Source organism: Chryseobacterium sp. MA9, assembly GCF_024399315.1.
In the GTDB taxonomy this organism is placed as follows: Bacteria; Bacteroidota; Bacteroidia; order Flavobacteriales; family Weeksellaceae; genus Chryseobacterium.
The window spans coordinates 2,537,549-2,595,219 of record NZ_CP075170.1 but is presented as its reverse complement, the minus strand read 5'-3'; the positions used below and the strand labels follow the sequence as shown (position 1 = coordinate 2,595,219).

Here is a 57,671-nt window from a genome sequence, read left to right as displayed (position 1 = left end):
AACTATTTCTGATTAAATCTTTTGCAGTATTAGCAGTCATACACCTGGCTTATTTTATTTACGGATATGTAAAGTTTGAAGGTGTTCAAAAAATTGATATTTATACAGAATTTTATAGATTCAAATTTTATGATGATGTTTCCATTTCTCACTTTTTCATATCTGGTCTTTTTCTGTTTTTCTTTGTTATTATACTTCTTAGAAATCATTCCAAAAAAAGAGATGAACTTTCAAAGATTTTGAAAATCGGAATTATACTTTTGTTGGTATCTTTTTTCTCCCTGACCTTTTTCATCAGTTATAGTTTTGGATTAAATGCAAAGCTACGAACTGAATTGCCTGAAAAGGACCTTAATAAAGACAAGACGTTACTGAATGTGTTACAGCCTTTTTTATACAACTATACTTCCTACAGTTCAGAGAAACTATTTAATCCCGAAAATATTTTATATCCCAAACCTTATCCTGTGATTGAAGTGAGAGATACGATCTACTACGATCCGGACAATAAGGATTATTATTCAACAGAATCCAGCTATTACAGTATTGATACGCTAAGAATGCTGAGTATCAATCATGAAAAATTAAACAATAAAACGAAAATGGTGCTTGATTTTGTTGGGCTTGACGCTAAGGAGCTGGAAAAAAGAATTATTTCTAAAAAGGAGATAGGGGATAGTACCGAAATTATATTTAAAGGAGTAGAGGTACATCCTCAATACGACGAGAAGATGTGTATTTTTCTTGAAAACAAAAATTTGTTTTCTCCATTGCATAAAATCCCTGAACATCAACAGCAATATCAAAATGCAGTCAAAAGGTACAATTTGCTTTACAAATATAACCAGGATTCACTCCTTTATTCGTTTCAGAGGCTGAATGTTCTTTTAAAAAAATATAATATAGAAACGCATATCGTTCCGAAAGAGTTGACTAAAGATGTTTTTTATTACCGGGATCGTCAGCGGGAGCCTTTGAATGAGATACAAAATACTTACGAAAGAAATAACTTAAAAGAGAAATTTGCAACCCTTGACCGATTGTTTTATAAGCCGAATTATCTTCATCCTTCCATCATGGAAATTTTCATCAGTGTTGTCATTGGCGTTTGGTTTATCTTATTTTTATTGTATCTGATCTGGAATTTGAGGAAAAGGAAACTTTCTTCGGGTGACTTTAAGGGAAGTGAAGAAATGTAACATTGTATCTTTTTTAGTCAGATTGACATCACCTGCAGCTTCTAGTTTCCTTCAAAAACTGAGTTTTTAATGAAAATTAGAATTTTTGGTGATGTTCAAATAGTCTTCCAATACTTTCATTTGATCCTTATTTCCTCTTTTTATTCTTGTCTCCCGGCTTACCAGGCTGTCATAAATTTTGTTGAAAAGTATTTTCGATTTTGGAAACAGGTTTTTGTAGGAAACTTCCGGGATCTCTAATCTTTTGCAGACTTCATCATCCAGCAAAAACCAGGTACAGCAGATGTGCAGGTATCTTAAGTTTTTTCGTTGAAACTCAAATTTTAAAATAGGATTTTCCAGGGATTCATTCAGTAAAGAATGAGCAAGAAGAACAGAATCTTTATCGGAAGGAGGCTGAACAGAAGTCCATAAATAAAAGTATTCAGTAGCCTGTTTTTTGTTGTCAGGAAGAAGCTGTTCCGGAATACCTAAAAGATAACCTACGTATTTCCACAGGTGAAAAATTCCTTGTTCTTCCTCAATGGAAAAACTATTTCCCAATTTTTGAAGGCTGTGAAGAAAGACAAGACTAAAACCGATGTATGTTGCCATCATATCCCATGAATTGATAGGCTCACCCCAGTTTTCGGTATCCCAGTCTTTATAATGTTTTTTAATTGAGAGTCTTGCGTAAGAATGGATCAGGCGGGTTTTTATAGCAAACTCATACCCTTTTGCGTGAATTTCCAGCGCATTGTACCGGGTAGCATTTACCCAGAAATACAATGTTTCCGAAAGACGTTTTACGGCACCCTTTTTTAATGCCTCTGTAACAATAAGTGGTTTGTTGAGGTAGGCGTAGTCGTAACCACCGATCAGACAGTAATCCCTCAATGAGATCAAGGAATCGAGATTGCTTCTCATGCAGAGTTCGGCACCGCTTTTGAGTAAATTGTAATCAAGCCATTCCGGAACTTTTTGAGTTTGGGAGAAAAGCTTTTTTACGCTTTCAGGAACAGAATCTGTTTCCGAAACTCCATTTCTGATGTATTGTTCAATTTCCCTGGATGCCTCATGAAATTTTTTAGTAAAATAAACATCTCTTACCACCTCATCACCCGTCTCATCCACATGATGAAAAAAAGGAGCGAATTTTTCAAATTTTTCAAAACTCACGTCTGCTCCGGAAAATTCAATAAGCAGTTTTCCGTTTCCACTTTCCCAGAAATCTCTGAAATGAGGGGCGTCTTTAAATCGTGGTTGTATCATGTCCATTCCTTTACCTATAAAAGTACAAGTTTTATGCTGAAGTTTTTTGGTGAGATTTGTCAGTTTGTCCCTCAGAGATTTCCATTCCTGAAAATCCTTTGGCAATAAAAGATAAATTTCTTTTCCTCTTTTTGGGTAAAGCTCTCTGAGGATAGATTGAAAGATGGATTATCAGATATTTACTGATGAAAATCCGTTCTGGGCCTGATCCGGGAACTCAAAAAGTACCTGTTTGTTTTTTAACTGGAATGCTAATAATACTATATAAATCCAGGAAATCTGGAAGTTCATAAAAAGCTTTTGATTTCATCTCTGTGTTTTATCAATATCTGTCAGGTCCATGATAGCCAAATAATTCATATAGGTAAAAACCTAAAATCAAAGCATAAATTACAGATAATATAGTAATGATAAATACCGCAATATTATTTCTGCTTTGTTTAGTGAAAAATTTTATAAAGCCGTAAGAAATTATTCCCAAACCTATAGCAAAAATGTAAAAGATGTGACCGGAATACATGATCTGTAGTCCCCATAATACTCCTCCAATAGTTCCCCGATAATTCCTCCTAAAATACCTCCGATGATTGTACTGGGTTTAATTTCTAAGTCTCTTTTAGTTGCTTCTATTTCTGTAGAAGTTGCTTCTATGATTTGTTGTATTTCATCTAAGGCTAATATTTCGGAAGTCAAAGCGTGCCTGATATCATTTTTTGTTATTCCGTTTAAACACAATTTCGCAGCATCATTCTTTATCTTTGACTGTTCCAATTCCTTTCCTACAATTTTATCATATCGAATGGTCAAAGCTTGTATTCCACCTTTCTTTCCTATGACAATATCTAATGCCTGTTTTGCATCATCTGTATATCTGTCTTTACTTGAATATACTTCCATTAATTCTACATCAGAATATTGAGAATATCTTTCAATAAGTTCATTGAGCATGGTGTAAATTTTGGAATTTAATTTAAACAAAAAAACCTTCCCATCGGGAAGGTTTTATATTATTTATCGCTTATTACTTATTATAAAGAAGCAGCGTGTACAAGCATATCTACTAACTTGTTAGAGTAACCCATTTCGTTGTCATACCAAGAAACAAGTTTCACAAAGTTTGGAGAAAGCATGATACCAGCATCTTTATCGAAGATAGAAGTTCTCTTATCTCCTACGAAGTCCTGAGATACTACTGCATCTTCAGTATATCCAAGGATACCTTTCAATTCACCTTCAGAAGCAGCTTTGATTACTGAACAGATTTCTTCATAAGAAGCAGCTTTGTCAATTCTTACTGTTAAATCTACTACAGAAACGTCAACAGTTGGTACTCTGAAAGACATACCTGTTAGTTTTCCGTTCAAAGAAGGGATTACTTTTCCTACTGCTTTAGCAGCACCTGTAGAAGAAGGGATGATGTTGTTTAGAGCAGCTCTACCACCTCTCCAATCTTTTACTGAAGGACCGTCAACAGTCTTTTGAGTAGCCGTTGTAGCGTGTACAGTTGTCATTAATCCTTCTACGATTCCGAAGTTATCGTGGATAACTTTAGCTAAAGGCGCTAAACAGTTTGTAGTACAAGAAGCGTTTGATAAAATTTTGATATCATCAGTAAGTTCCTTGTGGTTTACCCCCATTACGAACATTGGAGTATCATCTTTAGAAGGAGCGGAAAGGATTACTTTCTTTGCACCAGCGTTGATGTGAGCCTGAGCAGTATCTTTAGATAAGAAAAGACCTGTAGATTCTACGATATAGTCAGCACCAATTTCATTCCACTTTAGGTTGTTAGGGTCTCTTTCAGCAGTTACTCTGATTCTTTTCCCGTTTACTACAAGATCATTTCCTTCTACAGAAACTTCACCTGGGAAAATACCGTGTACAGAGTCATATTTTAACATGTAAGCCATGTATTCTGCATTGATTAGGTCATTGATTCCTACAACTTCAATGTTGTCTCTTTCAGTCATTGCTCTGAAAACAAGACGTCCAATTCTACCAAAACCGTTGATACCTACTTTAATTGTTGACATAATAGTTTGTTTTTATTAGATTATAAAAATAATTAGATTGCTAAAATTTCTGAAATCAGCAAAAGATCGCTATTGATTTCGTTATGTTTTTTAATGGCTTCTTCTATTGGTGTATACGTCAGATCGTTAGAACGCATTCCCGCCATTACGTTGCTTTGTCCGTCCATTAACCCTACTACTGCACCATATCCAAGTCTGCTTGCCAGTACTCTGTCTGCACAGCTTGGAGAACCTCCTCTTTGCATATGTCCCAAAATTGCTACACGAATGTCATAATCAGGGAATGTCTGCTTTGTTTTTTCTGCAAGTTCATAAACGTTGGCTAATTTCTCACCTTCCGCTACTACTACAATACTGGATGCTTTTCCTGTTTTTTCAGCATTTCTGAATTTTGCAAAAAGCTCATCAATGCTATCTTTTTTCTCAGGAATTAAGATATCAAGAGCACCCGTTGCCAATCCACTGTTTAGTGCAATAAAACCAGCATCACGGCCCATTACCTCTACAAAGAAAACTCTGTTGTGGGAGGTGGCTGTGTCACGGATTTTGTCAATTGCCTCCATGGCAGTATTCAGGGCTGTGTCGTATCCGATGGTGTTATCAGTTCCGAAAATATCATTGTCAATGGTTCCCGGGATACCGATTACCCTGATCCCGAATTCTTCATTGAAGATTTTAGCACCGGTAAATGTTCCGTCACCTCCAATACATACTAACCCGTCTATTCCCAGCTTTACACAGTTGTTGTAAGCTTTTTGACGGCCTTCTTTCGTTCTGAACTCAGCGGATCTGGCAGATTTTAGAATCGTTCCACCCTGGTTGATTATATTTTTTACGGAACGCGCTCCCATTTTCAGGAAATCATCATTGATAAGGCCGTTGTAGCCTTCTCTCACCCCATAACATTCGATATTATAGTAATTGGCGGTTCTTACTACCGCTCTTAATGCCGCATTCATACCCGGAGAGTCACCCCCTGAAGTAAGAACTGCAATCTTTTTTACAGCACTCTCTTTCATCAAGTAAAAAATTTCGAACACAAATTTACAAAAACAAGTTCAGATTATCGTAGTAACTTTCCAATAGTTTTGAATATAAATTATTAAAAGCTTCTGAAGTTTGTTGGTTTAAAAAAATATCTTGCAGTTTTAGTTTCCTGAGCATCGATATCCAGGTCATACCATGGTGTAAAATAGAGGTTAAAAGGGTTAGAGAGTACATGAATAGACTGTGCCGGTGTAAATCCTTCGCTCAATAAAAACAATCTTTTCCCTTCCTTATTGTGGCAGACACCGGAAACAAAAACAATATGTCCCGGACTTCCCGGTGTGATCAGAATATCTCCTGTTTTCAGATTAGAATTCCTCATTACTGGCTTAGTTTCCTTGTTTAATGAAATTGTTCCTGCATAATTAAAAATCAGATCCAGGTAATTTCTGAAACTGTTATAAGAATCATCAAAGGCTGCAATTTTTCTGAAACTAACTGAATTTCCATTCACAAAAGCTCTCGTTCCGTTTTTATAATCGTTCCAGCTGAGAAGATCACCGCTCGTAAAATGAAATTTAATTTCGTCAAATTTTTTCGACTTATAAAGATATTCAGCCCTTATACGGATGGCGGCATCAGCACATTGCTGAAGGTCCTTATTTCCGATATCAATGTCAAAAACAGCTTCATGAAGATGCTGGGTAGAAATAGGCGTTCCGTCATATTTTAAAATCTGACTTCCATAAGGTTTCAGCTTAAAGTTTTCAATAAAATGCCCGAAAGAACCGGGCTTTTCTTCAATCCATTCATACCCTTCCGGAGGAGAAAATCTTTCCCGGATGGTATTTTTATTTTTATTGATTTTTAAAGCATTTTCTGAAATTACATGCTCGTTCTTATCAGGTTCAGGTAGCAAGCGGTCTGATAGTTTTTCTTTTGTACAGCCAGCGAAAATAAAAATAGCTGTGATTCCTGTGATAACTTTTTTCATGCATTTTTAGTGAACACAAATATCATTTTTTTTTCACAGATCTGCCACTATATAATCTGAAAATCTGCTAGTTTAATGATTCTTCGTTCTCCAGAATCAATAATTTTCCCCAATCATTCAATTGCCAGAGGATTTCCACAAGCTTTTCACCAAGTTCTGTCAAAGTATATTCAACCCTTGGAGGAAGCTCATTAAAGGATTGTTTGGTTAAGATGCCATCTTCCACCATTTCAGCCAGTTGCTGATTGAGAACTCTCCGGTCCACTTTAGCGATACCGCGCAGAAATTCACTGGGACGCTTTTTCCCTTCATTGATCTGCCAGACGATAGGAATTTTCCACTTTCCACTGATGGTATTGACGGCGACTTCCAATGGACAAATTTTATTTTCTTCTGCTCTTCCCTTTGTTTCCATAAAATTGACTTTTTTATCCCTATGAGGGAAAAATATGCGGTATTGTTTTTGTCCGCACACTTTCAGACTTTTGTAAAGATAATCATTAAAATAGTATGGCAGAAAAACGAAAAGGAGCCCGCTCCATTAAAGATATTCCACCAGATATTCTGGAACAGCTGAACAAAGGAGAAATTGAAACTGCTAATCTTACAGAATGGCTGGCGGTAGATCAAAGGTTGCTGCTGGAAAATTTGCTTCTCCAGAATAATCGTAAAGAATATCTGAACCCTGTTTTAGAAAATGTGGACCAGCTGAAAAAGCAAACGGTTAATACCATTAATGAAACCATTGGAATGGGTTTACTTCATCTGACTGCTAAAAATAAAGATGATGAATTTCTTCTGAAACTAGCAACTCATCCTGCAGATCTTGTACGTTGCTGGGCAGCTTATACCATTGGAAGAAATAATGATTTACAACTTAAGGAAAAATTAGACAGAATTCAATCATTTGCATCTGATACCCATTTTGGAGTAAGGGAAATCTGCTGGATGACAGTGCGTCCGGATATCTCCAAAAATCTTGAGGAAAGCTTATCTCTTTTATCAGAATGGACAATGCATGACGATGAAAATGTAAGACGTTTTGCCAGCGAATCTACAAGACCGAGAGGCGTTTGGTGCGAACATATAGATGCTTTAAAACAAAATCCTGGACTTGGACTGAAAATCCTGGAACGGTTACGCTCCGATGCTTCCAGATACGTGCAGGACAGTATTGGCAACTGGCTGAATGATGCCAGCAAATCACAACCCGAATTTGTAGTGGAAATCTGTGATGAATGGCTTCGGGAAAGTCCGACAAAAGAAACGCAGTATATCGTAAAGAAAGCGTTACGGACCGTCAGAAAGTGAGAGTTATCCACAAACTGGAAATGTTAATTTAGTTTTTGAACCTATAGATTGCAGATTTACATGGGTTTATAATATATTTTTATATTCCTTTACTTCCCGGAATTGGCTTTATTTGCTCCATTTTTACAAGAAGATTGATGTTGAAATATCTTCAATGTTAACGGTATGTTAACTGTAAAAAGTTATCCACAATATGAGTTTTCCATTAATGTGGATTTTATCTATCATGAAATGAGTATATTAAATAATGTATCTCATAAACGAGCTTGAAACGATCTGTTTTTTAGCCGAAATAAAAAGTTATCCACAATATGGAATTATTGGTTCGGATTTTAGCATTATTTGATAGAGAAACATGGTAAAACTGATGTATTAAAAATCTGCGTTATCTGCTCAATCAGCGAGAAACAATATTTTTTTTTGAGAGTGCAGCTACCATTTTTCAGTCAGATATTTCCAGTATCTTTTCGGAACATGCTGAATATGGAGTTTCATATTTTTTCTTTCCACAATATTGGTTTTCGTGAAATAACGCTGCCAGAGTACCTGATAACTTTTTTCCTCATCATGGAATTTCTGCTGATAATTATTGATATCAATCTTTTCATCAGGATAGAAGAAATCACAGGTGGCCAGATCATAGAGAAGCCCATAGTTTCTTCGCAGATCGTAGATCATCCATTTCTGATCCTGATAACGGTTATAAAAATGTTTTCTGATCAAAGGAAGCACATTGAAGTCGGGATCTATTTTGGAGAAAAAAACACCATCCTGCATTTTTTCAAAGCGGACAAAAGCCGTCATTCTGTGTCTTTCCCTGTCTACTGATTTGCAGATTTTTGAAATTTTTAAAACATCAGAATCGGCAAAATTTTCAAGAATATTTTTTTCCGGATGCTTTACAGACTGTTTTACTGCAGATAAGATGAGGTTTTCCAAATCCGGATCTTCTGATAGAAAAACTTTTAAAAGTTTGTTAACTCCCTCTTTGCCAATATTCTGTTCCAGTTTATTCAGAACCCTTTCAGATTTGTCTGGTTGGGTAATAACTTCATGGATTACTGCAAAAATATTTTCCTGATGAAACCTTTCTCTGCTTGCAATCTCCACATCTTTATAACGGTATTCGAAAACTTCAAATACCGCAGTGAAAAGACCATCAAAACTTCCATCGTAGAGCAGGGTTGTCATGTGTTTAATTTAAAATTTATTTGTGCTTGTCATTCTAATGAAGAAAATATCCAGTTCGTTTAGGAGATTCTTCCTTCGTCAGAATGACAGTAGAGTGTATTATAAATTAGTGATCATTCGTGAAAATATTGGTGTTATTTGTGTTTGATATCGAGATCAAAATAAACTCAGCTGCTGCGAAAACTGATTGTGAAATTTGGATGAACTTCCACCTATCAGTAGTTTTCTGAAGTTTTTATCCGTTAAATATTTCAGATAAGCATTTCCTGCATTAAAATCAATAAAATATTTTGCACGGTTCACGGCTGCTCCCAATTTTTTCAAATGATCCATCGTTAAAATCTGAAAACGTCTGGCACTGACAATTTTCTGAGCTGTTTTTACTCCAATTCCCGGAATTCTTAAAATCAGCTGATATTCTGCGGTCTGAAGATTAATAGGAAACTGGTGAAGGTTTCGCAATGCCCAGCTTAATTTCGGATCGACTTCGAGATCAAGGAAAGGGACATTGGGATCTAAAATCTCTTCCGCTTTAAAACCATAAAATCTCATCAGCCAATCCGACTGATACAGACGGTTTTCCCTAAGCATAGGAACTTCCGTTGTTAAAGAAGGCAGTCTCTGATCTTCTAAAACCGGAACATATCCGGAATAATAAACCCTTTTCAGATTAAAGTTTTTATAAAAATGATCGGCAACTTTGATGATCTGCAGGTCGTTTTCATTGGTTGCACCCACAATCATCTGTGTAGACTGTCCTGCCGGAGCAAACTTGGGAACTTTCTTTAGAATTTTCTTTTCATCCTGATACTGAACAATCCCTTTTTGAATATAGCGCATAGGGCTGATCATATCCTTTCTGTTTTTTTCTGGTGCCAGTAATTTTAATCCGCTTTCTGTAGGAATTTCAATATTTACTGACAGCCGGTCTGCATACAAAGCCGCTTCCTGCATCAGATCGTCACTTGCCCCCGGAATAGATTTAAGATGAATATATCCATTAAAGTTCTCTTCCAAGCGCAGCTTTTTAGCAATTCTTACGAGACGCTCCATCGTTGTATCTGCATTTTTGAATATTCCCGAACTCAGAAATAAGCCTTCAATATAATTTCTGCGGTAAAAATTGATCGTAAGATCTACTACTTCTTCCACCGTAAAGGCAGCCCTTTTAATATCATTAGAACTTCTGGAAACACAGTAAGCACAATCGTAGATACAATGATTGGTCAGCAGAATTTTAAGCAGAGAAACACATCTTCCATCTTCGGTATAAGTATGACAAATCCCACTTGCGGAACTGTCTCCTAAAGCTCCTTTTTTATTTTTTCTGGTGCTTCCGCTCGATGAGCAGGAAACATCATATTTCGCTGCATCAGCAAGGATTTCGAGCTTTTCTTTAAGACGGTCAAAATTCATATTTTTAAGAGTTTGATATATCTTGTATCATAAATGTGTTTTAATTTTGTTCAAATTTAGTTCCAAAATTGATAAATGTCAACATTTTTTCATAGAAGTTATCAACAAAAAAGAGTCTCAAAATCATTATATTTACGGCTCATTAAAGTTTATATCATGAATCATAAACCAATTGAAGGTTTTTCCAAACTTCCAAAGCAAGGGAAAATCGAATGGCTCGTAAACGAATATCTTGAAGGAAACCAAGAGTATCAAAATATATTAAAACAATACTGGAACGATGATGCAGATCTTCAGAAGCTTCACGAAGAATTTTCTGAAAACACCATCTCCAATTTTTATATGCCTTACGGAATTGCTCCGAACTTTTTAATTGATGGGAAGCTTGTGGCACTTCCAATGGCCGTTGAAGAAAGTTCAGTAGTTGCTGCTGCTTCAAAAGCTGCTAAATTCTGGATAGACAAAGGTGGTTTCAAAACAACCATTATCAATACCGAGAAACTGGGGCATACCCACTTCATTTTTAATGTTGAACCTCACAAATTATTACATTTCTTTAATTTCAATTTAAAGAAGAAATTATTTGAAGCAACAGAAGATATTACATCCAACATGAGAAAACGTGGCGGAGGTATTCTTAATATCAGTCTGGTAGATAAAACAGCAGAGATGCCAAACTACTATCAACTGAAAGCAAGCTTTGATACAGTAGATTCAATGGGAGCGAACTTTATCAATTCATGTCTTGAGCAGTTTGGAAAAACACTGAGACAGGAAGTGGCTACCAGCGAAGATTTTACTCAGGAAGAAAAGAATTCATTGCAGATTGTAATGAATATCCTTTCCAACTTTACCCCTGACTGTATCGTAAGAGCTGAGGTTTCCTGTAAAATGGAAGATTTAAAAGATGACAGCGGAATTTCTCCTGAAGAATTTGCTTATAAATTCAAACAGGCAGTTACCATTGCAGAAATTGAGCCTTATCGTGCAACTACTCATAATAAAGGAGTAATGAACGGGGTAGACGCAGTTGTAATTGCTACCGGAAATGATTTCAGAGCTACAGAAGCCTGTGCACATGCGTATGCTGCTAGAGACGGACAATACAGATCTTTGACACATTGTACAACAGATAACGGTGTTTTCAGATTCTGGATTGATCTACCTATTTCTGTTGGAGTAGTAGGGGGGCTTACAAACCTTCACCCTTTGGTAAAATTCTCTTTGGCTCTTCTTGGAAAACCTTCTGCACAGGAACTGATGAGTATTCTGGCAGTTTCAGGGCTTGCACAAAACTTTGGAGCTTTACGTTCTCTGGTAACCACGGGAATTCAGAAAGGACATATGAAAATGCACTTATTGAATATTCTGAACCAATTGGGAGCTACCGAAGCAGAAAAGCAGCACTTTGTAACTTATTTTAAAGATAAGACAGTGAGCCACCATGAGGTGATCAATGAATTTAACAGAATGAGAGGACACTAATGTTACAGATCATTTTACCCATTGTATTCCTTCTTTTTGGATTTTTTCTGAAGAAAACAAACAATGAAGGTTTCAGAAGCTCCAAAAGATTCGCCAATATGTTTATCATACTGGGGATTTCTACATTGGTTGCCAAGTTCATTTTAATGTACTTAAAATCAAAATAATGAAAAAGAGTATTGTATTTTTCTTATTGATTTCCGGGTTAAGTTTTTCGCAGCAGAAAGAATTGAAAATACAAGATTTACAACCAAAATCTGAAAATTTTGTATTTCCAGTTGTTTCCTATGCAGGAAATCCGGCTGTAGCCAATAAGATTAATACATTTCTCCAGGTAAACGAACTGGAATATATCCCGAATTCTGGTGGGAACCCTTTTAAACTCGCCTCTACGGCAACCAACTCTTATTCCAATTATGTTTATTTTTATGATTGGGAGAAGTTGGAAACTCCTGAGAATATTCTGACAATAGGAATGCATGGGGAAGCTTCGGGAGCATATCCGGAAGAATTTGCCGACTGGAAAAATTTTGATCTGAGAACGGGAAATTTCATCAATGCAGAAGATTTATTTCAACCCAATTCAGTGAAAATTGTTGAAAGTATCATTCAGAAAAGAATAAAGAAGAGAATTTCTGATTTTCTTGCCAAGTTGAAAGCTGAGAAAAATCCTGCAGAGGAGACTCAAGATCAGATTGCTATTTATGAAGACTGCTTTACAGAACATACTTTAGAAGATATCAGATATTTCTTCGGAAAAAATAAGCTGACTTTTGTTGCCGGAAGATGCTCCAATCATGCGATGAGGGCTTTGGATGAACTTGGCAGTCATGAAATAGAATTTTCTTACAAGGAGCTGGAAAAATACTGGAGTCCTTACGCTAGAAATTTAATTTCCGGTTCTGGAAAAACAGATAAAACCAGTTTCAGGAATAAGCTTTACAAAGGAAAAATAGATGGGAAATATCCTATTACCGTCTTCGTTACCCGTTTCTACAAATATGCAGATGCTAATGATACAAGTTCTTTCAATGCATTCTACTGGTATGATAAAAATAAAAAGCTGATACCATGGGATGGAAAAATGAAAGGTAATCATATCTCTATCACAGAAAATGATCATTATGATGAAGCTGCAAGCCAATGGATCCCCAGAGCTTTTGTAGAAGCAGATATGAATGGAAGTAGAATTTCGGGAACATGGCAGGACGATAAAACAAAAAAATATTTAACCCTAGAATTAGAAGAGTTATAAAATGAAAACAATTACTTTAGTTTTTGGAGCAGTTTACGGAATGGTTTCTGTAATCCTGGGTGCATTCGGAGCACACGCTTTAAAGAAAATATTAGCAGTGGAAAGACTGGAAAGTTTTGAAACAGGCGTAAGATATCAGATGTATGCAGCTTTTTTTCTGCTGATCATAGGATATATCTTAAAATTTGAAACTTCAGCTGAAAAATGGACTTCCATTTTGATGATTGCAGGAACACTTTTATTCTCAGTAAGCATCTATTTCTTAAGCATGCAGGATTATCTGGGAATGAATCTTAAATTCTTAGGGCCTATTACCCCGCTTGGAGGTCTGATGATGATCTTAAGTTGGGGAATGCTTATTTTTTATTTTGCAAAGAATAGAATTTAATCTTGAAATTCAGGTGAACAAAGAAGATTTGCAATATTTTATGTAGATTGTTTACCGAAAAATCAAACTATGAACCATCGGTTTTTATCATTTTTTATTACCCTTATGATCTCTTTTATAAGTGTTCAAAAAATACATGCACAAGGGAAGAAATTGTTAAATGAAAACATTTTAACAGAGGTAAAAAATATACGAAAGCGTTTTTCCGATAGTATTAAGCGCTATGATTACAAAAAAGATGGAGTTTTATATGGACAAAAGTACAGACGTTTTTATGGTGAGAAATTAAAAGATCTGAAAGATTTGTATCAAAGCGTCTATGACAAAGAGGTAGTAATCGGAAAAATAGATCCAGGTATTTCATTTAAAGCAACAAACGGAATACAAACCGAAAACAATGTACCTCAAGCAGGAACTACCCCTCCGGAAGAAGTAAAAAATAAATTTATAGATATAGCCGAGGTTGAAAATTATCAACAGCTTGCTGAGTTGAAAAAACAATTGACGGTTAACTTTCCTGTTTATTTAATAGAAGATTTTGACGGAGGAATCTATCGTTGTAAATTGAATTTTACAATTGATGTGGATGGGAAGTTCAAAAAAGTAAAATATAGTGGATCTGATACGGAATTCAATATCATCAGTGCATTGTTCCTGTATGCTATTGGCGGTTTGGAAAAGCCTTTGATTTATAATAAAAAACCAATTCTACAAGCCTTTGCACAGCCAATTGTATTAAGATTTGAATAAATAACACACATATTGTAAAAGCTGTAATAGTCAGTAAAGATAAATGATAAGGTTCTTTTACTGTTTAAAATAAATTAAAATGAAGATTAACAGAAGAAGACGGTTAATACGAACATTCAATCTTTTAGATCAGCCTATCAGATTCAATCCGTTTGTGTTCAGCCGAACTTTCTTTATGTGGGCTGTTACAGGTCTCGTGGGCGGTATCATTGCCGGAGGGTATTGGATCGTACTGGAACATTTTACAGAATTTTTAGCTGAATTTCAGGGCTGGCAGGTGATTCCAACAATGGCAATCTGCGGTTTGCTGGCCGGACTGGTGATCCATTTTATTGGAGATCCGGGAGAAATTCATCTGATTGTTAATAACATCAGATTCAATAAGGGAAAACTGGAGCCAAAGAATAATCCTTCGATGATCCTTTCTTCTCTTTTTTGTGTAGCATCTGGGGGAAGTTTAGGTCCAGAAGCGCCTTTGGTACAGGTAACTGGTTCTACCGGAACCTGGCTAGGGAAAATTTTCAGGTTGAAAGGTGAAGAGCTAAGGTCTTTGAGTATTGCCGGGATGGCTTCCGGTTTTACCGCATTATTTGGTGCACCGCTTGGCGGAAGTCTTTTTTCTCTGGAAATATTACATCATAAACATGCTGTGGAATATTATAAAGCCATTATTCCCGCACTGGTAGCAAGTTGTTTCAGTTATCTGATGTTTGCATTGATTATCCACTTGGGAATTGGGGCAACCTGGGATCTGAAAGCTTATCATTATACTGGAGTGTATGATTTTGCTTATGCTACTGCCTTTGGAATTGTAGGCACTTTATTTGGGTGGATTTTCATTTTTGTAGTCAAATTTTTCAAGAAAGTTTTTGAATACAGAAAATTTCCGATTTACATTAAAACGTTGGCGGGAGGAATCATTTTAGGAATTATCGCGTATAATTTTCCCATTACAAGATACTTTGGACATAACGAGATCAATCAGTTGATCGGAGGTAATTTCGGATTGAATTTTTTAATCCTGATTCTTGTTTTTAAAATACTGGCCATTGCTGTTACAGTGACTTCCGGATGGAGAGGAGGATTTATTATTCCTCTGTTTTTTGTAGGAACAACATTGGGATTGATTATCCACAATTTATTTCCGGCAGTAGATACTACGTTAGCAATTGTAAGCTGCATGGCGGCTATTAATGCCTGTGTGACAAGAACTCCGATGAGTACTACAATTATCCTTGGTACACTTACCGGATTTACCTATTTTGTGCCGATATTATTTGCGAGTCTCACAGGGTATTTCCTGGCTCCTAAAATTCCGTTTATCGGATCTCAGTCTGAGAAATTAGCGGAAGAATAAAGGAAAATTGAATGATATGTTAAAAATCAAGTCCATCAGACTTTAATTTTTAAGTCAATAAACTTGAACTTCCATGTCTTTTTAGTAAATTTGTCAACCTTTAAATATTAAAATAAAATAATAAAAATAATATGAATCTTCACGAGTATCAATCAAAAGAGATTTTATCAAAGTATGGAGTAGCTATCCAACGTGGTTTCGTTGCAAACAACGTAGATGAAGCTGTAGCAGCTGCTGAAAAATTGACTGCTGAAACCGGAGCACAGGCTTGGGTTGTAAAAGCACAGATTCACGCAGGTGGTCGTGGTAAAGGTGGGGGTGTTAAGTTTTCTCCAAACATGGATAAACTTAAAGAAAACGCTCAGAATATCATCGGTATGCAGTTGGTAACTCCTCAAACTTCTGCTGAAGGTAAAAAAGTACACTCTGTTTTGGTTGCAGAAGATGTTTATTATCCAGGAGAATCTGAAACTAAAGAATTTTATGTTTCTATTCTTTTAGATAGAGCTGAAGGGAAAAATACAATCGTATATTCTACTGAAGGTGGTATGGATATTGAGCACGTTGCTGAAGTAACTCCTCATTTGATCCACAACGAACTTATTGATCCGGCTATTGGTCTTCAAGGGTTCCAGGCTAGAAAAATTGCTTTCAATCTAGGTCTTGAAGGAAACGCATTCAAAGAATTTGTGAAATTTATTTCATCTCTTTACAATGCTTATACAGGAATTGATGCTTCTCTTTTCGAAATCAACCCGGTATTAAAAACTTCTGATAATAAGATTATCGCTGTAGATGCTAAAGTAACTTTAGATGACAACTCATTGTTCCGTCACAAAGACTTAGCTGAACTTAGAGATACAAGAGAAGAAGATCCAATGGATGTAGAAGCTGGTGAAGCTGGTCTTAACTTCGTAAAACTAGATGGTAACGTTGCTTGTATGGTAAACGGAGCTGGTCTTGCAATGGCAACTATGGATATCATCAAATTATCAGGTGGTAACCCTGCTAACTTCCTTGATGTAGGAGGTACTGCTGATGCTCAGAGAGTACAGACTGCTTTTGGAATCATCCTAAGAGATCCAAACGTAAAAGCTATTTTGATTAACATCTTTGGAGGTATTGTAAGATGTGACAGAGTTGCTCAGGGAGTTGTAGACGCTTATAAAGCAATGGGTAGCCTTCCGGTTCCATTGATCGTAAGATTACAAGGAACTAACGCTGTAGAAGCTAAAAAATTAATTGACGAGTCTGGTCTTCCGGTACACTCTGCAATTACTTTAGAAGAAGCTGCAAACAAAGTAAAAGAAGTTTTAGCCTAGTCTAAAATTTTCAGATAAATAAAAAACCGTTCCATTTTGGAGCGGTTTTTTTTGTTATTATTTTGTAAGGTTAGCCTTTGAAATAATATAATTTTATTTATTGAATTCTTCCAGTCTGAAAAGATCCAGGACATTGGGTGCAATTTTTAAATCCGGCCTGAAAATCAATATCCCTTTTACAAAATTTTTAAGTAATAAATTACCATTTTTAATAACCATATCAATATCTAAATTGACAGACTTACTGATAATTTTTTTTAATGCCGGCTCAAAGAAATAAATACATAAACTAGGAGCAGATTCATGATATTCAGTCAGGAATACATCATATTTGCCATTTTCAGAGTTTGAATGAAGGTCAGCATACGATATGGAATGTAAAATGTCCCGGTTGCAATAATGATGAAGTCCCTTTTCATCAACAATAATGTGGGTGGTTGTATTTTTTTTGGTTTTCTGAGTGATCAGCCAGGCAAATAAACTCACAACTGCTGTAAAAAGGCCAATTAAAATAATCTTTATTTCTACAGAGATTTCTTTTGCATCCAATACCAGTATAGCCATTATTATAACGGATAAAGGGGTAATGATTAAAAACGATCTGCCAACCATCTTTATCAATAAAGTAAGCCCTTTTGAAGTTTTTGATTCAATAGGGAGAAATGAATTGGATTGTGATGACATATTTTGTGGTTAAGATCTTTTCATAAATGTAAGAAATTATGTAATAACTATTTGAATCCAAAAATGGATATAGTAGAAAACCTAATTAAACCTGTAAATCATATAAAAGCTTTGTGATACTCAACCTTTATATTTATAGTATAAAATAAAGACCACTTCAAAACTGAGGTGGTCTTTATCTTCATATGTTATTTTTTACTTATCCTGATGATTTTCCGGCAAATTAGTTTCACCACTCGTAATACTGATACTCGTAGGCGTTACGAGTTGTACTTTATCCACATCGAAACGCTCTTTAATACCTAAATAAGCTTTACTTCTTACCTGGGCCAGGTTAGCACCTACTTTTATCCAGAACTTCACCTGGAGATTAAATGCACCTTGTTTCAGATCTGTAAAGATTACCTCTATGGTGTCTAATTTATCCACATTGTCAAGATTTTTAATCACATCCAAAATTCCTTTCTGTGCTTTACTGATATCTTCATCAGCAGGAATTTCAAAATTTAAAATAATCCTGCGCTGTGGGGAAGCGGTAATATTGTAGAATGGAGCATTGAAAACAACCTGGTTAGGTATATAAGCCTTCTTCCCATCATCAGTAAGAATTTTGGTCGTTAAGAACCCGATTTCCTGTACCGTTCCGGAATGTGTTCCAATCGTAATATAATCTCCAACTTTATAGGCTTTGTCAATGCCAATCAGCATTCCGGAGAAAATACTTGATACAAGATCTTTCAAGGCAACCCCGGCAATAACCCCTGCAACTCCCAGACTTCCGATAAATTTCCAAAGAAAACCGCTGAATCCCATTATTTCAAGGGCAATAAAGGTCCCCATCAGCATGATCAGGAATCTGAAGATACTGATTAAAGTAACTAATGAACCCTCTTTTTGGCTCTTCGGGAAGAATTTGTGGAACAGTTTTACGGCTGCCTGGCTTAAATATTTACTGGTGATCAGGAAAAATGTAAACACTAAAATTCCGACAATAAGTTTAGGCGTGAGCTCAGCAAATGTCACATACCAGTTTTCCAATACTTTATAAACAAGATCTACATACCTGAGTCCAGTCTTCTCCATGAATAAAATTTTAATTAAAGATATAAATTTTCATCAAAAAATTTGCCAGTTCCAAAAAAGTCTACTAAATTTGTAGACTATAAAAGCAACGCATTATGTCAATTAAACTAGGAGATACAGCACCCAACTTTCAGGCAGAGTCATCTGTAGGTGATATCAATTTTTATAACTATCTGGGAGATTCCTGGGGAATTCTGTTTTCGCATCCTGCAGATTATACACCGGTATGCACTACAGAACTGGGATATACAGCAAAATTGCAGTCTGAATTTGATGCCAGAGGAACCAAAGTAATTGCTTTGAGTGTAGATGGAGTAGAGGATCATCAAAACTGGGTGAAAGATATTAATGAAACTCAGAATACCAATGTACTCTTTCCTATTATAGCTGATAAAGACAGAAAAGTTTCGGAGCTGTATGATTTTATTCATCCGAATGCTTCTGTTACAGCTACTGTACGTTCTCTTCTGATTATTGATCCTTCTAAAAAAGTAAGACTGGTCATCACTTATCCTGCCTCTACAGGCAGAAATTTCAATGAAATTCTTAGAGTGCTTGATTCTTTACAATTGGTAGATAATTATCGCGTAGCTACTCCTGTTAACTGGGAAAATGGAGAAGATGTCATTGTTCCGCCAGCGGTTTCTACAGAAGAAGCACGGAAGATATTCCCAAAAGGAGTGACGGAAATAAAACCCTATTTACGATATACGCCACAACCCAATACATGATTTTATTTGATTTTTTATAGTTTAGTTTTAATTTGTACGAAAAGCGCCCCGGAAATTTATTTCCGGGGCGCTTTATTTTTTTATAAGTATTTCAGTGATTACTTAACGTCGTTGATGATTTGTTTACCTTTAGAAGTTGGTAAATAGATACTAAACCCTACATTGAAAGTTAAAGTAGAAGTTAATCCCTCACTACCAAATCCTGCAACACCATTATATTTTACTAGACCTTCAACACCAATATTTGGCGTAATGAAGTATGAATAACCAGGACCGGCTCCAAAATCTAAACCTGTTGTAGAATTAGATCCTTCAGTAGAAGTACCTCCAACACCTACATTTCCTTCAAAGAACCATCTTCCATGGTGTAATAGGTTATCTACTCCTTTTTCTCCCGGAGAAACATAATATCTACCTAAAGCACCAACTTTATAAACAAAATTAGTAGGTGATCCATTTGTTACTTTATTAAATCCTAAATCTACATATCCTCCAACAGCTACATTGTCTTGAATAAAGTAAGCTGCTTTTGGCTGTAATGAAATATTATATCCACCACCTGTATTTAAACCAAAGTTACTGGCTACGATGCTACTTCCTACCATCCAATTACCTTTCTGAATCTGAGCGTTTGCGGTTGCTGTTAAACCTGCTACGGCTAATATCCCTGTTAAAATAAGTTTTTTCATAATTTATTATTTTAATAATTAAATGTTTATTATTCACGAGTTATAGAAAAAACAATAAATGTGCCATACTCTTAATTTTAGGTAATTTTTCTAAATAAACGTTAATATTACCAGTGAGATATAATCCGGTTTTTTAACATATTTATTGAGAATTTCATAATGATAAAGGAAATAAGAGGAGGTTTTAAAAGAGAAATCATAAAAAAGGGAAATGACCCTAAATACTTTTTTTTCTTTTGTTCACCTTCCTGATAATTAAATAAATAAAAGAATTATAGATATGATAAGTCCTGCAATAGTAAACTTGATTCCGCGTTTGAAAGCCTTGGTCTTAGGATTAAACATCCAGAAACTGGAGATTACAAAGAAGAAAAGAGAAACTCCGAAGAAAACGCTTAGAGGAGATATAGCATCTTTAGACTGTGATTTGTGAAGAGAAACCATTTTGTCTAATACGAAAGGTAATTCTTTCTTGGTGTACTTTGCTTTTCCGGTTGCGCTGTCGTAAGTTCCCTGTTTAAAATAAAGAACACTTCCTTCTGTTTTTTCCACTTCAAGACCTTTCATTTTCAGTTCTTTTTTCAGTTCTTTTTCTGAAAGATTGGCCGCGATGTTCTTTTCATATTTTTTTTCGCTTTTCAGAAAATCGGTGTCTCTGTACACCAGAAGGATTCCACTTAACGAATATACGGCCATAATCCCGGCAAGGAAATATCCCAGATAACGGTGTGTAATTCTCATGAAACTTCTTGTGTCTTTAATCTTATCCATATCTTATTGTTTTGTTTTTGTTTAAAATTTCAAAAGTGGAAACTGCAAAAATGCAATCTCCACTTTTAATGAAAGAATTATTATATAAAAGAATTCTACAGTCTATATGTAAGTGTGAAATAGTAGTTTCTCGGAGTGATAGGGTTCACTGAATAATTCTCATGAACATTGTAGTTTACGACATCAAACAGGTTGCCCACTTTCCCCTGAATAGAGAATTTTTTCCACTCATAGCCTACGGATACAGAAACAGTTGTATAGTCTTTTAGATCAAACATTCTACTCACATTGTTTCTACTTGCGTTTGTAGATTTTGAATCATTCCATCCAGCGATTCTGTCTCCAATGTAATAAATTCCAGCTCCAATTTTTAAACCTTTTACATAGTTTGTAAATTTATAGAAAACGGAAGCATTTGCTGTTGTAGCTGGTGTTCTTACCAGTCTTTGGTTTTCAACATATCCCTTTTCAGGAGTGTCAATGTAAACGGAATTGTTATAAGAAAAACCTCCGATTATAGATAAGTTTTCTGTTGGATTTCCTGTAATGTCTAATTCTACACCACGGCTTCTCATATTTCCTGCAAATTCTTTAAGATTGGTATCTGTAGAATTTACCGGTGCTCCGTTTGGAGCAGAAGCGAACCAATATGTTTGATAATAATTATTGTACATAATCTGGTAAGCCGTTACGTTAACAGCTAAAGCATTGTTCCAGAAATTCTTTTTAACACCAATTTCGTATTGATCAACTGTTGAAGGTTTTATGCTTTGTCTTGATAAAGTAGTTAACTGATTTTGAACATCAGTAACAGGCTGATTGGTATTTACTGTACCAAATTGATCTGAAGTATATCCTGCATTTGAAGCAAACGAATTAGTATAAGTTGCAAACACAGAAAGGTTTTCATTTGGAGCATAAACCAAACCTACTTTTGGCGAAAATGCATTATCAGAAGTTGAAGAATTTGCTACTTCAATTTTATCATTTAATGTAAAACGAGTTGTCAGCGTAGGCATATTTTCTATATAAGACCATCTTAGTCCTGCAATTACTTTTAATTGCTTTGTTAAACTGATAAAATCTTGTGCATAGATCCCAATTCTTCTTGTATTGATTCTATTTCTTGTGCTAAGAGTAGAATTCGGCATATCAATACTTCCCCATGTTGAAGGATCATCTAGATATAGTAGATTTTTTGGAGCTGTGATACTATAAGCATAAGCATCTGCCTGACTATAATCAGCATCTGAACCAATTAAAACTTTATGGTTGATTTTTCCTGTATTGAATTCACCATTGATATTTACTTGTGCCGACGTATAATTTTGTTCGTTGTAAGTTCTACCAAAAGGTCTTTTCCAGGATAATCTATTAGGGTCTACAGTTGCATCTTTAGTTTCATATATCCACTGTACTCTTTCAGAAGAAAAATAATCTTTAGTATAGTTTTGGTAAGAAGCAGTAGCGTTCAAAGACCATTTTTCGTTAAATTGATGATTGAAGGTTACATTCGTAGAAGCTTGCTGTACATTTTGATATTGCCAGTCAGTTCCGAAGAAAGTGTTTCTGGAAACAACATCATTCAATCTGTAGCTTTGGTCTTTTTCAGTAATAGATCCAATTCCGAAATCCGGGGTAAAATTATTTTTAAGATAATCTGCCTCAACAATTAATTGAGATTTATCACTTAAATTAAATAAAAATGAAGGGTTGAAATAATATTTCTCTGACTCTACAACATCCCTGAAACTTTCAGCATGCTCGTAGGCACCATTTATTCTGAATGCAACATTTTTTGATAAAGGTCCATAAATATCAACTGTTGGTTTATATGAATTCCAGCTTCCACCATTTAGTCCTATGCTTCCACCAAAATTGAATTTAGGTTTTTTTGTAATCATATTGATAACGCCACCAGCTGCTGTATTACCAAAAAGCATAGCATTAGCTCCCTTTAAAACTTCAACTCTTTCCAGACCACTTACTTCAGGGAAAACACCACTATTTACCCTTGTTCCGTTCTTGAAGATATTGTCATTTCCTAAAATGAAACCACGGCCACCAAAACTGTCCTGAGAATTTCCTCTGGAAGAAGTAATGTACATTCCGTTTACATTCTGAAGAACATCACTAAGCTGTTTTGCCTGCTGCTGCTCAATAATTTCGTGAGTAACAATAGCAATAGGCTGTGGATTTTCCATTACCGTCAGGTTTGATTTTGTCGATAATGGTCTTGCCTGATTAGGATTTCCCGTTTTGTGAAGATTAATATCCTCAATGGTCTGAGTTCTGATGGTATCTGCTTCAGCATTTTTCATCTGTGAACTCGCCGAAACAGCGATAAATAGAAGACCTAAAGAAAGTAATTGTCTTTTCATTTTATTTTTATGTAGAACAGTTTTAAATAAGGCGCAAATGTAAGTATTTGTTTAGAATAGATAAAAATAAATTAATGATTTTAATCATATTTTTATTGTTAATGAGATGGATTATTTCTATACCTTCTTTAGATTGGGGAATAGAGCGTTTTTATGAATATATTTGTTAAAAATTATAATATGCAATTGGTAAAAGCAGGGCTTTGTGCCTTTGGAATGAGCGGAAAAATATTTCATGCTCCCTTTTTAAAGGAGCATCCGGGATTTTTTATATCTGCTGTGGTAGAAAGAAGTAAGGAAGAATCTAAAGAAAAATATCCTGAAGCAACCATTTACCGGTCTGTAGAAGAAATGCTTCAGCATGCAGATGTAGAGCTGGTGATTATCAACACTCCGGTTCAGACCCATTACGAATATGCAAGAATGGCACTGGAAGCAGGAAAAAACATTATTGTGGAAAAACCTTTTACAGTAAATGTTTCTGAAGCAGAAGAATTGGTTCAATTGGCTGAAGAAAAAGGATTGTTTTTAAGTGTATATCAAAACCGACGATTCGACCGTGACTTTTTACAGGTTCAAAAGGTCTTAAATGAACAGAAAATAGGAAATATTAAAGAGGCTGAAATTCGGTTTGACAGATTCCGTACAACTCCTAGCGGAAAGCAGCATAAAGAAAGTCCGGACCAGGTAGGTTCAGGGTCACTTCATGATCTGGGTGCGCATCTTGTAGACCAGGCTGTACAGTATTTTGGATATCCTGAAAAACTTTTTGCAGATGTATTTTCTATGAAAGGAAAAGAATTTGCGAATGATTATTTTGAGATCCTGCTATTCTACAAAAATGATCTGAGAGTAAGACTAAAAACATCGGTTTTCAGTAAAGAAGGCCATTATGCATATACTATTCACGGTGACAGAGGAACTTTTTTACAGGAAAGAACAGACAATCAGGAAAATGAATTGGTAGCAGGTGCAATTCCTGTATATGGTAAAGAATGGACTCAGCCATTGAAAGAAGCTGATGGAATTTTGAACTTCCTGAATGATTATTCTGAAACAGAAAGAATTCTGACGTCCAGTGAAGCCGGAAATTATATGGATTATTACCAGCAGATCTATGAGCATATTGTTTTCGGATATGCTTTGCCATCTCCGGGTATAGAAGTCATTCAGAATATGAAAATCATTGATGCTTCTCTGGAAAGCGCAAAAGAAGAAAGAATAGTTAAATTATAAATATAGCTAAATTATAAATTATGAATGGGTTCAAAGTTTAAAATTCAGAATTGGTAGTAATTGGGAATAGGAATTTTCTACTCTTTTACCCTCAAACCCTCTGACTCTCTGAACTCATTCATAACTCACATTTCTATTATTAAATGATTTCCTGAAGCTCCAGCCATCTCATCTCATGATTCTCAAGTTTTTCTGAAACTGTTTCCAGTTCGGAAGAGAGTTTGGCTATCTTTTCATAATCCGCTTCGTTGTTGAGTTGATCCAGAATTTTGGAACGCTGATTTTCCAGTTCAGGCATTTCCTTTTCAATGGTTTCCAGCTCTTTTTGTTCCTTAAAAGTTAATTTTCTTTTTTTAGAAGCAGAAGCTGGAGTGGTTTCTGCTACAGCAACCACTTCTTTAGCAGGCTCAGGTTTTACGGTTGTATTTTTTTCCAATGCTTCTTCACGGCTTCTTGCATCTCTATATTCTGAAAAATTTCCAACAAAATTTCTGATTTTTCCGTCCCCTTCAAAAGCCAGAACATGGTCTACAATCCTGTCCATGAAATATCTGTCGTGGGAAACAATAATCAAAGATCCCTGGAATTGCTGAAGAAAGTTTTCAAGAACAGTTAGCGTAGGAAGGTCCAGATCATTCGTAGGCTCATCAAAAATCAGGAAATTAGGATTCTGATATAAAATATACATCAGGTGAAGCCTTCTTTTTTCCCCACCTGAAAGCTTAGAAATAGGAGAGTACTGAGTCTGATCATCAAATAAAAATAATCTTAAAAACTGTGAGGCGGATAAGCTTCTGCCATTTGCCAAAGGATAAAATTCTGCAATCTCTTTAATGAAATCAATAACACGCTCGTCCTCTTTATAGGTAAGTCCTTTCTGAGCGAAATAACCGAAAGATATAGTTTCTCCGGTTTCAATTTCTCCCTTATCTGCTTTTTCTAATCCCTGTATAATATTAAGCAGGGTAGACTTTCCTGCTCCGTTTTTTCCGATGATTCCTACCTTTTCACCACGCTGAAACTGGTAGCTGAAATCTTTTAGAAGAACTTTTGCGCCAAAACTTTTATCAATATGTTTAAGTTCAAGAATTTTATTTCCCAGACGCTTCATTTCAAAATCCAGTTCCAATCCATCCTTTCTGGTATCGGTTTTGGCAACCTTTTCAGTTTCGTAGAATGCATCAATTCTGCTTTTTGATTTTGTGGTTCTTGCTTTTGGTTGTCTGCGCATCCATTCCAGCTCTTTTCTGTAAAGGTTATTGGCCTTATCAATAGTAGCATTAAGATTCTCCTCACGAATCATTTTGTTCTCAAGATAAGTAGCATATGAACCATTATGAACATAGAGATTTCTATCTTCCATTTCCCAGATAATATCACAAACACTGTCAAGGAAATACCGGTCGTGGGTTACAAGTAATAATGTGATTTTTGCCTTATTCAGATAATTTTCAAGCCATTCTACCATATCCACATCCAGGTGGTTGGTAGGTTCATCCATGATAAGAAGCGTATGTCTGTGCTCGGCTCTTGTTTCTGTTAAAAGTTTAGCCAGTGCTACGCGCTTGATCTGACCTCCGGAAAGAGTACCCATTTTAGCATCCAGATCGGTAATCTTAAGCTGGGAAAGAATCTGTTTCATTTCATTTTCCAGATCCCATGCCTTATGAGCTTCCATACCGGCCAATGCTTTCTCAATAAAATCATTATCAGTAGAATGAAGTGATAGGTGATAATTTTTAAGAGCAAGAATAGGTTCTGAATCCAGCGCCATCATAAACTCCTCAATGCTGAGTTTAGGATCATAATCAATTTCCTGGTCAAATAATACCACCTGGATATCTTTGTTGATGATCGCAGTTCCACTGTCTGCAATTTCTTTACCCATTAATATTTTCAGAAGGGTAGATTTTCCACTTCCGTTTTTGGCAACAATAGCAATTTTATCCCCTTCATTGATGTGAAAAGAAATGTTTTCAAATAAAACTTTGATGCCGTAAGATTTGGTAAGATTTTCTGCAGAGACGTAATTCATTGGAAACTAATGGTTTGATTTTAATTTTGAATTGAACCGCAAAAGTACGAAAATGTAACCTAAAATTTTCCGGAACCCCTTTTATAAAAACGAATATTTATAATTTTTTAATAGACTATGTCCATTATCTGAAAAACTATTCAGTAAATTTGGTATGATACAATGAATACACTTTAACAATATTAATAAATAATACAAAAATCTGATTGAAATAATGAAAAAAGTTATTGTAGATATGGACGGGGTAATGGCGGATGTATATCATCAGCTGGTACAATTTGAAAAAAGAGATACAGGGAGAGAAATTGAAATCAGTGATTTGGCTGGCAAGCCTGAAATAGAGTCTTTTCCAAACGGAAAAAAACATGTAAATGAGGTAGGTTTTTTCAGAACCTTACCTGTAATGAAAGGAAGCCGTGAAGCAATGGAATATCTGAATAATAAATACGATCTGTATATTGTATCTGCAGGTATGGAATTTCCCAACAGCTTAAGAGAAAAATACGATTGGCTTGCAGAACACTTCCCATTCATCACCTGGGAGCAGATTGTTCTTTGTGGAAGCAAAAAGGTTGTTTCCGGAGACATTATGATTGATGATTATCCTAAAAATCTGGATCATTTTACCGGAGACAGACTGATATTCACACAGCCTCATAATGAGCTGATAGAAAACGATACCTATCAAAGAGTGAATTCATGGGAAGATGTTATGAATATCCTTTAAAAGCAGGGAATTTAAATGTTTTTTAGAATAATCATAAAAATATCAGAAAGCTTTAAATGAATTTTAACTAAAGATAGATTAAATTTAATAAGATGTTGTGAGAACAGGCTGTTGAAAAGAAATAAGTTTGCATCAAACTTTTAACATGAAAAAACATAATACTTTATTCTTTCTTTTGGCAGCTTCGGCTTTCAATGCACAGATTATTTCCGGAACCATTATTTCTAAAAATGAAAATCAACCGATTCCTTATGTGAAAATAGGTATTGATAAAGAAAATGTTGGAGTGATTTCTGATGGAAAGGGAAATTTCTCAATTGACTTATCCACATTAGCTCCGCAAAAAAAAGTAATTATTGAAGTGCCGGGTTATGAAATGTATACGGAGACTGTAGAGGATTTTAAAAAGCATGATCTGCAGAAAATATTTTTGAAAGAAAAAATTAGAAATATTAAAGAAATTGCGATTAAGCCTAAGAAGCTTGTAGATAAAAACTGGGGTGTTAATACAAAAACAAAAAGTGTTTTATATTCAGTTAATCCGGGACTAAATAAAGATAATTTTTTAGGAGAAACAGCATTGGAATTTAATGCGAAAAAGAGATCGAAGATTAAAAATATCAATCTGAATATCGCAAGTTATACTTCCAGTCAGCCTGTCCTGATGCGGTACAGTATTTACAGTGAGAAAAATGGATTCCCGGATAAGAATATTTTGGATGAGGAGATCACAGTAGAGCTTACTGAAGATATGATTAAAGACGGTACTTATACTTTGGATGTAAATGACCGTAATATTTGGGTTCAGGGAAAATTCTTTGTAGGAATTCAATTCTTGAAAGATTTTGAAGGAACGGTGAAAATAAGTGCAGCATTATTTAGAACAGGATTTATAAGAGAATTTTATGGAGATTGGAAAAAAATGACCATTGCTGCGCCTGCCATAAATATTGATGTGAAAATGGATAAAAACGGAAACAGCAATACCGAAGAGGAAGACGGATTTTCAGATGATAGTGCTGAAGCAATGATGTCTGATGTCTCAAAATATGTTCAGGCATCTGAACATACAATATATGGTCAAAATGCAACTGTCGGGAAATATCTCAAACTTCAGGATACAGACCTTTATTATGAAACCTATGGTGAAGGAGAACCATTGATTCTGCTTCACGGCAATTCTGGAAGTATAAAAGATTATTATCAGCAGATCCCCGTTTTGTCCAGACAGTACAAAGTAATTGCGATAGATACCAGAGGGCAGGGGAAAAGTATAGATTCTTCTAAAAAAGATTTTACCTATAAAATGTTTGCAGATGATGTGAAAGCTCTTGCAGATAAGCTAAATCTAGGTAAAGTAAATATCGCAGGCTGGAGTGATGGCGGAAATACAGGTCTGGAATTCGCTCTGAAATACCCCGAAAGACTTAATAAGTTGATAACCATTGGAGCAAATGCTTTTCCTGATGGAGTAGATGACAAGCTTACCGATCATTTTGGAAATAAAATGCTGGTAATGAAAGAACTGAAGGATCCTAAAAAGTTTAATGAACAAAGACTTCTGAAGATCATGCTGACACAGCCCCGTATCGGTAAAAAAGATTTAAATAAAATTGGAAGCAAAGTATTGGTGATTGCTGGAGATAAAGATGTTATTAAGCCAGAGCACACTGAGCTCATTGCTAAAGAAATTCCCAATGCAGAACTCAAAATTTATAACAATGCTACTCATATGATTCCCTTTGAAAATGCAGACCAGCTCAATACAGATATTTTGAGTTTTTTAGGAAAAAAATAATTAAATTAAAGGCAGGAAGGTGGAGGTTGGAAGTTATAGATGCCGGAGACGTAGTGAGAATAAAAAAAGAATTTCATCAACTCCCATCTTCCCGCTTCCATCTTCCTTTCTTATTTCTAATCCAATGTCAGCCTTTTTAACGACCATGAATTACCGTTGTAAATATCAAGATCCACTTTGGTATTGATACCATGAACAATCCCACTTTCTGTAAACTGCCAGAAATCCCACTGGTCATCAGGGGAAGGAGAAGGAACATCATTGTAATTGGCCAGCCATAAAGGATAGTCTTCAAATTCACCTTTCAGAAAATCTTTATAATAATGATAATAGGTATAAATGATAGGCTTTTCACCATAAGTCTCCTCTACAATTTTGCACCAGACTTTCAGATCTTCAATCAGTTTTTTGTTCGTTTTACGCTTTGGGATTTTTTCAATATCTAGAATAGGAGGAAGATCTCCACCCTCAAGTTTTACATTTGCTAAAAAATTATTAGCCTGAATAACAGGATCTTCATCAGCTCTGTAAAAATGGTAGGCACCACGGATAAGATTGTGCTTTTTAGCCATTTCCCAGAACTCCTCAAAATGCTTGTCGGCACTTCTGTTTCCCATCGTAGCACGCATAACGACGAACTCCAGCGGAATGGTTTTATTACCAATGCTGAGGCTGTCCCACTTAATATCTTCTCTGTTCTGATAATGGGAAACATCAAAACCATAGGTCTTATCAAGATTGCTCGTTAAAATTCTCTGGATTCTTGCGGCTTCCCTTTCGCTGTTGTGGAGTTTCTTGTGAGTAAATTTATTAAAGTACAATGCATAATAATAGCTGATGGATTGCTTTAAATAAAAGCCGGTTCCGATAAGGGCTACAATTAAAATGGCCAATATTACCTTTCTACGGAAAAAATAGTTCTTCCGTCTTGTTTTATGGAGCTGTTTGGCAGTTTTTTTGGTGTACTTTTTTGGTGTCATAAAGTTTTGCAAAACTAACTTTTTTCACTGCTAAATGCTAAAATAAAATCAGTAAATTTGTGTATTATGGAAACACGCGAAAAAATCATCATTATAGGAGGAGGATTTGCGGGGCTGCAGCTTGCAAAAACATTGAATAACAAGAACAAAAAGGTCATTGTTCTGGATCGGGTGAATCACCATATGTTTCAGCCGCTTTTTTATCAGGTAGCCTCAGGAAGGATAGAACCTTCCAATATCTCTTTCCCTTTCAGAAAGATTTTTCAGCAATCCAGAAACACCCAGTTCCGTATGACAGAGGTGAAAGAAATAGACCCTGCCAGCAATAAAGTGATTACTGATGAAGCAGAATTTACTTATGATAAACTCATCATTGCAACGGGCTGTAAAACTAATTTTTTCGGGAACAAAGATCTCGAAGGAAAAGCTTTCGGAATGAAAAATACCCAGGAAGCCATCAGCATAAGAAATCATGTGTTGATGACCTTTGAAAAGCTGATTATTGAAAAAAGCCGAAGCGATGACGGGAACTGGAATATCGTTATCGTAGGAAGCGGACCTACCGGAGTAGAGCTGGCGGGTGCTTTTGCAGAAATGAAAAAAGACATTCTTCCCCGAGACTATCCTTACATGAATTTTGACCATCTGAAGATTATTCTGGTAAGTTCCACAGAAAAACCACTTGCTGTAATGAGCAGTGAGGCTCAGGAGAAATCTGAAAAATACCTCAAAGATCTTGGGGTGACTTTTATGAGCGGAGAAGTGGTGACAGATTATGACGGAGATAAAGTACATCTTAGAAGCGGAAAAGAAATACCGTCCAATAATGTAATCTGGGCAGCCGGAGTTACCGGAAATGTGGTAGGAGGTTTCCCCGAAGAAAAATTAGTAAGAAACAGATATATTGTAGATCGATATAATAAAATAAAAGGATACGATAATATTTATGCCATCGGGGATATTGCCTATATGGAAACTTCAAAATATCCACAGGGACACCCGCAGGTAGCAAACGTAGCCATTAATCAGGCAAAAAATTTAGGTAAAAATTTATTAAAGAAAAGTCAGAACGAGTGGGCAGAGTATGAGTATGATGATAAAGGTTCATTGGCAACTATAGGGAAGCACAGAGCCGTTGTTGATCTGCCATTTATAAAATTTCAGGGATTTCTGGCATGGTACTTCTGGATGTTTCTCCATTTAATGCTAATTTTGAGCGTTCGAAATAAGCTGGCCATATTCTTCAACTGGATGTGGAGCTATGTCAACAAAGATTCTTCTTTAAGATTAATTATTATACCTACTAAGAAAAACGGAACATTACAATGAGAATTGACATAATAAGCGTACTTCCGGAATTGATGGAAAGTCCGTTCAAAACTTCTATTTTGAAAAGAGCGATGGATAAAGGGCTGGCAGAAGTACATTTTCATCAACTGAGAGACTGGGCTATCAATAAGCACAGACAGATTGATGATGAACCTTACGGAGGCGGAGCAGGAATGGTCATGATGATTGAGCCGTTGGATAAGTGTATCTCAGAGCTTAAGTCGCAGAGAAATTATGATGAGGTAATCTACCTGACACCGGATGGAGTTACTTTAAATCAGAAAATTGCCAATTCTCTTTCCATAAAAGAAAATCTGATCTTTCTCTGCGGCCACTATAAAGGAATAGACCAAAGAGTAAGAGATCTTCATATCACAAAAGAAATTTCAATAGGAGATTATGTTCTTACAGGAGGAGAGCTGGCAGCCTGCGTTCTTGCAGACTCTGTCATAAGACTGCTTCCCGGAGTTTTAAATGATGAACAGAGTGCCTTAACGGACAGCTTTCAGGATGATCTTCTTTCGCCGCCAATTTATACCAGACCTGAAAGTTATAAAGGGTTGGACGTACCTAAAATTTTACTCAGCGGAAATTCTGGTAAAATTGAAGAATGGCGCCATGATGAAGCTGTAAGGATCACCAGGGAAAAACGCCCTGATTTACTGTAGTCAATATTGTTCAAATTTATTTAATTATTATCCGTTTTGAATTCCATTTGTTATGAAGATAAATGGAATAATATTTGTTGTAAATTTAATAAGTGCGAAAAATATTAATATTTCTAATTTTAAATTGAAAATTTATTTCTATTATTTTGATTTTTACGTATTGTCTCAATTTTGATTAATGTGTTAAAACTCTCTAATAATTGAAAAATTAATTTATTATAGCTGATTTCATTGATATTTTTTATTATATTTGAATCGTTTTTTATTGGAAATTGATTCGCTTTCTTAAGTTGAATCAAAGGAATTTGAAAAAAAATAATAAATTTACATCTTAAGGAAAAAGAACATAATAAATTAAAGTATAGAAATTAGTGTAGATGGAACTGTTCTCTTTTTATAATGTTGAAAATTTATTTTTACCCGATCCGAAACCTGTCCACAAATTAGATCCTACCCGGTCAGGATTAAGGAATTGGGATGAAAAAAGATATAATAATAAGCTTTTCAAAATCTCCCATGTATTTCAGTTAATGAAGGAGGATAATGGTGTAATGCCATTTGTAATAGGATTGTCTGAAGTTTCCGGAAGGAAAGTATTGGAAGATCTTGTGGAGATGGACCCCTTTCATTCGCAATATGGAATTGTACATTACAATTCTATGGACGAAAGAAAAGTGGATGTAGCCATGTTGTATGATAAAAATAAAGTAGAGGTAATAGATTCGGAAACCATTACTTTCTTTTTTGAAATAGTAAATAAAAACACAGGAAATTACGACACAACCAGAGACGTACTTTTTTCAAAAATTAGATATAAAGGAGAAATTATTAATGTCTTTATCGCCCATCTTCCCTCTAAGCGAGAAAAAGATATCAATAAACCTAAAAGAGCCTTTATATTGAATGAAGTCCGGCAACGGATTATGAAAATTGTAGATGCTGATAAAGAGCATGTCATATTGTGTGGTGATTTTAACGAAAACCCGGATGATGAAAATTTAGTACAGATTCTCTATAACAATGAGCATGAGAAGGTTTTAATGAACCCTTTTCAGCAATTGTTTTCTACAAGAAATTATTCTACTTTTCATTATAAATCTGGATTGCTGTATGATCAGATCATTATGTCAAGATCTTTGCTTGATAATAAGACGCTGACTTTTCAGGATGCCCATATATTCAATTCTGAAAAAATCCGCAGCAGAACCAGGAATTTTGAAGGACGGCCTTTCCGAACTTATGCCGGTACACGGTATTTAGGAGGATATAGTGATCACTTCCCGGTTTTTGTAAAATTTAAAAGTTTACAGTAAAAAACATAAATAATAAAAAAGTAGAAAATGAAAAATTCGAGCAACACAAGCTATCATTTAGATTCTATTGACAAGGAAATTATCTACATGTTGATGGATAATGCTAAAACTTCTTTAGCCCACATTTCAAAAAATGTTGGAATTTCCACAACGGCAGTGCATCAAAGAATCAAAAAACTCGAACATGCAGGAGTTATTGAAAATTCAATATCATTTCTTAATCCTAAAAAAATAGGATATAAGGTGATTTCCTACATTGGTGTGTTTCTGGATCAGCCAAGCCATTATCCAGAAGTGGTAAAATCTTTGCATGATATTAACGAAGTAGTGGAAGCCCATTATACAACAGGAAATTATACCATATTCCTGAAAGTTCTTTGTAAAGATAATGATCACTTAATGCAGATCCTTAACAAGCTTCAGAAGCTGAAAGGAGTAACAAGAACAGAAACCTTTATATCTTTGGAACAAGGTATTTACAGACAATTGAAAGTATAACGATATGAACATAGCCCAATATTTGGATTCAACCTACCTGAAAACACCGGAACAATCAGGTATTTCCCATGAAGAAACACTTCAAAAAGATAAAGAACTTGCACAGGAAGCTATTGAGAATGGTATTTTTGCTGTAATGATTCGCCCGGATTATGTAGCTGAGATCAGGAAATATATTCAGGAAAGAAATTCAAATGTTGCAGTAGGAACTGTAATAGGCTTTCATGAAGGGACCTATTCTGTTGATGAGAAGCTTGCCGAAGCCTCAAAAGCAATAGAAGACGGTGCTGATGAATTGGATTTCGTTATTAATTATACAGCTTATCTACAGGGTAATATAGAGCTGGTAAAAGATGAATTTGTAAAATGTACAAGATTATCTCTTGAACATCATAAAATAGCAAAATGGATTATTGAAATTGCTGCTTTGACAGATGAACAAATTGCAGATCTTACCAAAAATATTTCTACCTGGGCAGAAGAGAACTTCTCTGAAAATGACTGGTCAAAAATTTTTGTTAAATCTTCAACAGGATTCTACAAAACACCCGAGGGAAAACCTAATGGAGCAACCTTTGAAGGAATAACAATTATGCTCAACAACGCAGGGAAACTTCCTGTAAAAGCAGCAGGTGGTGTAAGAACCCCTGAAGATGCCGAGAAAATGATCAATATGGGAGTGAAAAGAATAGGAACGTCCTCAGCTTTAGCGTTGATTAAAAATGAATCTCCATCAGAAGGATATTAATCTAAGATTCAAATAATAAAAAACCATCAGTTTTGCTGATGGTTTTTATATTTATACCTGTGTCTGATATTCTTCGTAGAACTGTTGGGTTTCTTTGATTAAGCTGTTCATTTCTTCCAATGTGAAAACTTCCAGGAATTTTTTTCTGAAGTCCTTGAAGTGAGGTATTCCTCTGAAATAATTACTGTAGTGCTGTCTCATTTCCACCAAGCCTAATCTTTCTCCTTTCCATTCAACACTCCATTCTGCATGCTGGCGAACTGCCAGTAACCGGTCTGATATTGTAGGGGCAGGTAAATGCTCTCCTGTTTTAAAGAAATGCTTGATTTCATTAAATATCCATGGATAGCCAATAGCAGCACGTCCAATCATAATACCGTCACATGCGTACTTCTGTTTATATTCTAATGCTTTTTCAGCAGAATCAATATCTCCGTTTCCAAAGATTGGAATCTCAATATTAGGGTTTTGTTTGATTCTGGAAATATGTTCCCAGTCTGCTTCACCCTTGTACATTTGAGCACGGGTTCTTGCATGTATGGTAAGAGCTTTGATTCCTGTTTCCTGCAGACGTTCTGCTACCTCATCAATATTAATGCAGGTACTGTCCCATCCTAAACGGGTTTTTACGGTTACAGGGAGATGAGTGGAGTTTACAACAGCCTTTGTAAGACGAACCATCAGGTCAATGTCTTTCAAAACACCTGCTCCTGCTCCTTTGCAGACAACTTTCTTTACAGGACATCCAAAATTGATATCTACCAGATCCGGATTTACTGTTTCAACAATTCTTGCAGACATGGCCATAGCTTCTTCGTCTCCACCAAAGATCTGTATACCCACTGGTCTTTCATAATCGAAGATATCAAGCTTTTTACGGCTTTTGATAGCGTCACGAATCAACCCTTCAGAAGAAATAAATTCCGAATACATTAAGTCTGCACCATGCATTTTACACAAACGTCTGAACGGAGGATCACTTACGTCTTCCATCGGAGCCAGCAAAAGTGGAAATTCCGGCAGTTCTATGTTGCCTATTTTTATCATGGTGCAAATTTACGAAATTCTGAAAAAACAATATTTTACTATTTGCAATATATTCCTCGTTTTGTGTATTTCTGTTTATTTAGGGGATTTTATAGTATTTTTTTAAATTTATAATAGGTTTATGTGATTGATTTTCAATGTTTTTAATGTTTTATTGAAAAATATTTTTTATATTTAATACAAACAAAAATTAATAATATGAGAAAATTTCTATTTTGCTTGATGGCAGGCTTTGCTGCATCAAATTTTTATTCACAAGTGAATGTGTCTGCTACGGCAGGTACAGCTACAGGAACCTATACTACGTTAAAGGGAGCATTTGACGCTATTAATGCGGGAACACATCAGGGAGCAATTGCAATCAGTATAACAGCTAATACAACAGAAACGGCAACTGCCAGCCTGAATGCCAGCGGTGGAGCAACAAGCTATACTTCTGTTGTAATTAAACCTGCAGTAGGAGCTACGGCTACTATTTCAGGAGATGTTGCCAGTGCACCTTTAGTGAGAATACAAGGCAGTAATATTACCATAGACGGAAGTAATGCTGCTTCAGGAACTACCAGAGATCTTACCCTTACCAATACTTCTCTTACCGCACCGCAGGTACTTACATTTATTGCGGCTTCTGCTGCGGCAGCCAATACTAATATTATGGTTAAAAACCTGAATATTATAAATGGTATCAATAATTCTTCAGCTTTGGTAATGTATGACGGCGCGACAACTCCTACCGGAGGTTTTTTTAATAATGTTACCATTCAGAATAATTCTGTGAAGAAAGCCTATATGGGAATCTATTTATTTGCAGCCACAGCAGCAGGTAACGGAGGGAATACATTGGTTACCGGTAATGATATAAATGCTTCGGGAACAGATGCTAATCGTCTTGGAGGGGTTTATGTACAAGGCGCAGATGGAGTCACAGTAAGTAACAATACCCTTGGGAATTTTGAAACTACCAATGCAGAAATCAAAAGAGGAATCTGGTTTGCAACAGCAACCGTTAATTCTTCAATTATCTCAAATACTATTACCAATCTGGGCTACACCGGAACTTCTACAGGCGGAGCTGCCGGGATCACTATTACTTCCGGTAATACAGGTGCCTCTGCAGCAGCTAATATTATTGTAAGAGGAAATACCATTTCCAATTTTAACTCCAGCGGAACGGGAACTCTGTTTGCGGGAATTTATGCAGGAGGCACATTGACAAATGGAATGACTATCACAAATAATAAAATAACAGGAATCAAAAATACCAATACATTCGGATATGGAGCACAGGGAATCTATCTGGCGACAACAAATCTTACTTCCAATACTTTAGTGGCTAACAATACCGTAAGCGGTGTAGCAGGCTATGGGTATGCAACAACAGGCGGGGTAAATGACAACGGAAACGGAATCGTCATCGCTGCAGGCGGAGGATATAAAGTGTATTATAATACTGTTGTAATGGATGTGAGCCAGACTGTTGCAGGAAGACCATCTGCTTTAAACATTACAAGCGGAGTAACTGGTGCAGGTGGTATAGATGTGAGAAACAATCTTTTTGTAAATACCCAAACCCAGACAGGAGATAGATATGCAATTTATGCCGGCGCAGCCAGTACGGTTTTTTCTACCATTAATTATAATAATTTTTATTCTTCAGGAACCAATCTTGGGTATATCGGTGGAGCTGCAAAAACTACTCTTGCCGATATCCAGTCAGGATTTGGAGGTAATGTAAATTCTTTGAATGTTCTGCCGGTATTTGTCTCAGCAACAGACTTCCATGTGTCCGGTACGGGGAATGCGGCTCTTGATAATAAAGGAACTCCGGTTGTTGAAGTAACATTGGATGCTGATGGTAATACAAGAAATGCTGTAACACCGGATCTCGGAAGTTTTGAATTTACTGCAACAGTATTAGCTGTAAATGAAACGACGAAAAAGAATACGGTCAATTTCTATCCGAACCCGGTTGTGGATTACCTTTACATTAATAATGACAGTAGAATCAAAGATGTTGAAGTATATACTGTTTCAGGACAAAGAATCCTTAGCGAAACAGTTAACGCAGAAAAAGGTTCCGTAGATATGAGACGTGCTCCTGCAGGAATTTATATCTTAAAAGTGAATACCGAAAGAGGCTCACAGTCACTTAAAATTATTAAAAAATAAAAATTAGTTAATAACCAATACAAATCCCCAATAGTGACATTGGGGATTTTTTTATTGTAAAAGGAACTGTTAAACTTAGAAGCTTGCCTTTACCTGCATACTTCCGATATGAATGGTCCGGTCCCCGGAGTTTCTTCCTTCGTAATTAAGGTTCAGCTGGATAAATGAGTTGATCGCCTGCTGAATAAATACACTCCATACCTGGTTTTTTCCCGGTTTCAAACCGTCCAGCATCTGATTTCCTACGATACTGAAGTTGTTTCCGGTAAAATTGTTGCTGATGAATGAGAAGTTTCCACGGATGGATGTTTTTCTGCGCTCCCATTGGATAGTTCCTGTAACATCAAAAGCTTTAAGAAGTTCTTCACCATCCAGTCTTTGCTTTTGACGGAAAGCAGAGGACAGCTCAGCCTGTATGGCATCGGTGAATTTATAAGTGGCCTTAGGCTTTGTTTCAAAATTATTGAGACGATAATCCCTTGTCGCAAACAATTGTGACGAGTTTTGGATGTCATGAACAGAATTTTCCCAGTCTACTCTGAATTCTTTATTGAACCAGTATCCGATATTCAGGAAATGGGAGGTTTGTTCACGCTCTTCATTACTAAAATTGGCATTGATAAGATTATCATTTGTGATGAATCTGTAGTTACCGTTCCAACCTGATTTATCAGTCGGATTGAATTGTACTGAAGCAAGTATATTTTGATTTTTAAGGATCTGATCACTGTTCTTTTCAAAAGGATTCAGCACAAGAACTTTATCCTTTTTATAGAATGAGTTTTGGGAATTCAATGAAATGTTGAAATTCCAACGCTTTAAAAATCCGTTTTCTGAGTTGAAAACAATTGCTGGATTGACAAATAATGCCAGCTGTAATTTATTTTTATTGGAAGGGATATACCTTACGGAATTGGTATACACACGAATGTATTGGGCAAGATCGGAATATTCTGCAATTTCAAATTCGTCAAGCTGCTGTATCCCGTCTCCGTTATAATCTGTCCATTTATATATACCCTGTCCATCAGTTACTTTAATGTATTGGAATTCTCTCTGTGCTTCCTGTCCGTTTCCAAGTTCATAGAAGGCCTGAAGACGCATCCCGTTTCTGAAAAGCTGTTGATTGTATAAAATATTTCCAACTACGAAGTCATTATTTCGGGTAACATCACCTTCCGCACCTGAGTAGAAAAATTTTCTGTAATGGATTAAAGCATTTAGCGTAGTTCTTTCCGTTTTGATGATCTGACTTTCGGCCATGAAACCCAAAATATTATTCATATTCTGAAGTCGGTTGTCACGCACAGAGTCATTATCTCTCATGTATACTTTTGCCAATAGCTTGGTTCTGGTACTGTCACCGATTTTCTTTTGCAAAAAGATTTCTTTCCAGCTGAAACTTGTGACATCCATAAGTTGAGTGTCATTGTATTTTTTTTCATTGTGTTCCATACTTCCACCAATGGCCCAGCTTCCTTTTTTCCCGGTAAGCTCTGTTGAAACTCCGCCGCGGATGAATTTAGTGTCCTGAAGGGTAGCATTGGTACTCAGATAAGATAGATTACCTTTGGTAAAGAATTTTCCTGTCAGCCAGCCGAAGTCAAGGTCATTTTTAATCCCTTTGTAAGAATCCTGTTCATTCAGATAATTGACGCGGTAATTTAAAGTAGATTTATTATTCCATTTGTTCAGGAAGCTGAAGATAAACCTGTTTTGAGTTCTCTTATTAAACTCCTGTGTAAGGTTAAAATCTCTTGAGAATTCCACATCATTAATACGGTCAAGAATATGAAACTGTCTGTCTATATATTGATATTCAAAACTAGGAGTTCCCTTCCATGTGTTTTTCGTAAAGCTTTTATTTCCGAAAATACGCCATGCATAGCCCATATTCTGCTCAGAATCTTTTGATGAGAATAAATTGATGTCATAATTACTCAGTGAGATGTCAGCTCCTATTTTTCCTTCATTCAATAAATACTCAGAATTCAGGGAATATACCTGTGATTTCTGAGGAGAAGGAAGTTTTCTTACAGCTCTGTAATCTCCGGCATTAGGTCCTACATATTCAAAAACACGTCCGTTATTGGTTGTTTGTGCTATTTTATAATCTCCCAGATTAGCTCCGAAATAAGTAAAAGAAACCTGATAAAGTGTTAAGTTAGGATCCGTAGAAAATTCGTAGAAATTCCCGGCAGAGTTTAATTTGTATAAAATTTTATTGACATCATATTCGGTAACAACTCCTGATGGTGCATACATCAGATTAGGGTCATTTCCTGCTTCAGCAAGGATTTGTTCATCTTCTTTAGAAAGATTTAAAGAAAGAGGTGCATTTTTATTGTCATTTTCCATGAACCAGTTTAGCCCTACTTTGAATTTTTCTCTCTGATGCTCAAGTTTTCCGGTAAATAAATACCTTGAATAATTTCTGTTGGCGTAGTTATAAGAGATTGTGATGAAGTTTTGCTGGAAAATAGGACGGAAACTGGTAAAGGTAACTTCACCTGTATTGTAATTGATAATATAATCCTGGTTTTCTCCTCGTTTCATTAAGATACCATCAATGAAAACCTGTTCAGAACCGGAGATCAGTGTGATGAACTGTTCGCCGTTCTTACCGGTCAGACGGTAAGGTCCCTGATTACCTTCGACCCCTTGAAAACGGATTCTATGGAATTCACTTCGTGCAACACCGGCAGAAATGTCTATCAATGTTTTGTTTTCCTTCCCAAATTCTGTCTGAAACTGAAGGCCCATACTCCTTCTCTGATATTTCGCAAAATAATTTTTAGCTTCTACAAGATCAAGGTGTCCCGCCCTAAGAATAGACTTTTCCTTAATGTTAAGCTGCATATAGATTTTGTCAAATTCCTCTAAAGTCTGGGTATAACCATCAGCCTGAATAGGAAGATTATGATCAGAAATACTGGCTAAAATCGTGACATCTTTTGATAATCGCCCTGAAATCTGGAGATCCATAGAACTTTGTACAGATTGTCCCTGGTTGTTACCAAAAGTAATCCCACGGATAATGGAACCTTTTGAATTAAGCTCTCCTAAGAATCTCTTTTTATCATTTTTTGCCAGTACAGCCTCATCAATAATGATCTTATTGTGCGTTCTTATGAAATCCAGGGTGTCTTTTGCAAAGAGGTCCTGTTCCAGCCGTGCAGCGAGAATACTATCCCTTTTAATGCTGTCTTCAGGAATGTTGGGATTTTTCCATGAAAATACCTGAGCACTTCCTGAAAATATGCCTAAGAAGAATAAAACGAATAGGATAATAAAATTCCGCAACTTTAAAAATAATTCGTAAAAATAATTAAAAAATGTTAACATTACGGGGTCAAGTATAATTAACAAAAACTTAATTTATTTATTGTCCTCAATCAACAAGTTAAGTGTAGTTTTGTGATATAAAGAAATTTATTAACAAAAAAATGTAAATCATGAAAAAACTTTATTCTCTTTTCGCTACAGTAGTAGTGAGTGCGTTTGCTTTTGCACAAACAACTTACATGTGGGATTGTACTTCTGTAAATCCTGTTTCTGGTACAAATGCTAATATTTCCAGTGTAGCATTCGCGGCTGCTCAGGGAAATAATAATGGTACTACAAATTTAATTACCACCTCATCAGTATCTTCTGGCTATACAGGTGCAAGTGGGTCTAGTAATTTTGGTGCTGCTGCTTTTAAAGAGGCTCTTTCTACCGCTGCAAGTACTTATTTTAGTGTTACAGTTACTCCTGTTGCTGGCAATAAAGTAACTTTAAATTCTTTAAATTTAGGATCTAGAGGAACATCTACAGGACCTGGAAAGATTACAGTATATTCCAGCATCGATAACTACGCTACTGCAATAGGTAGTGTAAATGTAAATAACAATAGTACATGGGCAATGAATAACATCACTTTTTCAGGTACTAATTTAGTTGGGGCAGAATCAGCTCCGGTTACCTTAAGAATCTATGGAAGTGATAGTCCTGGTACAGGAACTCCATCTCTTGGTACAGCCAACTGGAGAATAGATGATATTTCTTTAACTGTTACTTCGTCTACTGCTTCTTTAGCAGCTATTGATACTAAAAATGTAAAATCAGGGAACTTTGTAAAGAATTCTTTTGTGAAAAACAATGAGATTGTTTTCGGATCTGATGTAAAAGACGTAAAAGTTTTCAACATGTTCGGACAGCTTGTGAAAGAAGGTTCTGTGAAACAAAACGGAACTGTAAATATTGCTGAACTGGCAAAAGGAAACTATATTGTAACAGGTACAGTAAATAACCAACCGGTTTCTCAAAAAGTTCTTAAAGACTAATCTCTTTAGATAAAATATAAACAGCCGTTTCATTGAAGCGGCTGTTTTTTCATATGATTATTTACTGATTTTTAGGTTTTTGTATGCTGTTTATTTCTTAATTTGGTGGTATTGTTTTTGATATTTTTATTACAAATCCATTTCTAAAAATTATTACGATGAAAAAAATCTTTACTCTTATCGGGCTTGTATCATTAATGGCCTTTTCAAATGCTCAGATTGTGATCAATGAGATTTATGGCGGGAATGCAGATTCAGGTGCCGTATTGAAAAATAATTATATTGTACTCAAAAACATCGGAACGAACCTGGTTTCTTTGACTGGGGCAAGTATACAATATGCTCCGGCGATAGGACCTTTTACTGAATATCATACACTTCCGGATTTCACTTTGGGTCCTGATGAAACATATTTGATTCAGGAATCAGCCATCGATGGAGGCGTTGAAAATTTACCAACACCGGATTTTATTGCCACTACTATTACCAGTTTTGATGGAACACCCAACAAATCTTCCGGATTAAGAATTTCCAGTGTATCGGGAAAGATCGCTTTAGCCGGAAATATAGTACAGGTTACCGGCCCTTCCGCATCTAACGTCCTGGATTTTGTAGGCTATGGGGCAAATGCAGATCAGTTTAAAGGAGATGGACCAGCTCCTTCTCCAACCACAACCACAGCTATAAAAAGAACATTGGTAGGCAGTAATGATAATATGGCTGATTTTTCCCTGGAAGGCAGTGTGAAATCCGGCTTTGTACAGAATCCTTTTATAAAGGACAGTAAAATTGTCTTCGGAACCGAAGTGAAAGATGTAAAAATCTATGACACATTCAGACAGGTTGTTAAAAAATCGCCTACGAAATTAGCCTCAACTCTTGATATTGCTGAACTTCCAAAAGGAACTTATATCGTTACCGGAACGATTAATAATATTCCGATCTCCCAGAAAATTATAAAAGATTAGTTTTTAATAAAAAAGAACAGCCAATATTCACAAGCTGTTCTTTTATTTTATAAGAGGTGTTATCCGTTGAGATTTAATCCACAAAGATATCCACAATAATTTTTACTATTAATACCAACCTCTTCTTGCAGCATTGATAATGGAACCAAGATTAAGAATCAGTGTATATCTGATACGCTTTCCATAATCTTTAAATGAGGGTTCAAAACCTAAAGAAGACTGTATCGGGAAATAAACTTCCAGGAAATCCGGGATGATTCTTACTTTAACTCCGGTATCCCATATGAATTTGGCAGGAAGATCCTTGTTTTTATAAACCCCGGCATCAGCATATACATGGAATATTTTCCAGACGCTTGAATCTACATTGGCGGAAGTGATCCATTGGTTTACCGTTCCCGGAAGAAAAGATTTAAAACCACCGTCAGCTAATATAAACTGCTGCGAAAGAAGACCGCTGCTGGCACTTTCTCCTAAAAGGTTATAAGAGAATGAATAATTGGAAACTCTGGAAATTCCATAGTCGAAAAGATTATTTCTTGTGTTGTTTCTTAAAAAATATCCGGCAAATAAACGTAAACTCAACTTTTGTTTAGGGGCAAATTCCCATCTGTAGAAACCTTCAGCTGTTATTTTATTAAAGTCTTCCATTCCCTGCGTGCTCAGACTAAAACTTTTTTCATGGATCATCTGGCTGTCACTATAACCATACCCGATACTCCAGAGATTGTATTTGCTGTAGTCGTTATTGGCAATCATTTTAGGGCTCAGGTCTCTTTCAAAATAATTATAGGAAACTCCAATGCTTCTGCTTACTGTACTTCTGGGATTTTTTCTGAAGTTGATAGAGGAAGCTATTGAACTCTTTCTGTAAGCTAATCCATAATCGTAATGGAAATAAGAACCGGAAACTCCAAAGGTTAAGCTTCGGATAATACTTTCGGCAGGCAGAATAGAATAGGAAACAGCTCCCGAACCGGTCAGTTTTCCTGTTCCGGTACTGTAGGTTGGTGTGACTGAATACAGAAATTTCTGATCAAATAAAGATTGGTTTTTTAAGTTAATTCCCAAAAGAAATTTATCATACGTATTGTTGAAACGTACTCTTGGGGTGATGTAGATTTCGTTGTATTCCGGATTTGGAATATCTTTTATTAATTTAAGTTTAATTTTTTTTGCATTAGAAAATATTCCTTTTGCATATAGAAAGTTATCTCTGTAATTCGATTCAGGGAAGGTGTAGCCGCTATTTAATGTGACTTTATAGATGTTATCCGAAGCAGGAAGTGACAGATTGGTAGTGCGCTCATTTTCTTCAGTATCTATCCAATACACCTTTTTTTCTCCTTCTTTGGTCTCGGTTTCCAGCTTTACAGGAATGGAAATATCTGTATTTTTTGTAATCTTTATCTCTAGGGAATCGTTGGCTTTCTTAATGTTTTTTAATTTGAAATCAACCCTGTTTTTCTGTTTTAAAAAGTTTGAGAGATAAGCTGCTGATTTATTTTTCTCAGAAAGGGAAGTCAGGAAATCTTCAGGATTAATTTTTTTTCCGGTATTCTGAGAGATATAATTTTTTATAATATCATTGAAGCTGTCGTACCCCATTTTATCCGCCGAATAATTAAAAAGACTTCCGGTTTCAAAACTACTGACAGCCATGTCATTGAAATTACTTAAAACAGGGAAGTGCTCATCAATTTTCTGATCAAGATTTTGCAGCATGATATACTGATAGGAAAGTCCGTAACGATCCAGAAGTTTTACTTTGGATGCATGGAAGAATTTTAAAGGCTTAATCCCGAATACTCTGGTCTCAGGAAGCGTGCCTAAGAGTTTGGTGTCAGCATAGAATTTTTTCAGATACTGAATTTCCAGATAGGATTTTAAACCGTTTTTAAACCAATGATCTTTTTCTTTATCAGCAATAACGTTCTCATCAAGAATTTTCTTGGTAATGATTCCAAAATAATCCAGATCTGTCTTTTCAGCATTGGTAAATAACTGAAATTTGAATTTCCAGAAAGTAATGTCATTATTTCCGAAAAAGTCTTCCTTAGCTCTGAATTTATCTGAAATAAAAATACTTTTCGGAAGAATTCCGATTCTTTCTTTCAGAAACTTTAATTGTAAAGGAAGATAAAACTCCAGATTTTGTTTTTCTTCTGGTTTCAGATTATAACCGAACTTAATTTCGGTTTCAGCGCCGTCAATATTGGTTTTTATTGAAGGATAGCCAGTTGGCGAAATCAAAAACTCAGGATCCGAATCCAGGTATCCCTTGAATGAGTTCATCTGAACCTGTGGGAGATTACCTTCCACAAAATTATTTACAGGGATATCAAAGTTTACGGTCCAGAAAGTATTGAAACTTACCGGTTCTTCAATATCGTGGTAGTTTCTTTTGGAAATATTGTCCGGATCAAAATGATCCGGAACAATAAAGAAATATTTTAATACTGTATTCTGAGCGGATGTTCCATATCCCGTAAAGGTTTTATCGGGAAGCTGCATTTTGTATTGCAACTGTAAAGTAACGCTTTCGCCAGGTTTTAATACATTTTTCAGAGGAATAAAAAGATTTTCATCTGAGATTGTAGTAACAGGAATAACTTCATTTTCAGAATTCTTAACATTCAGTTCAAGAAGTTTACCCAATTGATCACTTTTCGCAAAATGCAAATCAGTATTTCGGTCTTCCAGTTTTCTGTAGACTAAAGAAGTTCCGCGTCTATTGTAGGCGGAAACCCAATTCAGGAGTTTTATGGTCTGCAGGTCTTTTTCAGAATGATTGTAGTAAACAATTTCCTGACTAATCTCAAGATTTTTTTTGTCAGGAGACAGTTTAGCTTCAATATAGATACTGTCTTTCTGTGCAGAAACCTGTGCGACTCCCCAGAACAAAATAAGGCAAATGCTGATCTTTTTCAAATATTCGTGATAAAGGTCAAATATAACTTATTTTGTATATACTTTATAGGATTTTAACCCTGAATTACTTTTTTTTCCAAAGAATTAATATACGCGTTCCAACCTTCTGTCTTATAAGTAATCGCAGATGCTTCAGGATTATCAGATTTGTAGATTCCTCTTCCTACAATGATAAAATCTGTATGTAGCGTTTTGAAAACATGTTCCGGTGTATTGTACTGTTGTCCTTTACCATCTCCGGAATCTGCAAGATTTACACCTGGAGTGAATAATAAAAGGTCTTCCGGAATTTTGTTCTGAGATACACCACCAATTACATTAGGATGAGATAAAGCTACTTTTAAAGCTTCTTCACGATAGCTTGCAGAAGTCAGAGCTCCTTTAGAAGACATTCCTACAATAGCTACTACTCCTACATTATGAAAGCAGTCTAATGATTCAAAACCTCCGATAACCTGAGACGTTACGAAATCTGCCCAATTTGTAATTTTGAAAACTCCGCTTGTGAACTGAAGTTCCTGCGTATTTCCAATGTCAGCAAATTTTCTGTCCTCCATTAATAAAAACTGATGTTTTGTAGCGATGGCTTTTAAAGGAGTGATTGTTTTTTCGTAATCGAAATCAGAAATAATATCAATATGCGTTTTTAAAGCAATAATGTGAGGTCCTACTTTTTCAGCAAGCTCCAGTAACTCCTGAGTAGTGGTAACATCTGCAGAAGCAATAAGGTTTGATTTTTTTGCTAAAGCTGTTTCCAGTAATTTTTTTGAAACTGAATGTTGTGTAGTCTGAAGTTTCTGCTCATAAGAAGATCTGGTTTCCTCTTCAAACTGAATATGATTCCCCTGAAGAAAGTCCTGAATTCTTTTTACTTCTTCATCTGACAATTCACCAGTTTCCTGAAGAATATTACATACTTCCGAAATATTGAAAAGAGTGTGTACTCTGTATCCTTTGCTTTCCAATAGCTGTTTTCCACCTTGCTCTCTGTCCAGTACCACTACAATATCAGAAACTTTAAGGTCTTCCTGTTCTATTTCAGGAATGGTTTCTAACAAAGATTTACCTGATGTGATTACATCTTCTACCAAAAGACAGTTTTGTCCTTTCTGATAAATTCCTTCAATCAGTTTTTTCGTTCCGTAGCTTTTAGCCTCTTTTCTTTTAATAATTAATGGAATGTAGCTTTCCAGAGACATTGCAGTCGCCATAGGAAGAGCAGCATAGGGAACTCCACAGATTAAATCAAAATTATCCAATGGAAGCATTTCCAATAAATAATTAGCAAGATTTTTCAAAATTTTAGGATCTGAAGCCAAAGGTCTCAGGTCTACATAAAAAGGACTTTCAATACCACTTTTTAAGGTAAACCTACCAAATTTGATGATGCCTAGTTTGTAGCACTCTAAGAAGAATTCTTTTTTACTTTCCATTATTTTTTATTAGATATTGCAAATTTAAGCAATTGAAATAAGGCTTAAAAATTTATCAGTCATTTGTAAATAAAAAACCACCCCGGATTGACCGGGATGGTGTGAAAAATATAATAAACTATTATTTTACGATTTCAGCATCAATCACTTGAGCGCCTCTGTATTTTTGTTCGGCTTCCCATAATAAAAATTTATCCACCTCTTTGATGAGTTTAGGAATGGTGAGTGACAACACTGCCAGATCATCCATGACTCCAAGTACCGGTATAACAAATTCAGGAAGCAGGTCAATAGGAGAGAGTACATATAAAATTCCCAATAAAGGAAGAATGATGTCTATGGATCTCATAGGATAGGCTCCTTTTCTCCACATTTTGACCATTCTGAAAATATCAGGGATCTTTTTTATAAAGCCCTTATGATTGATGGCTTCTTTTGCAAGATTTAATTTTGAATATTTCATTTTGTGTTTGGATTTAATAAATTTTTCAACGCTATAAATTTCACAAATCCTGTACCAACAAATTATAAAATTTAGTTAAAATATTATTTGATAATATTATCAATGAATTGATGCACAGTCTCTGTGTTCCAGTCTTTTGTAGCATCCTCTTTAATAAGGATTCTTCCGTGCTTATCCAGTAGGAAAGTGGTGGGAAATACCTTTGGAAGAATTTTCTCAGAAATTGGGCTTTGAGCAATATATACAGGAACGGTATAGTTATTTTCTTTCAAAAACTTTCTTACATCCTCTTCCTTATCATTCATTGCGATCAATACAAAATCTACATGATCTTTTCTGGTATCATACAGTTTCTGAATAGAAGGCCATTCTTTTCTGCAAGGCGGGCACCAGGTTCCCCAGAAGTTCAGGAAAATACCTTTGTCCTTAAAATTTTTAAGGTTGGTACTTGGAGCATTGATTCCTTTAAGTTCTATATCGTAATCTTCTTCACTGATATGTACAGCATTTTCAATGGTTGCAACAGGGAAAAATGTATCCTTTAGAAAATTTCTTATTCCCGGTACAAACGCAACAACACCAATGATGGCAATAATTACAAGATAAATGATACTTTTTTTCATATCTCTTTTTTATAGAAGATCTAAAATTTCCTGAACAGCATCTTTTCCTCTGTTCTTAGCATAATATATCTGCAGATCATTGTAGAACATATCTTTTGGATACGCTTCAGGATCAGCCTTATATTTCATCAACAGCTCATATCCATATTTAGGACGAGGGCCCCATGAATTTTTTACATTCAGGTCTTTATCAAGAATAAGTACCTTAGGAATAGATTCCGTGCCATTGGTCAAAAATTGATTGATTAAGCTTTTGTCGCTGTCTCTAAGAAAAATTCTTACCTCATTCTTCCCTTCAAAAAATCTGAATAATGCAGGAACTGTTGCGCTTGCATCACCACACCAAGCCTCAGAAATGATTAAAATCTTTCCGTCAAAGTTTTTTGTGGCAAGTTCTTTCAGCTGATCTTCATCCGGGATGTATTTTTTTACCGTTCGGTCCATTCTCTGAAGACCCAGCTCATAATATTGTTTATATTCAGCTTCCTGTTGGTTGGCAGGATTTTCTAATCTTTCTTTTGCAATCTGAAGATATTCCTCAAAAGAAATTCCTTTATCCCAGTAATTTTTCATTACCAAAAATATTTATGTTAAAAATTATTGATATTTCTTGTTTTGTTGATCAAAAACAGATCCGCCAATACAAATGCAGCAAGACTTTCCACTACAGGAACCGCTCTTGGAACTACACAAGGATCGTGACGCCCTTTTCCTTCTACGATTACAGGATTTCCGTCTTTATCAATACTGTCCTGAGGTCTCAGAATAGTTGCTACAGGTTTGAATGCTACACGGAAATAGATATCCATTCCGTTGGAAATTCCACCCTGGATACCTCCTGAAAGGTTCGATTTTGTAGTAAAATCTGTATTGAAAGCATCATTGTGCTCTTTTCCCGTCATTTTGGCTCCGCAGAAACCGCTTCCATATTCAAAACCTTTGCAGGCATTAATGTTCAGCATTGCTTTTGCCAGTTCAGCCTGAAGTTTTGAGAAAATAGGCTCACCAATTCCTACGGGAACATTTTTAATCACACAAGTGATAGTTCCTCCAATGGTATTACCCTCTTTTTTGATCTCCTTGATTCTTGAAATCATCTTTTCAGCAGTTTCAGCATCAGGACAACGGACGTCATTGCTTTCTGTTTGGGAAAAGTCTAATGCCTGATAAGGTTTTTCACAGAAAATATCACCTACAGAAGAAACGTAAGCATTGATCTCAATGTTTGGTAAAAGCTGCTTGGCAAGTGCCCCGGCAACTACCCAGTTCATGGTTTCTCTTGCTGAAGATTTTCCGCCGCCACGATGGTCTCTGAAACCAAATTTCTGATCATAGGTGAAATCAGCATGGCTTGGACGATAGGCCCCTGCGATATGATCATAATCTTTCGATTTCTGATTTTCGTTTTCAATGATAAAACCAATTGGGGTACCTGTTGTTTTTCCATCAAAGATTCCTGAAAGAAACTTTACTGTGTCACTTTCTTTTCTTTGAGTAACAATTGCTGACTGGCCAGGTTTTCTTCGGTTCAGTTCGTATTGAACCTTATCGAGATCTACCGTTAAACCTGCCGGAAAATTATTGATGATACCGCCATAAGCCACTCCGTGACTTTCTCCAAATGTTGTAAGACTAAGAAGATTACCTAATGTGTTGAACATATTACAAAATTACCTTTTTTTCTTCAGATAATAAAGTTTCTGGATTTGTTCTATTTATCAGTGTTTTTGATATTATTGATAACCTTTTGGGCTTCCTTTTTTTCTTCTGAAGTCATTTTTTTCCAGATGAATCCTTTTTTGAGATCATTTTTGTCCGAAAGTTGAGGGAAAATACCTGCTTTTACATCATCAAAAATATAAAATGGGGTAACGGCAGGAAGAGGAGTATCAAAACTGTAAGGGTAATTGTGTGAAACATTAAATTTAAAATTCCCGATTTTAAATGTATTAAACTGATGGTATTCGTAGGTTGAGGGCTTATAAAGCTGCTCTTTTTCAAATCCTGTCATAAAGCTTCCCACTCTGAAGCTCGGAATATATTTTTGAATCAATACTGGAAAAGATAAGATTGAAATGAAAAATAAGCTTAAAACTGAAAAAACAATAATGGATTTCTTCTGATTAAAATATTCATGAAACAGGACAAAGAATACCACGAAAAAAACATCTATAAAAAATCTGTATTGAGCCGAAAATGCAAGGATCAATATACTTTTTATCAACAGAGAAATACAGATCAGGGTGATGAGTTTCTTCTTTTTTATCCAGGCAAATACAGAGAAAATAATTAAGCTCAGGACAAAAAGAATATTAATTTTTGATTTTATTCCTTCAAGAGAGAACCAGTTTTTAATATGATCTGCTGTTGAAAATTTTTGAATTTCTTCATATGTATACTGCATATCATAGGTCTTCATGATGGCAAATTGGGATGAGATTTTTAGCACTTCCGGATTGGGTTTCCATGATACTCCCAGATCACCTATTGCTACAGGGAAAACAGGAAAACCAAATGTCCATAGATTTTTAATAAAAAAAAGGATGAGAATCAGAATTCCTAAAAGCAATGGTTTGAAATTGTTTTTGAAAATAAAAACAGAACTTGAGAATACTAATATGGGCAGCCATATCATAGTAGGTTTTATAGCAAAAACAAAAACTGAAAAGGCAAAAAGAAGAGTTGTATTTCTGTTTCCTGCTATCATTTCATTTAAGATGATCAATGAAAAAATAATGACAGGAAGATCCGGGCTTGGAGACTGTGAAAACAATAATAAGACCGGCAGGAAACAAAGGTGTATCCAGTTTTTTCTTTCGATGATATAAATGGTGTAAATAATCAGTAATACAGCATTGATTCTTAAAAACGGATCAGAAAAATTGGAAAACCCAGCCTGAAAAATATGCCAGACAGACATTTGCCCCAGTGTAAGATCTACATTTGAAATTCCCTTTACCAGTCCATATTCTTTAAGCCATTGAAGAGTGGGGATGTAATATCCGAAATGATCCAATATATAAGGATAATAAGAACCCGCGAGTATGATAATAAGAGTTGCAGCACTCAATAATATAAAATCTTTCTTTGAAAACTGATAGAACTCCTGGTAGATCCTGGTTTTAAAGAAAAAGAATAATCCCAATAGTATCGAAGCTGCTTCTACATAAATATTTAAAGGACTAAAAAAAGAAAGAAGTGTCCATATCAGGCTTATTCCCAGAATTCCGGATAGAATTTTTCCTGAGATTCCCTGAAATAAAATCCCTGATACATTTTCAATGATTTTTCCCCAACCCATTAAGACAGGAATGATGAAAATTGAAGAGAACAGAATCAATAGCATAAAAAAAGATTGCTTAAAAATAAGCAATCTTTATATTTATTGTAAAAATATTTATTAACGGGGTTGTACCCTTCCGTCTTTTCTATCTTGTGATCTCCCAATGGTATATCCTGTAGCACCACCTACAACACCACCAATTACAGCTCCTAGTCCTCTGTTTTTCTTAGCGATCAGGGCTCCGGCTGCGGCTCCACCTACAGTACCAATGACGGTTCCCTTAGCAGCTTTGCTCCATCCTTTTTTCTGAGTAGTCCCCTGTGAAGTTCCACTTCCGTTATTGGCATAACTTCCGTTGCTGCTTCCTGATGAACCGGAATTTGAATTTCTGTCTCTATATATTGTTCGTGTTTCTCTAATTACTTGTGGTCTTGAATTATTTTCAGCAGCAGCTCTTGCTTTTTTGGTTTCAGATATACTGTCTGCTTTTTTCTGAGCTTCATAGACCAGTTTTTCTTTTTCAATAGCGAGCTTTTGTTTTTCTATTTCAAGTTGTCTGGCCTGAAATTCAAGTTTCTGTACTTCCAGTGACTTCTCTGCAGTTCTGTCATCTTTCTTGCAGGCCGTCATCAAAAGGACGGATAAAAAACCTGCTAATACTATCTTTCTCATAATTCAAATTTTAATAAGGTAAAGCCAAAACGACTTTGATGTAATTATATTTTCAATTATGAAGCCAAAATTTAGTTAATAAGTGTTAAAATTGATGCCGGAAAAGTGAATTAATTTTAAATACTGCTCACTTTTGTATTATTGATGGGGATTTTATGCGCTTAGTATTGAAATTTGATTTTATGTTAAAAAATTCTTCAGAAAAGGAAAATTGATTCTTTAAGTAAATTTATCATTAGAATTTCAGGTTGTTCCGGAATTTGTATTTGTAAATTTTAATTCATTGATAGTTGTTACTCAATTCATATAAGTTAGTTACTTTTGAGTACCAAATTACTTTTTAATATGAAAAAATCAATTTTTACAGTATCAGCATGTATCGGACTGCTGGCTGTTGTAACATCCTTTTCTCCTAACGAAATAGTAGAGAATAGCAAAAAGCGTTCAGAAATAGCTGATACCACACCACAGACTCAGACTTATAAGATCCGTTATGGTCTTCTTTCAAAAAATGGAGCAAAAATTCTTTCCGGAAATTATGATGTAGGAAGTTTTCTTGCTGAAAACATGGTTACTGGAGAAGTGTATGATACCTATTACAGTGGTGGATTTCAGTCGGTACCACAATATTATGACGGTCTTCCGGCAGGAACTTATACTTTTTCTGCTATGCAGGGACAAGGTGGCTGGGTAGGTTATGGAACGGTAGTTGCTACGGTTTCAGACGCACAGGTAGATTCTGATGGATATATTACAGTGTATATTCCAATCATTTGGGAGGAGTAGGTATTGTGAGCAAAAAAATATTTAACTAAATTTACCCTTTACGAAGATGAGTTTTTTTTAATCATTAAATAATTATTTGCATTTTTTATTTTGTTTATATTGAACAAAAACTAACGAGTTGCTGTAATTATATAAATTTATTTCATCTTCAGGATTTGATTCTTATAGAAAGTATTCCTTCTCTGTTTTATGTTGTATTATATTTTTCTGCTAAAAGGAATGTAGTAATAACAATTGCATTGAATGATTCTAAGATATTCTGTTTGGATTTTTCCAAATAGATTTTTTTCATCATTTGTGTTTTTTAGGCCTCCACTAGGAGGCCATTTCTATTTGTTCAGTTTTATCAAAGCTCTATGATTCTGCTCATATAATAATTGGAAGGGAGATGGTATCTTTGGGTATAAGAACATTTTCATTCCATATTTTATCAAATAGACTCCTCGAAACGAAGAGTCTTTTGTTTTTATATATTATCTAAGGTGACTTTTATTTTACTGATTAATCGGTGCACTTTTTTAGTCTGATAGCTAAGGAGGTCATAAATTTCCTGCGAATTGGTGAAAACGTCAGGAACAGTCTGATTGTTGATGGTTTTGATTCCCCGTCTTTTCATTGTATCATGTATCACTCTGGCAAAAGATTCTTTTGCGCTTTGCTTCGCTTTATTCTGGGAAATTCCATCGGAGTGCAGCCTGTAAAAATATAAAGGTTCTCTGATGAATTTCGCTTCTCCCTGTTCTAATATTTTTAAATACAGATCCTGATCTACTGCACTTTTCAAATTAGGATTAATTCCTGTTGTTCTAAAGTAAGTTTCTTTTTTAAATACAAAGAAGTGAGCAAACTGAATTGGGCAGTTGAAAAAATGACGGTTATTGTAAATCTGCTTGGTACCGGCATATACTCTTTCAGGGGTGAGGCTTTCATCACATAGCATCATTTGGGAATAAACGGCAGCAAGATCATCTCTGTCAACGAATTCCTGAGCTGTTTTTTCCAGTGCTTCCGGATAAAGTGCATCATCAGGATCTAAATACGCACATAAGTTTCCCTGAGCATATTTCATACAGGCTGCTTTTGTAAAGCCACAACCTTTATTCATTGCATTATGATAGAGTTTGAAGCGGGAATCATCCTGGATAAGAGACTGTATGATCTCTACTGAATCATCTGTAGAGGCGTCGTCAACAATAATCACCTCCCAATTTCCATAGGTTTGGCTGATTAATGACTCATAGCATTCCTTAAAATACTTTCCATTATTATAGTTTGCTATAAGTATAGAAAAATTTATCACGATTTTTTGAATTAATAAGACGAAATTACAACATAATATATGTGAAAAACATAACCTCAATCATAAAGTATCCGATATTTTTTATTATATTCTGAAAATATATAAGAGTGAATTATATTTTAAATGCTGTTTGTCAGTGAACTGGCTTTGAAATATTTTAGAATGGCTGGAAAAATAAGAATTGAAATATTATTTCTTTATTGTCTTTTTTTGAGAAATATTGTCTGGCAGCTGGATAGCTTAATATTTAAAAGAAATAATAATTTTATGATTGTACTCATAAAATAAAAAAAAAGACTGGTATATCTTTGATTAAGAATTAATAGATAAAATAATTTTTATCTCTGATATAAAATTTTTTTTCATCATTTGTGTTTTTTGAGGCCTCCATTTTTTGGGGGCTTTTTCATATAATAACCTCAAAATGTTTTAAAGATCAAAGAGTATTCTGCTGTCAAATGGGACATCCCAAATGATAAATACTTTGTCATCTGATTTTCGCAGTGGAGCTTGAATTATTTCATAGTCTCCTTTTTCGGTTAGTCTTTCTACAATGAGATCAGAACCTTTCCCGATTTCATTTACTTTATACTCCAACTGATATTCTTTTTCATTGCTTTTCGTGAAATCTTCTTTACTAAAAATTCTTTGTGCCATGATGATTTAAATTTATTGGATTGATTTATATGAAGAATAAATTATGCCAATTTGGTGTTGATTTAGTTTTTTTTTGATGGCTGACTGAATATTTAAAATTTTCATTTCCCAAATGTGAATTTTATTTTATCAAATTGTAAATTATTTTATTTTTAATATTTTTACCGACACGTTATATTTATTTTAATTAATTATAAATAATTATGAAGCGGTTTTTAAAACATCAATAAAATCGGTTTAAAATGCTGAAATTGTAAAATTGATACAGCCAGAGTAAATTGTTTTTTTTTCTCAAAATTGATATTCTTGGCACGATTTTTCAATATAGAAATGTAACTCATGTTTAATTTGAGTTTTCATGGTTATTAGTTTTTATCCTCGGAATTTCCGAGGATTTTTTTTGTTCTAATATATTGATGCAGCCAGCATGAGGTCAATCAGCCTTTATCTTTGAGTATGACAGTTTTCTACTTATCTTCCCTTTTTGCATTATCGGGCAAGTTTTTTTGCTCGCTTATAAATTAAAATAGAATGATTGTTTGAGGATGCATAATGGAATAATAGTGATGATAACTGTTTATGGATTTAAAATAAAAATCCCCGCCAAACAAGCAGGGATATTATTATGGTAAGTTGGATAAATTATCTAATTTGCTTTCTAAATCAAGTATCTGACCACTGTCATATTGGTCTTTTCTGTCGAGTAGATATCCTAAATAAATTATAATTGAGTCAATATGCCTTCTTGAAATAAAAACATTTTCTTTTTGAATTTCTTCTTCTATTTCTTCTACATATTCAATTTCTTCATCATCCGATCTGTCCTGTATTTCTTTTTCATATTGTATAGCAGCTTGTATCAGATTTTTTTCTTCAGGAGTAAATTGTATCATCAGTATTTGATTTTAGTTTTACTAATATACAATTATTTTAAAGTCTTATTTAAAAGCCGATTGAGACTATTGCTTTCTGGATTCTTTAATTCCTTTTTTAACTGCGCGTTTTATTAATTGATAAAAGCCGTAAATAGTACCGAAAATGATGAATAGTAATATAATTGCTGAAATTATAATATGTGTTGATGATAGTAATAAAAACATGGTTATTATTGGGATATATAATTTTCACAAATATAAAAATCTACATGCAATTTTATGTATATCTGTGAAAAGGAAAAAGTAAATATTTTTTTGATAATTTTCAGGGGGTGAAAAATAAAAAAACCTCTAAATTATTTAGAGGTTTTTCTGAGGTACCTAGCGGATTCGAACCGCTGTAGATGGTGTTGCAGACCACTGCCTAGCCGCTCGGCCAAAGTACCATTTTTACCATTTTTGAGGTGTGCAAATATAGTAAAATTTCTTTATGAACAAAAGTTTTTAAGCAATTTCTTTCTCTCCAAGAGCGTCGATTTCGCTTTTTGCTTGAATTTCAGCAATATAATTTTTGACATTAATTACTCTTGTATAGCTCCAGCTGTCGTGCCATCCATTTACCCCAAGAAATGACAGTCCATCAAAGGGAACAATTCTGGAAAGGCTTCTGTAAATAATTTGCTGAGTGGTTGGTTTCGTACCATCTGTACTGATTACTTTGGTTCCTGTAATATACTTTGCAACGGTTCTCCCATCTAAATAGTTTTCCATCAAAAAATAATAAAGACAATAATTGAAATTTCCAATAAAGAACTGCCATAATATATTTCCATTGCTATAGAAGTAGAAAAACTCAATTGAAGTGACTTCATAAAGGAAATTAGAAACAAGAGAGAGGAGATAATTGATAATATATAGTATTATAAGATCAAGAAAATTATTAGCAAGCCTGATCCATGATGAGGCTTTATTATATTCAACAACATTTAGAATTCTTTTCATGTGTAAGGTTATTAGTTTTTTATTTAAAGTTTTAAAATCCGTTGACAAGTAGTTTCAATGAAGCATTGGTATCAATCACAGCTGTAATTCCTGTATTGCTGAGTAGAATTTTGCTAGGCTTCAGATTGAAAACTTTTCCGTTCATCTTTAAACCTTTATAATATTCTTTGTTAAAGGCTTCTTCAATACTTTTTCGCGAAGTTTCTTCAAGTTCCTGAGTCGGAATACCATATTCCTCTTCAATCATTTTTACAATTTTCCCCTGGAATAGGAGCGAAGCCGTCTTCTGAAGAATATTGGTTGTTTTCAGTTTAAACTTGGTTTCTGATAAAACAATTTTTCTTTTTGCATCATCATACACCGGAATCCCGGAAATAATGGCCGTACCTTTTATATAACCATCGGTTTGAGCTTCAATAACCACTCTGTTATCAACACCATATACTCTGATGTCTGTCACTTTCACTTTAGAATCGCGGATATCAAACTCCTTATTCAGAAATGTTTTTCTGGCCATATTGCTTGCC

At 35.2% G+C, this 57,671-nt stretch carries 51 protein-coding genes and 1 tRNA gene (2 of these 52 running past the window's edge); 21 read left to right on the top strand and 31 right to left on the bottom strand.

Translation table 11 applies throughout. The features are described 5' to 3' along the window. A protein-coding gene (locus KIK00_RS11795) for a hypothetical protein (protein ID WP_255812603.1) crosses the window boundary here: on the top strand, positions 1-1,199 show its 3' portion. The gene continues 16 nt to the left of window position 1, outside the view; the window shows 1,199 of its 1,215 coding nt (coding positions 17-1,215); its start codon lies beyond the left edge, outside the window; it ends in the stop codon at positions 1,197-1,199. A 66-nt stretch (positions 1,200-1,265) separates the two neighbouring features. Here the strand turns inward: KIK00_RS11795 and KIK00_RS11790 are convergent, their stop codons facing one another. From KIK00_RS11790 to KIK00_RS11765, 6 genes are all read right to left on the bottom strand, one after another. Beyond that, the gene (locus KIK00_RS11790; RefSeq protein WP_255812602.1) at positions 1,266-2,450 is read right to left on the bottom strand and encodes an oxygenase MpaB family protein; all 1,185 of its coding nucleotides are present in this window, start codon (positions 2,448-2,450) and stop codon (positions 1,266-1,268) included. Between the two features lie 483 nt (positions 2,451-2,933). Then, a complete protein-coding gene (locus KIK00_RS11785) occupies positions 2,934-3,398 on the bottom strand; it encodes a hypothetical protein (RefSeq protein ID WP_255812601.1) in 465 nt (154 codons plus the stop codon). A gap of 80 nt (positions 3,399-3,478) precedes the next feature. Beyond that, positions 3,479-4,483, bottom strand: coding sequence for a type I glyceraldehyde-3-phosphate dehydrogenase (gene gap / locus KIK00_RS11780; RefSeq protein ID WP_047379077.1), 1,005 nt, complete (start codon positions 4,481-4,483; stop codon positions 3,479-3,481). 32 nt (positions 4,484-4,515) lie between these two features. Next, positions 4,516-5,502 (bottom strand): 6-phosphofructokinase, encoded by a 987-nt coding sequence (pfkA, locus tag KIK00_RS11775; RefSeq protein ID WP_255812600.1) that lies wholly within the window; start codon positions 5,500-5,502, stop codon positions 4,516-4,518. 83 nt (positions 5,503-5,585) lie between these two features. Then, entirely contained in the window at positions 5,586-6,464 is an 879-nt protein-coding gene (locus tag KIK00_RS11770) for a DUF4846 domain-containing protein (protein ID WP_255812599.1), read from the bottom strand. A 67-nt stretch (positions 6,465-6,531) separates the two neighbouring features. Further along, the gene (locus KIK00_RS11765) at positions 6,532-6,879 is read right to left on the bottom strand and encodes a helix-turn-helix domain-containing protein (RefSeq protein ID WP_255812598.1); all 348 of its coding nucleotides are present in this window, start codon (positions 6,877-6,879) and stop codon (positions 6,532-6,534) included. A 95-nt stretch (positions 6,880-6,974) separates the two neighbouring features. Between KIK00_RS11765 and KIK00_RS11760 the strand changes: the two genes are divergently transcribed. Continuing rightward, positions 6,975-7,775 (top strand): DNA alkylation repair protein, encoded by an 801-nt coding sequence (locus KIK00_RS11760; protein ID WP_255812597.1) that lies wholly within the window; start codon positions 6,975-6,977, stop codon positions 7,773-7,775. 432 nt (positions 7,776-8,207) lie between these two features. Here the strand turns inward: KIK00_RS11760 and KIK00_RS11755 are convergent, their stop codons facing one another. Next, a complete protein-coding gene (locus KIK00_RS11755) occupies positions 8,208-8,966 on the bottom strand; it encodes a TIGR03915 family putative DNA repair protein (protein ID WP_255812596.1) in 759 nt (252 codons plus the stop codon). A gap of 156 nt (positions 8,967-9,122) precedes the next feature. Then, on the bottom strand, positions 9,123-10,382 hold the full coding sequence (locus KIK00_RS11750; protein WP_255812595.1) for a putative DNA modification/repair radical SAM protein: 1,260 nt from the start codon (positions 10,380-10,382) through the stop codon (positions 9,123-9,125). A 156-nt stretch (positions 10,383-10,538) separates the two neighbouring features. On the opposite strand from KIK00_RS11750, the gene KIK00_RS11745 reads away from it, so the two are divergent. The 6 genes from KIK00_RS11745 (at position 10,539) to sucC (ending at position 16,939) form a co-directional block, all read left to right on the top strand. After that, the gene (locus KIK00_RS11745) at positions 10,539-11,867 is read left to right on the top strand and encodes a hydroxymethylglutaryl-CoA reductase, degradative (RefSeq protein WP_255812594.1); all 1,329 of its coding nucleotides are present in this window, start codon (positions 10,539-10,541) and stop codon (positions 11,865-11,867) included. A 166-nt stretch (positions 11,868-12,033) separates the two neighbouring features. Then, complete coding sequence (locus KIK00_RS11740) at positions 12,034-13,122, top strand: hypothetical protein (RefSeq protein WP_255812593.1); 1,089 nt, start codon at positions 12,034-12,036, stop codon at positions 13,120-13,122. A gap of 1 nt (position 13,123) precedes the next feature. After that, complete coding sequence (locus tag KIK00_RS11735; RefSeq protein WP_047096689.1) at positions 13,124-13,510, top strand: DUF423 domain-containing protein; 387 nt, start codon at positions 13,124-13,126, stop codon at positions 13,508-13,510. Positions 13,511-13,615: 105 nt separating this feature from the next. Next, a complete protein-coding gene (locus KIK00_RS11730) occupies positions 13,616-14,260 on the top strand; it encodes a hypothetical protein (protein WP_255812592.1) in 645 nt (214 codons plus the stop codon). A 79-nt stretch (positions 14,261-14,339) separates the two neighbouring features. Further along, positions 14,340-15,617: a chloride channel protein gene (locus tag KIK00_RS11725; protein ID WP_255812591.1), complete on the top strand. Its 1,278-nt coding sequence runs from the start codon at positions 14,340-14,342 to the stop codon at positions 15,615-15,617. 131 nt (positions 15,618-15,748) lie between these two features. Further along, positions 15,749-16,939, top strand: coding sequence for an ADP-forming succinate--CoA ligase subunit beta (gene sucC / locus KIK00_RS11720; protein WP_034694875.1), 1,191 nt, complete (start codon positions 15,749-15,751; stop codon positions 16,937-16,939). A 93-nt stretch (positions 16,940-17,032) separates the two neighbouring features. Here the strand turns inward: sucC and KIK00_RS11715 are convergent, their stop codons facing one another. Both KIK00_RS11715 and KIK00_RS11710 read right to left on the bottom strand, forming a co-directional pair. Continuing rightward, positions 17,033-17,623 (bottom strand): hypothetical protein, encoded by a 591-nt coding sequence (locus KIK00_RS11715; protein WP_255812590.1) that lies wholly within the window; start codon positions 17,621-17,623, stop codon positions 17,033-17,035. A gap of 195 nt (positions 17,624-17,818) precedes the next feature. Further along, on the bottom strand, positions 17,819-18,706 hold the full coding sequence (locus KIK00_RS11710) for a mechanosensitive ion channel family protein (RefSeq protein ID WP_255812589.1): 888 nt from the start codon (positions 18,704-18,706) through the stop codon (positions 17,819-17,821). 95 nt (positions 18,707-18,801) lie between these two features. On the opposite strand from KIK00_RS11710, the gene KIK00_RS11705 reads away from it, so the two are divergent. Further along, a complete protein-coding gene (locus KIK00_RS11705; RefSeq protein ID WP_255812588.1) occupies positions 18,802-19,437 on the top strand; it encodes a peroxiredoxin in 636 nt (211 codons plus the stop codon). 98 nt (positions 19,438-19,535) lie between these two features. Here the strand turns inward: KIK00_RS11705 and KIK00_RS11700 are convergent, their stop codons facing one another. From KIK00_RS11700 to KIK00_RS11690, 3 genes are all read right to left on the bottom strand, one after another. Then, a complete protein-coding gene (locus tag KIK00_RS11700; RefSeq protein WP_034694879.1) occupies positions 19,536-20,126 on the bottom strand; it encodes a hypothetical protein in 591 nt (196 codons plus the stop codon). A 255-nt stretch (positions 20,127-20,381) separates the two neighbouring features. Next, entirely contained in the window at positions 20,382-20,897 is a 516-nt protein-coding gene (locus KIK00_RS11695; protein WP_062676266.1) for a hypothetical protein, read from the bottom strand. A 95-nt stretch (positions 20,898-20,992) separates the two neighbouring features. Then, complete coding sequence (locus tag KIK00_RS11690; protein WP_255812587.1) at positions 20,993-23,278, bottom strand: TonB-dependent siderophore receptor; 2,286 nt, start codon at positions 23,276-23,278, stop codon at positions 20,993-20,995. A gap of 180 nt (positions 23,279-23,458) precedes the next feature. Between KIK00_RS11690 and KIK00_RS11685 the strand changes: the two genes are divergently transcribed. After that, positions 23,459-24,514: a Gfo/Idh/MocA family oxidoreductase gene (locus KIK00_RS11685; protein ID WP_255812586.1), complete on the top strand. Its 1,056-nt coding sequence runs from the start codon at positions 23,459-23,461 to the stop codon at positions 24,512-24,514. Between the two features lie 139 nt (positions 24,515-24,653). Here KIK00_RS11685 and KIK00_RS11680 read toward each other — a convergent pair whose 3' ends face one another. Further along, positions 24,654-26,549, bottom strand: coding sequence for an ABC-F family ATP-binding cassette domain-containing protein (locus tag KIK00_RS11680; RefSeq protein ID WP_255812585.1), 1,896 nt, complete (start codon positions 26,547-26,549; stop codon positions 24,654-24,656). Between the two features lie 214 nt (positions 26,550-26,763). Between KIK00_RS11680 and KIK00_RS11675 the strand changes: the two genes are divergently transcribed. Further along, entirely contained in the window at positions 26,764-27,276 is a 513-nt protein-coding gene (locus KIK00_RS11675; RefSeq protein WP_255812584.1) for a 5'(3')-deoxyribonucleotidase, read from the top strand. 145 nt (positions 27,277-27,421) lie between these two features. After that, on the top strand, positions 27,422-29,074 hold the full coding sequence (locus KIK00_RS11670; protein WP_255812583.1) for an alpha/beta fold hydrolase: 1,653 nt from the start codon (positions 27,422-27,424) through the stop codon (positions 29,072-29,074). Between the two features lie 116 nt (positions 29,075-29,190). On the opposite strand, the gene KIK00_RS11665 is transcribed toward KIK00_RS11670, so the two are convergent. Next, complete coding sequence (locus tag KIK00_RS11665; protein WP_255812582.1) at positions 29,191-30,054, bottom strand: glycoside hydrolase family 25 protein; 864 nt, start codon at positions 30,052-30,054, stop codon at positions 29,191-29,193. 66 nt (positions 30,055-30,120) lie between these two features. On the opposite strand from KIK00_RS11665, the gene KIK00_RS11660 reads away from it, so the two are divergent. The 5 genes from KIK00_RS11660 (at position 30,121) to deoC (ending at position 34,610) form a co-directional block, all read left to right on the top strand. Next, positions 30,121-31,383: an NAD(P)/FAD-dependent oxidoreductase gene (locus tag KIK00_RS11660; RefSeq protein ID WP_255812581.1), complete on the top strand. Its 1,263-nt coding sequence runs from the start codon at positions 30,121-30,123 to the stop codon at positions 31,381-31,383. Further along, the gene (gene trmD / locus KIK00_RS11655; protein ID WP_047379050.1) at positions 31,380-32,051 is read left to right on the top strand and encodes a tRNA (guanosine(37)-N1)-methyltransferase TrmD; all 672 of its coding nucleotides are present in this window, start codon (positions 31,380-31,382) and stop codon (positions 32,049-32,051) included. Before KIK00_RS11660 ends, trmD begins: the two co-directional genes overlap by 4 nt. 377 nt (positions 32,052-32,428) lie before the next feature. After that, a complete protein-coding gene (locus tag KIK00_RS11650; protein ID WP_255812580.1) occupies positions 32,429-33,364 on the top strand; it encodes an endonuclease/exonuclease/phosphatase family protein in 936 nt (311 codons plus the stop codon). A 27-nt stretch (positions 33,365-33,391) separates the two neighbouring features. Further along, on the top strand, positions 33,392-33,862 hold the full coding sequence (locus tag KIK00_RS11645) for an Lrp/AsnC ligand binding domain-containing protein (protein ID WP_047379047.1): 471 nt from the start codon (positions 33,392-33,394) through the stop codon (positions 33,860-33,862). Positions 33,863-33,866: 4 nt separating this feature from the next. Next, complete coding sequence (gene deoC / locus KIK00_RS11640; protein WP_255812579.1) at positions 33,867-34,610, top strand: deoxyribose-phosphate aldolase; 744 nt, start codon at positions 33,867-33,869, stop codon at positions 34,608-34,610. 51 nt (positions 34,611-34,661) lie between these two features. On the opposite strand, the gene dusB is transcribed toward deoC, so the two are convergent. Further along, positions 34,662-35,657: a tRNA dihydrouridine synthase DusB gene (gene dusB / locus KIK00_RS11635; RefSeq protein WP_255812578.1), complete on the bottom strand. Its 996-nt coding sequence runs from the start codon at positions 35,655-35,657 to the stop codon at positions 34,662-34,664. Positions 35,658-35,855: 198 nt separating this feature from the next. Here dusB and KIK00_RS11630 point away from each other — a divergent pair, with 198 nt between their 5' ends. Next, on the top strand, positions 35,856-37,826 hold the full coding sequence (locus KIK00_RS11630) for a T9SS type A sorting domain-containing protein (protein ID WP_255812577.1): 1,971 nt from the start codon (positions 35,856-35,858) through the stop codon (positions 37,824-37,826). A gap of 75 nt (positions 37,827-37,901) precedes the next feature. Here KIK00_RS11630 and KIK00_RS11625 read toward each other — a convergent pair whose 3' ends face one another. Beyond that, positions 37,902-41,171 (bottom strand): hypothetical protein, encoded by a 3,270-nt coding sequence (locus tag KIK00_RS11625; RefSeq protein WP_255812576.1) that lies wholly within the window; start codon positions 41,169-41,171, stop codon positions 37,902-37,904. A gap of 110 nt (positions 41,172-41,281) precedes the next feature. Here KIK00_RS11625 and KIK00_RS11620 point away from each other — a divergent pair, with 110 nt between their 5' ends. Further along, entirely contained in the window at positions 41,282-42,151 is an 870-nt protein-coding gene (locus KIK00_RS11620) for a T9SS type A sorting domain-containing protein (protein WP_255812575.1), read from the top strand. Positions 42,152-42,309: 158 nt separating this feature from the next. Next, positions 42,310-43,119 (top strand): T9SS type A sorting domain-containing protein, encoded by an 810-nt coding sequence (locus KIK00_RS11615; protein WP_255812574.1) that lies wholly within the window; start codon positions 42,310-42,312, stop codon positions 43,117-43,119. Between the two features lie 108 nt (positions 43,120-43,227). Here the strand turns inward: KIK00_RS11615 and KIK00_RS11610 are convergent, their stop codons facing one another. From KIK00_RS11610 to KIK00_RS11575, 8 genes are all read right to left on the bottom strand, one after another. Next, a complete protein-coding gene (locus tag KIK00_RS11610) occupies positions 43,228-46,050 on the bottom strand; it encodes an aminopeptidase (RefSeq protein WP_255812573.1) in 2,823 nt (940 codons plus the stop codon). Between the two features lie 53 nt (positions 46,051-46,103). Further along, positions 46,104-47,483, bottom strand: coding sequence for an orotidine-5'-phosphate decarboxylase (pyrF, locus tag KIK00_RS11605; protein ID WP_255812572.1), 1,380 nt, complete (start codon positions 47,481-47,483; stop codon positions 46,104-46,106). 121 nt (positions 47,484-47,604) lie between these two features. After that, positions 47,605-47,946 (bottom strand): YkvA family protein, encoded by a 342-nt coding sequence (locus KIK00_RS11600; protein ID WP_255812571.1) that lies wholly within the window; start codon positions 47,944-47,946, stop codon positions 47,605-47,607. A gap of 83 nt (positions 47,947-48,029) precedes the next feature. After that, a complete protein-coding gene (locus KIK00_RS11595) occupies positions 48,030-48,569 on the bottom strand; it encodes a TlpA disulfide reductase family protein (protein WP_255812570.1) in 540 nt (179 codons plus the stop codon). A gap of 9 nt (positions 48,570-48,578) precedes the next feature. Next, positions 48,579-49,142 carry a thioredoxin family protein gene (locus tag KIK00_RS11590; RefSeq protein ID WP_255812568.1) on the bottom strand — a complete coding sequence of 188 codons (564 nt, stop codon included), beginning with the start codon at positions 49,140-49,142 and terminating at the stop codon, positions 48,579-48,581. 17 nt (positions 49,143-49,159) lie between these two features. Then, on the bottom strand, positions 49,160-50,230 hold the full coding sequence (gene aroC, locus KIK00_RS11585; RefSeq protein WP_047379028.1) for a chorismate synthase: 1,071 nt from the start codon (positions 50,228-50,230) through the stop codon (positions 49,160-49,162). 50 nt (positions 50,231-50,280) lie between these two features. Further along, entirely contained in the window at positions 50,281-51,915 is a 1,635-nt protein-coding gene (locus tag KIK00_RS11580; protein ID WP_255812567.1) for a hypothetical protein, read from the bottom strand. A gap of 54 nt (positions 51,916-51,969) precedes the next feature. After that, the gene (locus KIK00_RS11575) at positions 51,970-52,524 is read right to left on the bottom strand and encodes a YMGG-like glycine zipper-containing protein (protein ID WP_255812566.1); all 555 of its coding nucleotides are present in this window, start codon (positions 52,522-52,524) and stop codon (positions 51,970-51,972) included. Positions 52,525-52,869: 345 nt separating this feature from the next. Here KIK00_RS11575 and KIK00_RS11570 point away from each other — a divergent pair, with 345 nt between their 5' ends. Next, positions 52,870-53,310, top strand: a complete 441-nt coding sequence (locus tag KIK00_RS11570; protein ID WP_255812565.1) for a hypothetical protein — start codon at positions 52,870-52,872, stop codon at positions 53,308-53,310. A 466-nt stretch (positions 53,311-53,776) separates the two neighbouring features. Here KIK00_RS11570 and KIK00_RS11565 read toward each other — a convergent pair whose 3' ends face one another. The 6 genes from KIK00_RS11565 to KIK00_RS11540 form a co-directional block, all read right to left on the bottom strand. Continuing rightward, complete coding sequence (locus tag KIK00_RS11565; RefSeq protein WP_255812564.1) at positions 53,777-54,610, bottom strand: glycosyltransferase; 834 nt, start codon at positions 54,608-54,610, stop codon at positions 53,777-53,779. A 429-nt stretch (positions 54,611-55,039) separates the two neighbouring features. Then, entirely contained in the window at positions 55,040-55,267 is a 228-nt protein-coding gene (locus KIK00_RS11560; RefSeq protein WP_255812563.1) for a glutathione synthase, read from the bottom strand. Between the two features lie 623 nt (positions 55,268-55,890). Continuing rightward, positions 55,891-56,160 carry a hypothetical protein gene (locus KIK00_RS11555; protein ID WP_255812562.1) on the bottom strand — a complete coding sequence of 90 codons (270 nt, stop codon included), beginning with the start codon at positions 56,158-56,160 and terminating at the stop codon, positions 55,891-55,893. Positions 56,161-56,517: 357 nt separating this feature from the next. After that, positions 56,518-56,588 (bottom strand) — tRNA-Cys (locus KIK00_RS11550). 58 nt (positions 56,589-56,646) lie between these two features. Then, entirely contained in the window at positions 56,647-57,144 is a 498-nt protein-coding gene (locus tag KIK00_RS11545; protein ID WP_255812561.1) for an RDD family protein, read from the bottom strand. Positions 57,145-57,175: 31 nt separating this feature from the next. Then, positions 57,176-57,671: the final stretch of a DUF4403 family protein gene (locus tag KIK00_RS11540; RefSeq protein ID WP_255812560.1), read on the bottom strand. Its footprint extends 869 nt past the window's final position; only the last 496 of its 1,365 coding nucleotides appear in the window; its start codon lies off the right edge, out of view — the gene reads right to left on this strand; it ends in the stop codon at positions 57,176-57,178.

Bases quoted from the DNA above. Each gene is read 5' to 3' on its own strand.
- KIK00_RS11790 (WP_255812602.1), bottom strand. From the start codon at position 2,450: ATGATACAACCACGATTTAAAGACGCCCCTCATTTCAGAGATTTCTGG.
- KIK00_RS11785 (WP_255812601.1), bottom strand. From the start codon at position 3,398: ATGCTCAATGAACTTATTGAAAGATATTCTCAATATTCTGATGTAGAA.
- gap (WP_047379077.1), bottom strand. From the start codon at position 4,483: ATGTCAACAATTAAAGTAGGTATCAACGGTTTTGGTAGAATTGGACGT.
- pfkA (WP_255812600.1), bottom strand. From the start codon at position 5,502: ATGAAAGAGAGTGCTGTAAAAAAGATTGCAGTTCTTACTTCAGGGGGT.
- KIK00_RS11770 (WP_255812599.1), bottom strand. From the start codon at position 6,464: ATGAAAAAAGTTATCACAGGAATCACAGCTATTTTTATTTTCGCTGGC.
- KIK00_RS11765 (WP_255812598.1), bottom strand. From the start codon at position 6,879: ATGGAAACAAAGGGAAGAGCAGAAGAAAATAAAATTTGTCCATTGGAA.
- KIK00_RS11760 (WP_255812597.1), top strand. From the start codon at position 6,975: ATGGCAGAAAAACGAAAAGGAGCCCGCTCCATTAAAGATATTCCACCA.
- KIK00_RS11755 (WP_255812596.1), bottom strand. From the start codon at position 8,966: ATGACAACCCTGCTCTACGATGGAAGTTTTGATGGTCTTTTCACTGCG.
- KIK00_RS11750 (WP_255812595.1), bottom strand. From the start codon at position 10,382: ATGAATTTTGACCGTCTTAAAGAAAAGCTCGAAATCCTTGCTGATGCA.
- KIK00_RS11745 (WP_255812594.1), top strand. From the start codon at position 10,539: ATGAATCATAAACCAATTGAAGGTTTTTCCAAACTTCCAAAGCAAGGG.
- KIK00_RS11740 (WP_255812593.1), top strand. From the start codon at position 12,034: ATGAAAAAGAGTATTGTATTTTTCTTATTGATTTCCGGGTTAAGTTTT.
- KIK00_RS11735 (WP_047096689.1), top strand. From the start codon at position 13,124: ATGAAAACAATTACTTTAGTTTTTGGAGCAGTTTACGGAATGGTTTCT.
- KIK00_RS11730 (WP_255812592.1), top strand. From the start codon at position 13,616: ATGATCTCTTTTATAAGTGTTCAAAAAATACATGCACAAGGGAAGAAA.
- KIK00_RS11725 (WP_255812591.1), top strand. From the start codon at position 14,340: ATGAAGATTAACAGAAGAAGACGGTTAATACGAACATTCAATCTTTTA.
- sucC (WP_034694875.1), top strand. From the start codon at position 15,749: ATGAATCTTCACGAGTATCAATCAAAAGAGATTTTATCAAAGTATGGA.
- KIK00_RS11715 (WP_255812590.1), bottom strand. From the start codon at position 17,623: ATGTCATCACAATCCAATTCATTTCTCCCTATTGAATCAAAAACTTCA.
- KIK00_RS11710 (WP_255812589.1), bottom strand. From the start codon at position 18,706: ATGGAGAAGACTGGACTCAGGTATGTAGATCTTGTTTATAAAGTATTG.
- KIK00_RS11705 (WP_255812588.1), top strand. From the start codon at position 18,802: ATGTCAATTAAACTAGGAGATACAGCACCCAACTTTCAGGCAGAGTCA.
- KIK00_RS11700 (WP_034694879.1), bottom strand. From the start codon at position 20,126: ATGAAAAAACTTATTTTAACAGGGATATTAGCCGTAGCAGGTTTAACA.
- KIK00_RS11695 (WP_062676266.1), bottom strand. From the start codon at position 20,897: ATGGATAAGATTAAAGACACAAGAAGTTTCATGAGAATTACACACCGT.
- KIK00_RS11690 (WP_255812587.1), bottom strand. From the start codon at position 23,278: ATGAAAAGACAATTACTTTCTTTAGGTCTTCTATTTATCGCTGTTTCG.
- KIK00_RS11685 (WP_255812586.1), top strand. From the start codon at position 23,459: ATGCAATTGGTAAAAGCAGGGCTTTGTGCCTTTGGAATGAGCGGAAAA.
- KIK00_RS11680 (WP_255812585.1), bottom strand. From the start codon at position 26,549: ATGAATTACGTCTCTGCAGAAAATCTTACCAAATCTTACGGCATCAAA.
- KIK00_RS11675 (WP_255812584.1), top strand. From the start codon at position 26,764: ATGAAAAAAGTTATTGTAGATATGGACGGGGTAATGGCGGATGTATAT.
- KIK00_RS11670 (WP_255812583.1), top strand. From the start codon at position 27,422: ATGAAAAAACATAATACTTTATTCTTTCTTTTGGCAGCTTCGGCTTTC.
- KIK00_RS11665 (WP_255812582.1), bottom strand. From the start codon at position 30,054: ATGACACCAAAAAAGTACACCAAAAAAACTGCCAAACAGCTCCATAAA.
- KIK00_RS11660 (WP_255812581.1), top strand. From the start codon at position 30,121: ATGGAAACACGCGAAAAAATCATCATTATAGGAGGAGGATTTGCGGGG.
- trmD (WP_047379050.1), top strand. From the start codon at position 31,380: ATGAGAATTGACATAATAAGCGTACTTCCGGAATTGATGGAAAGTCCG.
- KIK00_RS11650 (WP_255812580.1), top strand. From the start codon at position 32,429: ATGGAACTGTTCTCTTTTTATAATGTTGAAAATTTATTTTTACCCGAT.
- KIK00_RS11645 (WP_047379047.1), top strand. From the start codon at position 33,392: ATGAAAAATTCGAGCAACACAAGCTATCATTTAGATTCTATTGACAAG.
- deoC (WP_255812579.1), top strand. From the start codon at position 33,867: ATGAACATAGCCCAATATTTGGATTCAACCTACCTGAAAACACCGGAA.
- dusB (WP_255812578.1), bottom strand. From the start codon at position 35,657: ATGATAAAAATAGGCAACATAGAACTGCCGGAATTTCCACTTTTGCTG.
- KIK00_RS11630 (WP_255812577.1), top strand. From the start codon at position 35,856: ATGAGAAAATTTCTATTTTGCTTGATGGCAGGCTTTGCTGCATCAAAT.
- KIK00_RS11625 (WP_255812576.1), bottom strand. From the start codon at position 41,171: ATGTTAACATTTTTTAATTATTTTTACGAATTATTTTTAAAGTTGCGG.
- KIK00_RS11620 (WP_255812575.1), top strand. From the start codon at position 41,282: ATGAAAAAACTTTATTCTCTTTTCGCTACAGTAGTAGTGAGTGCGTTT.
- KIK00_RS11615 (WP_255812574.1), top strand. From the start codon at position 42,310: ATGAAAAAAATCTTTACTCTTATCGGGCTTGTATCATTAATGGCCTTT.
- pyrF (WP_255812572.1), bottom strand. From the start codon at position 47,483: ATGGAAAGTAAAAAAGAATTCTTCTTAGAGTGCTACAAACTAGGCATC.
- KIK00_RS11600 (WP_255812571.1), bottom strand. From the start codon at position 47,946: ATGAAATATTCAAAATTAAATCTTGCAAAAGAAGCCATCAATCATAAG.
- KIK00_RS11595 (WP_255812570.1), bottom strand. From the start codon at position 48,569: ATGAAAAAAAGTATCATTTATCTTGTAATTATTGCCATCATTGGTGTT.
- KIK00_RS11590 (WP_255812568.1), bottom strand. From the start codon at position 49,142: ATGAAAAATTACTGGGATAAAGGAATTTCTTTTGAGGAATATCTTCAG.
- aroC (WP_047379028.1), bottom strand. From the start codon at position 50,230: ATGTTCAACACATTAGGTAATCTTCTTAGTCTTACAACATTTGGAGAA.
- KIK00_RS11580 (WP_255812567.1), bottom strand. From the start codon at position 51,915: ATGCTATTGATTCTGTTCTCTTCAATTTTCATCATTCCTGTCTTAATG.
- KIK00_RS11575 (WP_255812566.1), bottom strand. From the start codon at position 52,524: ATGAGAAAGATAGTATTAGCAGGTTTTTTATCCGTCCTTTTGATGACG.
- KIK00_RS11570 (WP_255812565.1), top strand. From the start codon at position 52,870: ATGAAAAAATCAATTTTTACAGTATCAGCATGTATCGGACTGCTGGCT.
- KIK00_RS11560 (WP_255812563.1), bottom strand. From the start codon at position 55,267: ATGGCACAAAGAATTTTTAGTAAAGAAGATTTCACGAAAAGCAATGAA.
- KIK00_RS11555 (WP_255812562.1), bottom strand. From the start codon at position 56,160: ATGATACAATTTACTCCTGAAGAAAAAAATCTGATACAAGCTGCTATA.
- KIK00_RS11545 (WP_255812561.1), bottom strand. From the start codon at position 57,144: ATGAAAAGAATTCTAAATGTTGTTGAATATAATAAAGCCTCATCATGG.